At 37.3% G+C, this 57,671-nt stretch carries 43 protein-coding genes and 1 pseudogene (1 of these 44 running past the window's edge); 17 read left to right on the top strand and 27 right to left on the bottom strand.

Features of this window, described 5'->3' with window-relative positions:
* A protein-coding gene (locus AC4FQ5_RS19030) for a glycoside hydrolase family 3 protein (protein WP_491145934.1) crosses the window boundary here: on the bottom strand, positions 1-2,014 show its 5' portion. Its footprint begins 278 nt before the window's first position; the window shows 2,014 of its 2,292 coding nt (coding positions 1-2,014); its start codon is at positions 2,012-2,014; the stop codon falls past the left edge of the window.
* Between the two features lie 79 nt (positions 2,015-2,093).
* A complete protein-coding gene (locus AC4FQ5_RS19025; protein WP_491145932.1) occupies positions 2,094-4,292 on the bottom strand; it encodes a TonB-dependent receptor in 2,199 nt (732 codons plus the stop codon).
* Positions 4,293-5,284: 992 nt separating this feature from the next.
* Here AC4FQ5_RS19025 and AC4FQ5_RS19020 point away from each other — a divergent pair.
* A complete protein-coding gene (locus AC4FQ5_RS19020; RefSeq protein WP_491145930.1) occupies positions 5,285-5,641 on the top strand; it encodes a response regulator transcription factor in 357 nt (118 codons plus the stop codon).
* Between the two features lie 366 nt (positions 5,642-6,007).
* Here AC4FQ5_RS19020 and AC4FQ5_RS19015 read toward each other — a convergent pair whose 3' ends face one another.
* The 3 genes from AC4FQ5_RS19015 to AC4FQ5_RS19005 all read right to left on the bottom strand — a co-directional run bounded on the left by AC4FQ5_RS19015 (position 6,008) and on the right by AC4FQ5_RS19005 (position 10,845).
* The gene (locus AC4FQ5_RS19015; protein ID WP_491145928.1) at positions 6,008-6,526 is read right to left on the bottom strand and encodes a DUF2911 domain-containing protein; all 519 of its coding nucleotides are present in this window, start codon (positions 6,524-6,526) and stop codon (positions 6,008-6,010) included.
* Positions 6,527-6,551: 25 nt separating this feature from the next.
* Positions 6,552-8,243, bottom strand: a complete 1,692-nt coding sequence (locus AC4FQ5_RS19010; RefSeq protein ID WP_491145927.1) for a sodium:solute symporter family protein — start codon at positions 8,241-8,243, stop codon at positions 6,552-6,554.
* Between the two features lie 100 nt (positions 8,244-8,343).
* The gene (locus AC4FQ5_RS19005) at positions 8,344-10,845 is read right to left on the bottom strand and encodes a PIG-L family deacetylase (RefSeq protein ID WP_491145925.1); all 2,502 of its coding nucleotides are present in this window, start codon (positions 10,843-10,845) and stop codon (positions 8,344-8,346) included.
* Positions 10,846-11,511: 666 nt separating this feature from the next.
* On the opposite strand from AC4FQ5_RS19005, the gene AC4FQ5_RS19000 reads away from it, so the two are divergent.
* Positions 11,512-13,146, top strand: a complete 1,635-nt coding sequence (locus AC4FQ5_RS19000; RefSeq protein WP_491145923.1) for a phage tail sheath family protein — start codon at positions 11,512-11,514, stop codon at positions 13,144-13,146.
* Between the two features lie 129 nt (positions 13,147-13,275).
* On the opposite strand, the gene AC4FQ5_RS18995 is transcribed toward AC4FQ5_RS19000, so the two are convergent.
* The 5 genes from AC4FQ5_RS18995 to AC4FQ5_RS18975 form a co-directional block, all read right to left on the bottom strand.
* A complete protein-coding gene (locus AC4FQ5_RS18995; RefSeq protein ID WP_491145921.1) occupies positions 13,276-13,857 on the bottom strand; it encodes a GNAT family N-acetyltransferase in 582 nt (193 codons plus the stop codon).
* Between the two features lie 263 nt (positions 13,858-14,120).
* Positions 14,121-14,918, bottom strand: a complete 798-nt coding sequence (locus AC4FQ5_RS18990) for a phosphatase PAP2 family protein (RefSeq protein ID WP_491145919.1) — start codon at positions 14,916-14,918, stop codon at positions 14,121-14,123.
* A gap of 297 nt (positions 14,919-15,215) precedes the next feature.
* Positions 15,216-15,938 carry a LytR/AlgR family response regulator transcription factor gene (locus AC4FQ5_RS18985; RefSeq protein WP_491145917.1) on the bottom strand — a complete coding sequence of 241 codons (723 nt, stop codon included), beginning with the start codon at positions 15,936-15,938 and terminating at the stop codon, positions 15,216-15,218.
* A gap of 11 nt (positions 15,939-15,949) precedes the next feature.
* Complete coding sequence (locus AC4FQ5_RS18980) at positions 15,950-16,300, bottom strand: hypothetical protein (RefSeq protein WP_491145916.1); 351 nt, start codon at positions 16,298-16,300, stop codon at positions 15,950-15,952.
* Positions 16,297-17,343 carry a sensor histidine kinase gene (locus AC4FQ5_RS18975; RefSeq protein ID WP_491145914.1) on the bottom strand — a complete coding sequence of 349 codons (1,047 nt, stop codon included), beginning with the start codon at positions 17,341-17,343 and terminating at the stop codon, positions 16,297-16,299. Before AC4FQ5_RS18975 ends, AC4FQ5_RS18980 begins: the two co-directional genes overlap by 4 nt.
* A 227-nt stretch (positions 17,344-17,570) precedes the next feature.
* On the opposite strand from AC4FQ5_RS18975, the gene AC4FQ5_RS18970 reads away from it, so the two are divergent.
* Together AC4FQ5_RS18970 and AC4FQ5_RS18965 are read left to right on the top strand one after the other, a co-directional pair.
* Complete coding sequence (locus AC4FQ5_RS18970; protein WP_491145912.1) at positions 17,571-19,946, top strand: TonB-dependent receptor; 2,376 nt, start codon at positions 17,571-17,573, stop codon at positions 19,944-19,946.
* A 78-nt stretch (positions 19,947-20,024) separates the two neighbouring features.
* A complete protein-coding gene (locus AC4FQ5_RS18965) occupies positions 20,025-20,837 on the top strand; it encodes a DUF4249 domain-containing protein (protein WP_491145910.1) in 813 nt (270 codons plus the stop codon).
* A 222-nt stretch (positions 20,838-21,059) separates the two neighbouring features.
* On the opposite strand, the gene AC4FQ5_RS18960 is transcribed toward AC4FQ5_RS18965, so the two are convergent.
* The 17 genes from AC4FQ5_RS18960 to AC4FQ5_RS18880 all read right to left on the bottom strand — a co-directional run bounded on the left by AC4FQ5_RS18960 (position 21,060) and on the right by AC4FQ5_RS18880 (position 46,456).
* Entirely contained in the window at positions 21,060-21,557 is a 498-nt protein-coding gene (locus AC4FQ5_RS18960; RefSeq protein ID WP_491145908.1) for a cupin domain-containing protein, read from the bottom strand.
* Between the two features lie 34 nt (positions 21,558-21,591).
* Positions 21,592-23,865, bottom strand: a complete 2,274-nt coding sequence (locus AC4FQ5_RS18955; RefSeq protein ID WP_491145906.1) for a GH92 family glycosyl hydrolase — start codon at positions 23,863-23,865, stop codon at positions 21,592-21,594.
* A gap of 19 nt (positions 23,866-23,884) precedes the next feature.
* Complete coding sequence (locus AC4FQ5_RS18950; protein ID WP_491145904.1) at positions 23,885-24,742, bottom strand: ROK family protein; 858 nt, start codon at positions 24,740-24,742, stop codon at positions 23,885-23,887.
* Between the two features lie 149 nt (positions 24,743-24,891).
* Positions 24,892-27,279: an endo-beta-N-acetylglucosaminidase H gene (locus AC4FQ5_RS18945; RefSeq protein ID WP_491145903.1), complete on the bottom strand. Its 2,388-nt coding sequence runs from the start codon at positions 27,277-27,279 to the stop codon at positions 24,892-24,894.
* A gap of 77 nt (positions 27,280-27,356) precedes the next feature.
* Positions 27,357-29,495: an endo-beta-N-acetylglucosaminidase H gene (locus tag AC4FQ5_RS18940; protein WP_491145901.1), complete on the bottom strand. Its 2,139-nt coding sequence runs from the start codon at positions 29,493-29,495 to the stop codon at positions 27,357-27,359.
* Positions 29,496-29,851: 356 nt separating this feature from the next.
* Complete coding sequence (locus tag AC4FQ5_RS18935) at positions 29,852-31,279, bottom strand: glycoside hydrolase family 125 protein (protein ID WP_491145899.1); 1,428 nt, start codon at positions 31,277-31,279, stop codon at positions 29,852-29,854.
* A 29-nt stretch (positions 31,280-31,308) separates the two neighbouring features.
* Positions 31,309-33,540 (bottom strand): GH92 family glycosyl hydrolase, encoded by a 2,232-nt coding sequence (locus AC4FQ5_RS18930; RefSeq protein ID WP_491145898.1) that lies wholly within the window; start codon positions 33,538-33,540, stop codon positions 31,309-31,311.
* Positions 33,541-33,665: 125 nt separating this feature from the next.
* Entirely contained in the window at positions 33,666-34,637 is a 972-nt protein-coding gene (locus tag AC4FQ5_RS18925; RefSeq protein ID WP_491145897.1) for a glycoside hydrolase family 130 protein, read from the bottom strand.
* A 40-nt stretch (positions 34,638-34,677) separates the two neighbouring features.
* Positions 34,678-35,958, bottom strand: coding sequence for an MFS transporter (locus AC4FQ5_RS18920; RefSeq protein ID WP_491145896.1), 1,281 nt, complete (start codon positions 35,956-35,958; stop codon positions 34,678-34,680).
* Between the two features lie 123 nt (positions 35,959-36,081).
* Positions 36,082-37,713 (bottom strand): SusD/RagB family nutrient-binding outer membrane lipoprotein, encoded by a 1,632-nt coding sequence (locus AC4FQ5_RS18915; RefSeq protein ID WP_491145894.1) that lies wholly within the window; start codon positions 37,711-37,713, stop codon positions 36,082-36,084.
* 11 nt (positions 37,714-37,724) lie between these two features.
* Positions 37,725-40,658 carry a SusC/RagA family TonB-linked outer membrane protein gene (locus tag AC4FQ5_RS18910; RefSeq protein ID WP_491145892.1) on the bottom strand — a complete coding sequence of 978 codons (2,934 nt, stop codon included), beginning with the start codon at positions 40,656-40,658 and terminating at the stop codon, positions 37,725-37,727.
* Between the two features lie 423 nt (positions 40,659-41,081).
* Positions 41,082-41,960, bottom strand: coding sequence for an AraC family transcriptional regulator (locus AC4FQ5_RS18905; RefSeq protein ID WP_491145890.1), 879 nt, complete (start codon positions 41,958-41,960; stop codon positions 41,082-41,084).
* A 290-nt stretch (positions 41,961-42,250) separates the two neighbouring features.
* Complete coding sequence (locus AC4FQ5_RS18900; RefSeq protein ID WP_491145888.1) at positions 42,251-42,733, bottom strand: YeeE/YedE family protein; 483 nt, start codon at positions 42,731-42,733, stop codon at positions 42,251-42,253.
* 11 nt (positions 42,734-42,744) lie between these two features.
* On the bottom strand, positions 42,745-43,308 hold the full coding sequence (locus AC4FQ5_RS18895) for a YeeE/YedE family protein (RefSeq protein ID WP_491145887.1): 564 nt from the start codon (positions 43,306-43,308) through the stop codon (positions 42,745-42,747).
* A gap of 14 nt (positions 43,309-43,322) precedes the next feature.
* Positions 43,323-44,741 (bottom strand): MBL fold metallo-hydrolase, encoded by a 1,419-nt coding sequence (locus AC4FQ5_RS18890; RefSeq protein WP_491145885.1) that lies wholly within the window; start codon positions 44,739-44,741, stop codon positions 43,323-43,325.
* A 224-nt stretch (positions 44,742-44,965) separates the two neighbouring features.
* Complete coding sequence (locus AC4FQ5_RS18885; RefSeq protein WP_491145884.1) at positions 44,966-45,751, bottom strand: sulfite exporter TauE/SafE family protein; 786 nt, start codon at positions 45,749-45,751, stop codon at positions 44,966-44,968.
* Positions 45,752-45,823: 72 nt separating this feature from the next.
* A complete protein-coding gene (locus tag AC4FQ5_RS18880) occupies positions 45,824-46,456 on the bottom strand; it encodes a Crp/Fnr family transcriptional regulator (protein ID WP_491145882.1) in 633 nt (210 codons plus the stop codon).
* A gap of 106 nt (positions 46,457-46,562) precedes the next feature.
* Here AC4FQ5_RS18880 and AC4FQ5_RS18875 point away from each other — a divergent pair, with 106 nt between their 5' ends.
* From AC4FQ5_RS18875 to AC4FQ5_RS18815, 13 genes and pseudogenes are all read left to right on the top strand, one after another.
* Positions 46,563-46,889 carry an ArsR/SmtB family transcription factor gene (locus AC4FQ5_RS18875; protein WP_491145880.1) on the top strand — a complete coding sequence of 109 codons (327 nt, stop codon included), beginning with the start codon at positions 46,563-46,565 and terminating at the stop codon, positions 46,887-46,889.
* Between the two features lie 106 nt (positions 46,890-46,995).
* Positions 46,996-47,469, top strand: coding sequence for a DUF6428 family protein (locus tag AC4FQ5_RS18870; protein WP_491145878.1), 474 nt, complete (start codon positions 46,996-46,998; stop codon positions 47,467-47,469).
* A 12-nt stretch (positions 47,470-47,481) separates the two neighbouring features.
* Positions 47,482-48,129, top strand: coding sequence for a class I SAM-dependent methyltransferase (locus AC4FQ5_RS18865; protein ID WP_491145876.1), 648 nt, complete (start codon positions 47,482-47,484; stop codon positions 48,127-48,129).
* Positions 48,116-48,544: a DoxX family protein gene (locus AC4FQ5_RS18860; RefSeq protein WP_491145875.1), complete on the top strand. Its 429-nt coding sequence runs from the start codon at positions 48,116-48,118 to the stop codon at positions 48,542-48,544. Before AC4FQ5_RS18865 ends, AC4FQ5_RS18860 begins: the two co-directional genes overlap by 14 nt.
* Positions 48,534-49,664, top strand: coding sequence for a chromate efflux transporter (chrA, locus tag AC4FQ5_RS18855; protein ID WP_491145873.1), 1,131 nt, complete (start codon positions 48,534-48,536; stop codon positions 49,662-49,664). Before AC4FQ5_RS18860 ends, chrA begins: the two co-directional genes overlap by 11 nt.
* A 74-nt stretch (positions 49,665-49,738) precedes the next feature.
* Positions 49,739-50,350: an arsenate-mycothiol transferase ArsC gene (locus AC4FQ5_RS18850; RefSeq protein ID WP_491145871.1), complete on the top strand. Its 612-nt coding sequence runs from the start codon at positions 49,739-49,741 to the stop codon at positions 50,348-50,350.
* Between the two features lie 3 nt (positions 50,351-50,353).
* Complete coding sequence (gene arsB, locus AC4FQ5_RS18845; protein ID WP_491145870.1) at positions 50,354-51,385, top strand: ACR3 family arsenite efflux transporter; 1,032 nt, start codon at positions 50,354-50,356, stop codon at positions 51,383-51,385.
* Between the two features lie 1,002 nt (positions 51,386-52,387).
* Complete coding sequence (locus AC4FQ5_RS18840) at positions 52,388-52,927, top strand: phage tail protein (protein ID WP_491145869.1); 540 nt, start codon at positions 52,388-52,390, stop codon at positions 52,925-52,927.
* 53 nt (positions 52,928-52,980) lie between these two features.
* The gene (locus tag AC4FQ5_RS18835; RefSeq protein WP_491145867.1) at positions 52,981-53,520 is read left to right on the top strand and encodes a phage tail protein; all 540 of its coding nucleotides are present in this window, start codon (positions 52,981-52,983) and stop codon (positions 53,518-53,520) included.
* Positions 53,521-53,553: 33 nt separating this feature from the next.
* The gene (locus AC4FQ5_RS18830; RefSeq protein ID WP_491145864.1) at positions 53,554-54,096 is read left to right on the top strand and encodes a phage tail protein; all 543 of its coding nucleotides are present in this window, start codon (positions 53,554-53,556) and stop codon (positions 54,094-54,096) included.
* Positions 54,097-54,149: 53 nt separating this feature from the next.
* The gene (locus AC4FQ5_RS18825) at positions 54,150-55,271 is read left to right on the top strand and encodes an ABC transporter substrate-binding protein (protein WP_491145862.1); all 1,122 of its coding nucleotides are present in this window, start codon (positions 54,150-54,152) and stop codon (positions 55,269-55,271) included.
* Entirely contained in the window at positions 55,268-56,209 is a 942-nt protein-coding gene (locus tag AC4FQ5_RS18820; RefSeq protein WP_491145860.1) for a methionyl-tRNA formyltransferase, read from the top strand. Before AC4FQ5_RS18825 ends, AC4FQ5_RS18820 begins: the two co-directional genes overlap by 4 nt.
* 17 nt (positions 56,210-56,226) lie before the next feature.
* A pseudogene (locus AC4FQ5_RS18815) lies at positions 56,227-57,671 on the top strand (hypothetical protein); the annotation flags it as partial.

The following is a 57,671-nucleotide window of genomic DNA, read 5'->3' as shown; positions in this document are numbered from 1 at the left end:
TCATCGGCTTGGAAGCGGTGATAGAAACGATTACAGGCTTTCCGTTCATTGCTTTATAAGCATTTTCTATCGCTAACAAATCTGTGAAATTGGTCGCTGTAGAAGTTTTGTTTTTGAACGTTCTGTCGTGTACATTCGGTGCAACAACAGGGTCTCCCGCTGCAATACTTTTTTCACGGGCTTCTGTTGCGGTGTACGTTTGGTATTGAAGAGAAATCGGAACATAACCGTTTCCGCCTTCTTTCGCATCGGTGTCACTGTAACCGCCTTCTTCACTGTGCGGGCTTTTCACGAAAACCAAAGCAAAATCTGCCTTTGCCGGGTCGTCTGTCACATTAAAATGCTTCTTCACTTTTTCGATATCGACAGGATATTCCAAAGATGGCGCGGTGTAAATTCCCCACCAGTTGAACGTTGCCGGAGAATATCTCTTCGGAATGTAAGCTGTTTTTTTTTCTTTTATCGGGAGAATATTGGCTTTATTTTTCAACAGTACGATGGATTTTACCTGAGCTTCGTAACCTGCTTTCATAAATTCAGGATTTCCAACGATTTTCTTGGTTTCTTCAACGTTAACGTAAGGGTTTTCAAACAATCCGGTTCTGAAGAAATTCCTCAGTAAACGAACCGCTGACTGCTCAAATTTTGCACGATACGCTTTTTCGCTGTGCTCTTTTACCCCCATTTGATAGGCTTCCAAAACAGGAGCTTTGTCGTTGTTTCCTCCGAATTGGTCAACTCCCGCTTCCAAAACTTTGTAATGACGTTCTGCGATGGATAATTTCTCAGCGCCCCAAGGTTTTCCGGCAAATCCTCCCGGAGATTTTGGTTCGTCTGCGGTGATTAGCCAATCGGTGCAAACTACGCCGTCGTATTTGTATTTTCCACGGAGTAAATCGGTGATTAAGTATTTGCTATAACCGTTTCCTACGTTTTCTCCGTTTTTCGTATCCTGGTTGAAACTGATGGTGTAATAAGGCATTACCGCAGAAGCTTCTTTGGTTCCGCCATTTAATTTGAAAGCACCTTCAGTAAAAGGTTTTACGTGGTTCTGGAAATTATTTCCCGGATAAACTGCGTATTTTCCCATCGCCCAATGACCGTCGCGACCGCCTTCTTCCGGTCCGCCTCCCGGCCAGTGTTTTACCATTGCATTGACGCTTTTGTTTCCCCAGCCGTTTTTAGTTCCAATGGTGGTTTGGAAACCGTCGATGTAACCTCTTGCCATATCTGCTGTGAGTTCTGGACTTTCGCTGAAAACGTAAGCGATTCTGTACCAGCGAGGTTCCGTTCCCAAATCGATTTGCGGAGATAAAGCCGTTGAAATTCCTAACGCTCTGTATTCCTGAGCGGCAATGTTTCCGAATTTTTTAACCAATTCCGGGTCAAACGTCGCGCCCATTGCCAAACCGTCCGGCCACAATGAAATCTGTCCGCCAGCTCCTTCATTAAATTCTGCTGTTACGGTTGCCGAATGTCTCGGGTCTGTACTGTTATTCGCAGGAATTCCCAATCCTAAACCTTCGATATAAGCCTGAATATTATTGCTCCACTTTGCAGCAATTTCCGGAGATTCTACCGTTGTTACCAAAACGTGGCGAAGGTTATCTTCTTTAAGGAATTTCTTTTGTTGGTCTGTTAAATCAAAAGCTTTTGCACCGCTTTCTTTATAAAACATTCCATTATATTTTCCTGCTCTGAAACCTTCTGCAGGAGCCGGAACTGATTGATGACCACTGTACAACATCAATCCTGCAATCTGCTCAATGGACATTTTTGAAGCTAAATCTTTGGCTCTTTCGTCAACCGGAAGTCTCCAGTCTTCGTACTTGTCAAGCTTTCCGTTTTTATTTAAATCTTTAAATTTATTTCCGCCAACTGTCAGAATTTTCACGCCTGAATCTGCAGAATATCCCAAAACCGGACCTTTGGTATTGGTTACAATCTGAATGTTTTGCGAAAATGCTGTTATTCCTAAAAATAAGGCTGCAACATTTAAAAATGTTCTTTTCATTGTTTTAAATTTTAGAAATTAAAGCTTACAGAAAACTGACCTGTCAATGGCATAATGTAAGTTCCTGTCAACAATTTTCCTAGTATGGACTTGCATCGGTAATCAGTTCAGCACCGTTGATGGTTCCGCTTGCTCCTCTTTGGTTCAGGAAGTTGATAACTGTTGCGCCAAGGTTGATGTTTTTGTTCACCGTATAACTTACTCCCCCAAAAGTTTCCCATCTTGGAGCGAAGTATAGGGCGTTGGTAAGGTTAGCATATTGTTTTGAGAAATATCTGAAACTTGCCCAAAATCTCCATTTGTCAATCGTATAACTTGGGTCGATTTCCATCAACACTTTAGCAACTCCTAACACATTGTTGTCGTTGTAATCGTAAGCTGTTCCGAAAGCATTGAAATTAAATTTCTTGTATACAGGATTTTGGAAAGTCAACAAATAATGCAGATTAAATCCTTTGAAAGGTTTTAACACAAAATCGGTTGTCCAACCAATCGTCTGAATATCATAATAAACCGTAACATTTTGAGCCTGAGTTGTATTGGCGGGGTTTACTAAATTGTATCTATTTAAGTTATTGTTCTTTTTAAGATACGTTGCCTGAGAAATCAACTGGATATAATCTGTATTCCAGAAAACTCCCAAAGCTCCTAAAGGACTTTTTATTTTGTTGGTATTCGGTTCAAAAGCCTGAGAATAACTTTCCAGTCTTCTATTTTCCTCGGTATAAAGGAAATTTGCGATAACACCGAAGTTTTTGCTGATGTTGTACGTTGCATTTAAACTTCCTGCAATCTGGAAAAAACTTTGATTGATACTGTTAAATTGACTTGGGTCTGTGAAATTGAAACCAACTGTTCTCGGAGTCAAAGAATATTCACCATCAATGATGTGATTTCTTAAATGTAAACCGTAGCTCAAGTTGAAATTATCTGAAACTTTCCACTCGTCTGTTCCGTACACTGAAAGCTTATTTTCGGTTCCGCTGTGGAATTCTCCTCCTGCATTGTAGTTATAGAAACCATCTGCATCTGTCGTTGGACCAATCAATCTTTGAGGTTGCGGCTCAACAGTCTGGAAGAAGAAAGACCTGTTGGAAGTAAATTTATCGATGTTGTAATATTGTTCTAGAACACCAACCGTTACATTATGATTTCCCAATTGTTTATTTAATGAAAAACGTCCTGCAATGTTGGTAATCGGAGTTGAAGGCGTATGCATTGCCAGCTGGGTTCCAACCGCTCCCGTGTAAGCCTGACCTGTTGAGGCAATCGTGTAACCTGAAGCCGCAGTAGCATTGAAAATACTTAAAGGAATAATGTTGGAAGACTTTGCCGTTGCAAAGTGTGCTCTCGTCGAAAACTTGAAATTCCAGCCGTTGTTTAGCAAATAATTACCGAAGATATCGATGTTGTGAGATGTATTTCTACTGTCATTTCCATCCATATTTGCCCAATAGGTATTTCCGGAAAGTATGTCTTTCATCTTGATTTGTCCGTCTCTGACAACATAAGAATCTCTACCGATTCTAAAATTGTCGAGTTCGGTTACTTTACCTTCGGGTCCGTATTGGAAAACAGCATAATTGGTGATGCTGTAAGAATCTGCATATTTGTATTGAATCGAAATTTTTCCTTTATCATCATTGAAATATTTGGTAACACCTGCTCTGAAAATCTTCGTTTCATCTACATTTCTGGTGAAACCAAGTTTGTAAGTACTCGGGTCGAAGTTGGCAAAAGCACCAACGGTGTACGTCCAGCCGTTTTTGGAAATCGGTCCGGAAGCGTTTACATCTCCTTGCAGCCAACCGAAAGTACTGGTTGTGAATTTCCCTTTTAATTTAAAATCTTTGGTTCCCGTTTGAGAATAAGAATTTACTGCAAAACCAAGGTCGCCCATTGTGTTTGCTAACTGATCCATTTTCAACAATCCGGTTTTCTCCAAGCCTACACTTTGTCTCCAGGTTTTGTTGGGAAGTTCCGGCCAGAAAAAATACACGGCAGGCAAATCATTTTCAAGAATGGTAATTCCACCGACTGTTGATGGTAAACCAATATTCACATCTCTTGGACTCGTGTTGTTGGCTGCATTCAACATTACATTTCTGTTATTGTCTTCTTTTGAAGATGTGGTCACGGTTTTTACGCCTTCTTCATTTTTCGCAGCTGCATTGATAGCTGTTTTTACTGCAAGACTGTCTGTCTTTTCCTGCCCTAAAGCTGTGGCAAAAGAAAGTATCAGGCTAAGAGCTGAAATTCTAATTAAAGGTTTTCTCATTTCAAGTTATATATTTTAATTTTATTTAGTTTTTACAGCATTCCTTTTTAAAGAGCTTTTTTCATTAAAATTCCAAACCACATTCACTTTTCACTTAAGACAATTCCGTTATTATTATTGATGAAATTCGCTTTGTATTTTCCAAATTAATTTGAATTGTGGAATATAAATCATGAATAAATTCATTGATTCATTTAGAAGCATTACAATAGTACATTCTTTCTTTTAATTGAACAAATAAAAATTAATAAAATTTAATATTGAATTCAAAGTTCTGATTATCAAATAAATGAAATAAAATATTTATATAAAAAATTATTGTTTCAAAGAGAATCAATGAAGTTTTATTCTCAAGCTTTCCCTAAAAAAACATCCAATCGCTTACATTTTGTTTTTCTTACTTTTTTTGTTAATATTTTTGTAACATTGACAACAGCAAATGAAATGGGTTCCAAAGAATTAATTTTACAATGGTCGAACGAAGCAAAAGAGATATTTCTCCTTAATCTTTCTTCGATTAGTCATCATCCGAAGCCTCTTATATTCAGGCAACAGAGTTAACCGTGGACGGAGGAATTTCAGTAATCAGATGATCGTAGAAATATTTAAGATTGGTGTTATTTCTAGACAAATAGTAGTATAAATAAATTATTGTAACTGACGTTACGAAGAAATAATACATGAAGGTGGAAGGACTTAAGTTACCCGTAAATATGATGAAAAACCAGATCAAAATATAAGTAATAATGTTCACAGATGCAGTTCATTAAGCATTGTTTTCAGGCTCTACTAATAAATGACTGATCGCTTTATAAGCAAATAAAATAACCGGTTCGTGATACAGCGACGTCAAAAAAAACAATCATACGACAGACGACTGAAGATAAATGTTATACGAGAAGCAGCAGACATGAATGATGTATACGCAATTCTTTCTGTTTTTTATAATAAGTTCCACTAACATTGGCTTCATTTTTGAAACGAAGCGTATTATGAAAACTATTTTTATTGTAGAAGATGAGACAGGCATCAGAGATGCACTTCAGTTGCTCCTGTCATTTGAAAATTATGATGTCCGCTCGTTCTCGAATGTTGCTGCATTTAACAACAGAAACAAAGCAATTGTCCCCGACCTTTTTATCTTAGATGTTATGCTTCCTGACGGATCAGGAACTGATATCTGCAATCAATTAAAATCGGATTCTGAGACCTCAGCGATTCCCATTATTATCATAAGCGCACATGCTAAGGCTGATAATGTTACAAATGCATGTAATGCCGATGCTTTTATTTCCAAACCATTTGATATAGATGACGTCATTTTAAAGATACAAGAGTTTACCAACTGATGTATAATTGTCATATATCATACCGTGGAGATAAATGATGTTTATTTCAAAAACATCAATCTCGAATAAGAATTCATGCTCTGAAACCCCAAAAAGCATTTTCAATGGTTTGTTCCATTGAAAATGCTTACATCAGATCCTTTTCATTATCCGGATCAGGTGGAGCCTGTACCGATGCCAGTGACATTTTATTTTACTTTTTCTTGAATTATATAATTATCAAAAAATATTAATAAAAGTATCCGAAATTCATAGTATGAAATGATCTTTTATATCACTGAAAATTTACAATAGCCATCTTTAATACACAATCATTTTAAACAAAAAATCCCGAATTAACGGGATTTTAATTTCTAATGTTTAAATTTATTTTATTTCTACAGGAACTGAGATTTTATCCCAATCCATTGTGAATCCATTATTGTTTATTTTATAAACCAACGTTTCCTGTGTTGCTGGTAAAGCTTTTGTTTTTACATCAACACGTAAAGCATCCTTAGCTTCTTCGTATTTATATGCGCCCCACTGTTTTGGCTCTTTGTTAAAAATTGCAGTCCAGGTTCCGGATTCTTTAGGGATTAAGAAAAAGCTGTATTTACCTGCAGGAAGCTTTTTACCCTGAACGGTAATGTCTTTATCGGTTTCAAAAGTAGTTGCTTCATTGGCTCCTGCACGCCAAACTTTATTATAAGCCTCCAGACCACCCCAGATGGTACGTCCTTTTACAGAAGGACTGCTGTAAGCGATTGTAATATTTGCATCTTTAATTTTTCCCGTAGCAGTAGCTGGAGGGCTCGCAGGCTTTTTAGTGTCCTGAGCAAATGCATTTACTGAAATCGTCATTGCAGCCAAAACCATGGTAGCAGATTTAATCATTGTTTTCATAATATCTTTGTTTGTTGTTGTTCGTTTACGAATTTACTGCTTTCGGCTTATAAAACAATAACCCGATTGCAGAAAATATAATGACTGCTGCAGCTCCGATTACATTAAGCCAAAGGAAAGAAACAATATCGAACTGATAAACGGCAATAACCGCAATTTCTGATAAGATTGCAGAAATAAATACATTCTTCCCATCGATTTTTTTATAGTAAAAGGCAACAAGAAAAATCCCCAATATCGGACCGTAGAAAAGAGAACCCAATACATTAACCGCTTCAATAAGGGAACCCATCTGGGTGGCAAACATAGCTACACCAATTGAGAAAATACCCCAGGCTAAAGTATGCAAGCGACTGTATTTCAATTCGGTTGCATCATCTGGAATTTCTTTTTTAAATATCAAATGAACATCTTTTAATGAGCAGGCGGCAAGGGAATTCAGCGCTGCGGAAATTGAACCCCAGCTGGCCAGAAAAATGACGGCAAACAGTAAACCGATCATCCCTACAGGCAAGGTATTTTTTACGAAATACAGAAAAATATAATTCGTATCTGTTTTCTCCGCGTTGTAATTTGATTGATTGATTGCCTCTTCTAACCTTCCGTGAAGGGCTTTTACCTGGGTTTGTGTGTTTTTAAAATCCTGAATTGTTTTTTGAAGTTGGGGAGAATGAGTTTCTTTCAATTGTAGAATTTCTTTCGATTCTGCATTAAATTTTATTTGCAAATTCTGATGCTCTTTTTCAAAAACCGCAGCCTGTTCAGGTTGTGTTTCTTTTAAATATTGATAAGAGCGTTCGTTAAAATAAATCGGAGCCGGTTTTAGGGAAAAGAAAGCGAAAAGCAAAGCCCCAATCAGGAGAATCGCAAACTGCATCGGAATTTTAACCAATCCGTTCAACAGCAAGCCCATTTTTGCATTGGTGTTATCTTTCGCAGTGATGTATCTCCCGACCTGACTCTGGTCAGTACCAAAGTAAGACAATGCCAGAAAAAAACCTCCAATTAGACCGCTCCAGATATTGTATTTATCTTTCCAGTCGAATTCTGTGGTGATTACATTGAGCTTTCCGGATTTCCCTGCCAGATAAAGTGCATCGTTGAAACCAATTCCATTCGGCATATTCTGAATAAGCAAATAACCTGCAAAAGCCATGGTTCCCAGAATAATGAGAAACTGTAATTTTTGGGTATGCGCGATCGCTTTTGCTCCGCCAACATAGGTATAAATCAACAGAATTCCACCCGTTAAAACATTGGTTAAATAAATATTCCAATTTAAAACGCTTGATAAGATGATACTCGGAGCGTAGATGCTGATTCCTGTTGATAAGCCTCTCGAAAAAAGAAAAAGCAGAGACGTGAGTACCCTTGTTTTTTTATCAAAACGGTTTTCTAAATATTCATAAGCGGTGTAAACATTCAATCGCTGAAAAATAGGGATGAAAGTAATACAAATTACAATCATCGCCAAAGGCAGACCAAAGTAATACTGAACGAAACGCATTCCGTCTGTATACGCCTGTCCCGGTGCTGAAAGAAATGTAATGGCACTTGCCTGCGTAGCCATAATCCCTATCAAAACAATGTACCAGGGCATTTTATTATCTGCTTTCAGGTAGGATTCGTTGCTTTTTTGACCACGACCGATGAATACGCCGTAAACCACTACTGCAACCAATGTAAAAATAAGAACTGTCCAATCTATATTGCTCATGCCCAGAATTTAGTAAACAAATAATAAAATGCGATCTGAACTACTAATGCAGCTGCTAATAGTATGTACCAGGTATTCCAATTTTTAAGTTGCTTGTTCATCAGTTTTTCTGTGCAGATAAAAAGTTTAAAAATAAACGTGCCGCTCCAACATTCCCCGCAGGTAACTGTCTGAAAAATGACAAAGGAGTATAAATAAAATTACCCTTCCCATATTTGGCATATAAAGTTGATCCTTGAAGAGGCTCTTCACCCGTATCGTGCATTTCAAAAAGTGGTTCATAATTAGAATCCCATTTGTCCGGGAAATAAGCACCACGTTCCTGAACCCATCCATTAAAATCATTCGCCGTAATTTTGTTTGGAAAATTCAGGAGTTTGTGATTTGGATTTAAAAATTTAACCTCAGCATTTTCTTCGGTAACGCGCTTATTGGCAATACTGAAATTGTACATTCCCAATTGGTCAACAGTTGTATCTTGGTTGGTATTATACTGCATCATCAAATTACCTCCGGCTTTTACATAAGACCATAAAAAAGGCATCCAACGACCCAACTTTTTCTCTGTGTTATTGGCTCGAACACCAAGAACAATGGCATCATACTGTGACAGTTTGTTTTGACCGCCGTTTCCAGACTCATTTAAGTTTCCATAAAAATCATCATCTTTTAACACGTCTACCTGAATACCTGCAATTCTTAGGAACTCAGGAATGAAATCGCCCGCACCTTGTACATAACCTACTTTTTTAACCTTCGTCTGGATATCACCTTTCATTACAGCTACCGTTGCAGGTGCAAAATATTGTAAGGAAGGTAAATGCGGATATTGAATTAATATTTGTTTTTTATTGTAAGTGACTCCGTCTGCAACAAAATTGGCATCCAATTGCAAACGAGATGAATTTATCGAAGCAAGCTTATTTTTTGGAATAGTGTAATCGATGGTGAAATCTTTACCATTTATTGAATTTATATCAGCGGTGCCTAAACGTTCTCCGTTATACATCAGGTTTAGAATACCTTTACCGTACTGCTTGTTGGAATTAACCTTAACATTTAAACTCAAATGTAAATCTTCGTTTTCCTTGACAAGATAAAGCGGTTGTGTAAACTTCAGTTCCAAAGCAGGAACAATGCGCAGGGCTTCCACCACATCACCACGCACCGGGTCTAATTTCTTGAAAGACAAAGGAAGTTTAACCTGAAATTTCTCAGAACCTATTTTTAAATCAAGCAAAACATTCAGTGGTGATTCTGCCTCGGGCAAACCGATTAAAGTATCATTTGGAACAGAGAAAGTTGCTGGATTCGCGGGAGATTTTGCCAACCAGTAAGGTTCTGTGAGTGCTGCATCAGCAGGAATCTGAATGTTATGTTCAATCGTGATTAAAGAATCTTTTGATAATTTTCTGGTAAAGCTTTCTGACTGGCTCAGCCATTTTACATTTTCTAAAATAACAGGATTTTCAGCTCTTGAAATCAGATTTAACCTAAAATTGTAGTTATCTCCGGCAACAGCTTCAGCCTGATTGGTTACTACTTCACCCATAAATCCGGCACAACTTAAAATGATATTGTCAAGAGATTTAAGTTTATCCTTTTTCAGGTCTGAATCATTGAGCGCCATCACCTTTTTTCGTAAAGCAAGCAAAGCAGGCAAGCTCAGGTCAGGTTTATTAAAATTGAAAGCAGAAATGATTTTATCTAATGACTGGTCAATATCAGCGTTACCTTTTGCCGTCCAGGTTTTAAGTACGCCGTCAAAAAGTGTTGTTTTTGCAGGCTCACCGGCAACATGACTAAAATATTCAGTTTTGATCCCTGCTACAGACTGTGTTCCTGCACCCTGGCTTTTATGCAAACTTCTGCTTAATCCTGCCAGTTCACCATAGCCCATTCCCAACTGCGCATCATATTGCCCAACCGTAATTTTCAGTTGATTTTCGGCAGTTGTATTGACCGCACCAAAGCGGAACGTATTCCATAATAAACGTTTTGGCTGCCATACATTAACATATTTCAGTTGATTTGGGAAAGCATTTTTATCGCCTGCCAATTTAAAAGCTTTTTCAGCAACCACAGCCGAAGCCGCATGTTGCCCGTGACCAGCCGCAGCAGTAGGAGGAAAACGACAGATGATCACATCAGGACGGAATTTACGGATGACCCAAACGACATCAGCGATAATGGTGTCTTCATTCCATTGTTTAAAGGTGTCGGTCGTATTTTTAGAGAACCCAAAATCAATCGCCCGGGTAAAAAACTGTTGCGCGCCATCCAACTTTCTTGCCTCCAAAAGCTCATGCGTTCTGATTAAACCCAATGCAGCACCTTGTTCTGTGCCTAATAAATTCTGACCACCATCACCTCTGGTTAAAGACAAATAACCCGTTTCTACATTTTGGTCGTTGATTAACCAGGACAGTAATCCTGTATTTTCATCATCGGGGTGAGCCGCAAGGTATAAAACTTTAGGTAGGTGTTTAAGTGTTTTGAGGTCACGATAAATTTCAGATGATTTTGAGGGCCGAACCTGTTGGGCCGAACAAAAAACCGAATAAAAGCCAAGGATAAATACAATGATTACTTTTTTGAACATTTGAATTTGCTTTGCAGGCAAATATAAGTAAATCGTTTTTCTTTCACCTTAAAAGAAAGAGAAGACAAATTGATAAAGCTTGAAATATTATTATCCCTAAAAGCGGTTCAAGGTATATTTAATTTTTCAATTTAAATTAAAAATTGGAAAAAGACCCCATTTCAAAGCGACAGTGACGTACCTCACTACGGAAGATGGTGGCACTGTAATTTTCCCTTCTTCAAAACAGCTGTTTAAAGTTTGTCTAAGCGGTGATGATGTCGTGTTTTACAGCTTTCCTTGTCAAAAATTGCCTGTTGTAAAATGAAAAAGCCATATTGAGTAATCTTAATTATTTGATGATTAATTTTAAACTAAATTATTTGATGATTAATTTTAAACTATTTACTAAATTGCAGTATAAAAACTAATAATTAACCTCTCAAACTAAACAAAATGGTATTATACATCCATCCTGCTCCGGAAAATCTCACTCAGCAAGAAATAAAAAATTTACATCCGAGAATTATAGATAGCCCAACTGATTCTACGACCCTGGTCAGACTTTACAACTTAAGATATTAATAAAATTTAAAATTAGGTATAATATACCTTAACTGAAGTACTTAGGTCAAACTAATCAATATATCTCTTAAAATCAAAGATCAATTAATTGATGATTCAATTATGATCACAACATCAACAATCACTCCAAATAAAAATCTCATGAATTTATCCAATATCCAGTCACCGGGCGTTTATATTAATGAAATCAATGCTTTTCCTAATTCGGTAGTACCGGTTGCAACTGCTGTTCCTGCATTTATCGGTTATACTCCACAGGCTATTTATGAAGGAAAATCTTTTCATAACGTTCCTCAAAAGATCAGCTCATTTTCAGATTTCCTTTCTTTTTACGGTTATCCTGATCCACCGGCACCGGCAAGCCCAGTGAAACAATATAGCCCTGAATATTATCTGGTGCAGCAAAAAGCTCAACCAGCTAATGGAGATTATATCATTATTAATGGCAATTACTATTCTATTCTCCCTGATCCAAATACGATTTACTATCTTTATAACAGCGTTAAAATGTTTTATGAGAATGGTGGCAGCGATGCTTACATCGTTTCTGTCGGTACTTACGGAGCACCATCTAAAACTCCTTCTCTGGCTGGAGCAGTATTGGTAAACCCTAACGTGAAATTATCAGATTTAAAAGCTGGTCTGGAGTTGCTACTCAATGAACAGGAACCCACCATGTATATTTGTCCGGAAGCAACCCTACTTTCTGTGGGAGATAACGGTACCTTAATGCAAGCTATGTTATTGCAGTGTTCACAGATGCAGACTGCCATTGGCTTGTTTGATATAATTGGCGGCAGAAATCCTGATCCTGTTTTATATACGCAAGACCTTCAGACTTTTAGAAATAATACCGGTACCATAGGATTGAGCTATGGGGCAGTCTATTATCCTTTTATAGGAACAACTATCATGCAAACTGCTGATATAGATTATACCAATCTATTTGGTGGAGATACAAAACAATTGGAACCGTTTTTAAATCCCCAAAATAGTCCAAATGTTACAGCCGCACAAATTTTAGCCGATATTGCCAATCCTTCAGGCACACCTTTAACCGTAAGTCAATATCATAATGCTTTGCTAAATGCCAGTAAAACTTATGCCGAAATTATTAGCAGAGTTTTAGCAGTTGCCAATATCTTACCACCAAGTGGTGCAATGGCAGGCGTAATTGCCTCTACTGATAATCAGGTGGGACCATGGCAGGCACCGGCAAATACAAGTATAGTCGGGGCATCATCTCTTCCTATTAATTTATCGACAAGCCAGCAAGAAAATTTGAATATAGATGCCGTTTCAGGCAAATCAATTAATGCTATACGACTTTTTAATGGTTTAGGTATTTTAGTTTGGGGCGCGCGGACTCTGGATGGCAACAGCCAGGATTGGAGATATATTACGGTGCGTAGAACAATGACTTTCCTGGAACAATCCTGCAAGCTTGCCATCCAGCCATATACATTTCAGCCTAACGATAAAAATACCTGGGAAGCCGTGAAATCGATCATCGGAAGCTTCCTGACTTCTATCTGGAAACAGGGAGGATTAATCGGTGCAACGCCTGCCGATGCTTTTAGCGTAAGTTGTGGTCTGGGTAGCACCATGACTGCAGGTGATATATTAAATGGTATTATGACTGTAGTTGTAAAAGTCGCAATAGTGCATCCAGCGGAGTTTATAGTGCTTACTTTTCAGCAGAAAATGACAGGATCTGAACCGAACTCACTTCTGTAGAGTTAGTTGTATCTTCTCTGTTAAGACATTCCAATGAAACTGTCAGTGCTTTTCAAAGTTGTTAATTACTTGCTTAGTATTTATCTGCAATAGTTTTAATTAAACAAAGGTCTTGTTGCAAAAACGAGGCTAGTTTCGTTGCCCGTTTATCCATCCTGATCTGAAAAAACTCTGATCGGAAATTTGTTTTTGTCCCTTGTCCAAATACTCGTTTAGATCCATTTCCATCCAAATGGTACATGCGTGATGTCCTGAATTTCCCAGACTGTTATTAATTTCGACAAATCCGAATTTCTCATATAGAGATACAGCTTTTTTTAGTTCCGGGAAACTTTCAAGGTATAGTCTGTAGTATCCTAGATCTATGGCACTTTCAATAGCTCTGTGCATTAATAATTTGCCAATACCTTTTCCTCTCGAATTAGCGGAAAGATAGAATTTCACCAATTCGGCATATCCCTCCGGCAAACCGTCCGTCGGATAAATACCACATCCTCCGACTGGTATGCCATTTTCCTCAGCAACCCAATAAACCGCATCTACCTTGTTAAAAAGTGAAAACAGATCATCTGTTGTTGGATCTGTATATACGGTACCTTCTTTCGGAATTCCAAATTCTTCAAAAGTAATTCTGATAAGCTTTGCAAGTTCAGGATTATCGCTTTTTCTTATTTTACGTATTGTAATTTCTCCATTCACAGTATTGTCCATCTGCTATTTTTTAATTATTAAATATAGTAAATCTTGATGTAATGTAATTTCCAGATGAAATATAACCAATCCATGTAATCTGTCTTTGAGATACTTCAATTACTACAATATTAAGTTTGTTTCTAAAAAAATATTTTATTTTGAGTCAAGATATAATTACTTTGATGTCTAATTTATAAAAGATTTCAACTGACTGTTTCCCTGCTTATATTTTAAATTGATTTAGCATTCTGGAAATTGTAATTCATCATTTCTCAAACACCTCAAAAGGTGCCGTTCAATCCAAGCATGTTGGGAGACGCATTCAACCTCCATGAAATTTTCTTTTGTTTTTTTCGATAATTATATTTCTGCATGTACCGATATGTACCGTCAACAATAAAATAACTGAGTACTGTACTCAGGAATACGTCAGAAAAAAAATGTGCACCGTCCCATACTCTTGATAATGGGGTTATGATACCTACAGTGTAAATTCCTGCTTTAATCCAGGGATTAGAAAACTGTTTGGCAAGTGAAAACATTGTGGTAGATACTAATACGGTATGTCCTGACGGAAACGATCTATAGTCAGGCTGACCGCTGAAAGGCTTGAAATAAAATTTTCCTTTACCTGCTCCCGGTCGTGCTCGTCCTACCAGTGTTTTAGATAAAGTCTGAATCAATCCTGCAGTGGTAGCAGATGATATCATCAATACTCCCGTATTTCTTATTTTGTCGTTTTTTGTAAAAAGCCCTGTTAAATAAAGTACACTTGTAATACCATAATTATTCTGTGGTCCTCCAAAATAGTCTCCAAACTTTCTAACAACGCTAGGTACTTTTTCTCTGTGCTCTGTAAAGTAACGACTTGTATCATTGTCTATTGAGTAGACTAATACCGTTCCCAACACTACTCCACCGACATCAATCCAATTATCTTTTCGCCAGGAGAACGGACTTGTGTAACTGTGCATCATATTATTGATGATCTGTCTACCATCTATGACCAACTGTCTTCCAATACTGTTTTTTATTACCACAGTCATTGTATCTTTTTCTGCATAACTGTATATTTTCATACTATCAGTTTCCTGCGAAAAAAAATAATTGAATAATCCAAGAAGTAATAAAGTAAAGATCCGCTTCATTGTTTTTTTTAAGAAAAGCAAAATTATATAATTAAATAGCTGGATATACAGTCCTTTTATTATAATAGAAAAAAACAATACTCTTTTATGTAACGTATCTGGTTTCAATACCTTTTTTCTAAGAAAGAGAAAATACTACTCACCCTTTAAACTTTTGCTTTCATCAGAGCTTTTTTATAGTTTATAGAAATGCATTCAATAAACCAGAACAATGATCATCGGGCCAAACTATCTGCTCCATATTTTGTTTGTAATAAATTCGTCAAAGAAAAAATCTCTGTAAATAGCACCTATCGGAATTTCATTTTCACCAATATACACTGTGTTGTTATCAACAGAAACAATATGCTTTGAGTTAATAATATACGATTTACTCACCCTTACAAATATATTTTTGGGCAAACCATCATAGATTGTTTTGATGTTCATTGCGGTGATGATTTTTTGATTTTCGGTGTGCATTACAACATAATCTTTTAATCCTTCTATAAACAGAATATCATTAAAATAAATTTTAAAAATCTTACGTTCGGCTTTTACAAAAAAATAATCCGAAGTGATATTCTCAATTTTATTACCGGAATGACTGGTATTTAGTAATGTAAAATAAGATTGAGCTTTTTCCACTGCTTTCTGAAATCGATCTAATTTTACAGGTTTTATAAGATAATCTATTGCATTTACTTCATAGCTGTCAATAGCAAATTCTGAAAATGCAGTTGTAAAGATTACGAAAGTTTCTCTCGGGATGGTTTTAGCAAAATCAATTCCGTTGATTCCCGGCATTTGGATATCGAGAAAGATTAAATTTACCGCATTTGTTTCCAGAAACTTCATTGCGGCTTCGGGACTGTTGAACGAACCAATCGAAACCAAACTTTCGGTTTGATCGATCAGCATTTGGATGGCTTCTCTCGCCAAAGGTTCGTCATCTACTATGATACAGTTCATTTTTTAGAATTTTATATAACGAAATAGTTTTCAGTTTTCGTAGGAGCTTCAGCGTAAGCCTGAGCTGCAACTATGCTGTGATTCAACCCATTTAACAGGTCAAATGTATTATTTTTTACAGCATTACACGAAACATACACTACATAAATATTTTCCGGAATGCTTTTGATGAAGCGAATGCTGTTTTTATCATCTGTATGAATATCAATAAATAGCAAATCGACTGGGTAATAGGCTATAAACTGAGATGCAATTTCTGTACTTTCGAAAGAGCCTGTCAAAACCAAATTTCGTGATTTTAGAATTAATTCTTCAAGATTATTTTTCGTAGTAAAATTGTCATTAACGATGATGCATTTCATAATTTGATGGATAAGTAAACATTAAATTTTTCTGTACTCTCTGTTATTTTCAACGAATTATTTAATGGAAACAATAGTTTAAGCCTCCTTTGAATATTTATTAATCCTAAACCACCCACTTCTGAAACTGCCTTTTTTTCCGGTTTAGAATTTTCACATATAAAAAAAAGTTCGTTATTCTGTACCTCAAAATACAGGTTTACATACGATGGTTTTGAAGAATCGTTGTTGTGCTTCACTGCGTTTTCAACAAATGAAATAAACAACAATGGAGGTATCTGCACGCCATTCAGATCGCCTTTTTTCGAAATCGTAAAATCAAAATTATCTCTTCTCACTTTCTCAAGATTCAGAAAATCTTCTAAAAAATGAATATCAGAAGTAAGAAAAACTTTGTCTCTGGCACTGTCATATAATTGGTACCTAAGCAAATCACTCAATTTCATCAAAACCTGTGATGCCATTTCTGGATTTGTTTTGGTTAAAACATTCACATTATTAAGCATATTAAAAAGAAAATGCGGATTGATCTGGTTTTTCAGCTGTTCCAGTTCGGCAGAGGTTTTAGATTTTTCTAATTCGCTGATCAGTTGGGCATCCAAAATCCACTGCTGAAATAATTTTACAGCCGAAGACGCAATACTAAGTACTATGACAATAAATGATATCGAAAGGAAATTGATACTGTCTTTTTCGTTTGGTAATAGATCCTGCTTAAAAAAATGAGCCGCCAATCTGTGGGTAACCGTCCAAAAAATAATATATAAGAATACACAAAATCCGTAAATCGCATATTTATTTTTAAAAAGAAATTGGGGCACCCAAAAATACATATTGACATAAGCAAGCAACAACACCTGAAAAAAAATAATCAACCGGTTATAAGTTTCTGTTGGCTCTGCATATTCAGGATTACTCTGAGATAAAACGAGAATACTGAAAACAATCAACAAAAGATGTCTGTAAATTCTGTATTTAGTGGAAATTAAAAACTGGAATATCCAATTTTCCTTCATTTGCAGTTCTGGTAAAGTTTTACTCATATCATACAATTCTTATTAACACAAATTTATAATATCACGAAAAGCGAAAATGATTTTTTATACGAAAACTGATTCTTTTTATATGAAATAACAATTAAATATTTTAATGAAAATTTTGTAAAGATTTGGTATAAAAAAAACTCCATTTCGTATAATCAATAAAATATGGATTGAGCTAAATTATAGTTTTGTCAAAGATTTCAACCCTTAATACTAATTCTTTGATAATGAGAAACAAATTTTATATCCCCTTATTTTTAACAGCTTCTGCTGCTCTTTTTTCGCAAGAGAAAGCTACATTAAGCGGAACGATCGTTAATCAGTCAAACAACGAAACATTAATAGGAGCAACGATTTTTATTCCCCAAGCCAATATGTCAGCTGTCACAAATTCTTATGGCTTTTACTCAATTACTTTACCAAAGGGAGACTATACAATTATAATCAGCACTCCTGAATTTACAAATACTGAAGAGAAAATATCATTATATCAAGATACGAAAAAAAATTTTATGATGAATGAAAATGACCGCACTAAAGACATTGAAGGAGTAGTAATAAAAGCAAATTCTACCAAAACCAATATCCGTACACCGGAAATGAGTGTGAATAAACTTTCTATAGCGACCATCAAAAAAATGCCTGCAGTGATGGGTGAAGTCGATGTTTTAAAATCTATTTTGCAGCTTCCCGGAGTTTCAAACGCACAAGAAGGCAGTTCCGGATTCAATGTAAGAGGCGGATCCACAGATGGAAATCTGGTACTTCTGGATGAAGCTATTGTGTATAATACATCTCACTTATTTGGTTTTTTTTCGGTTTTTAATTCTGATGTCATCAAAGATCTGAAATTGTACAAAGGGGGAATTCCTTCCAATTTCGGAGGTCGCGTTTCATCGGTTCTGGATATTTACCAAAAAGAAGGGAGCAACAAAGAATATCATTTCAATGGCGGAGTTGGGGCTATTTCGAGCAGATTATTAATAGAAGGTCCTTTGGTTAAAGAAAAAAGTTCATTTGTAGTTGCCGGAAGAACATCTTACGCACATCTCTTCCTTAAGCTTGCCGACGAACCGAATACGGCTTCATTCTATGATCTTAATGCAAAATTAAATTATAAATTAAACGACCATAACAGCCTTTTTTTATCGGGATACTTTGGGAAGGATAAGATGAATTTCAACAACAGCCTGATGAATGATTATGGCAACACCCTTTTCAACATACGATGGAATCACATATTTACTGACAAATTATTTTCTAATACATCATTGATTTACAGTAAATACAATTACGGATTACAAATAAAATCTGCAGGGCTTGACTGGAAATCAGACATCAAAAATTATAATTTCAAGTATGATTTTAAACATTACCTCTCGGATAAGATAAATTTAAGCTACGGGTTAAATACCATTTACTACCAGTTCAATCCCGGGACAATCAATCCGTTTGGTGAAAATTCTGTAAGAATTCCTGAGCAGATTCCTGAAAAGTATGCTTTCGAAAGTGCTTTGTACATCAGTGCAGATCAAAAGTTATCTGACAAAATTTCTATGATGTACGGTTTACGTTACAGTAATTTTCAACGACTGGGAAAAGAAGAAGTAAGAACATACGCAAATGATGAAGCAGTGATCTATAATCCTGAATTACAGATTTATGAAGAAGCTTCTCCCAACGGCAGTGTGAGTTACGGAAAGAATAAAAAAATTATTGATTTCAGCAATTTTGAACCTCGTTTCGGAATATCTTACGTCTTCAATAATAACCAATCAATAAAGGCGAGTTATAACAGAATGAGCCAGTATGTCCATTTAATTTCAAACACAGCATCAGTTTCCCCGTTGGATATTTGGGCACCGAGTGATCGCTATCTAAAACCTGAAATTCTTGATCAAGCTGCATTTGGATATTTTCAAAACTTCAGCAATGGTAAATATTCTCTGGAAATTGAAACTTTTTACAAAAAAATAAAAAACAAAGCAGATTATACTGACGGAGCAGATCTTATTGTGAATGATGCCATAGAAAGAGTGCTTTTAAATGGTGAGGCGAGAGCGTATGGCTTAGAACTTATGGCAAAGAAAAATACAGGAAAACTGATCGGTTGGCTATCGTACACATTATCCAGAGCAGAACAGAGAACTCCGGGAAGAAATGCAAACGAACCCGGAATTAATAATGGAAAATGGTATCGTGCAAATTATGATAAAACACACAATCTTTCTTTGACAGCTGCTTTCGAATTGTCAAAAAAATGGAGCTTTGGTGGTGCTTTTACTTATCAGACAGGCAGAGCGGCAACATTTCCAAACGGTAAATATGAATATTTTGGAATTACCGTTTCCAATTATGGTTTGAGGAATGAAAACTCTCTCCCTGCCTATCATCATTTGGATTTATCTGCCACATACACTCCAAAATCAGATAAAATCCGAAAATGGAAAGGCGAATGGGTCTTCAGTATCTACAATATTTACGGAAGAAATAATGCAGCTGCAATTACCTTCTCACAGAACAATGAAACAGGACTCAGCGAATCAAAAAGGATGTCAATATTCGGAATTATCCCAGGAGTTGCTTATAATTTTAAATTCTGACAATTATTGTGATTGTAAATCATCGATAAATTTTCACTCATCCAACTTAAATTTTTTTTAAATTCTAAAATTAATACAATGAAAAAATACTTATTTATCGCTATAAGCGCGTTTTTAATTTCATGTGAAGATGTCATTAATGTTGATCTGGAAACATCTGAACCGAAATTGGTGATTGATGCTTCTATTGACTGGATAAAAAATACTCCGGGAAATGAGCAAAAAATTAAACTTTCCACAACAACAGATTACTACAGTGAAAAATTTCCGACTGTATCGGGAGCTGAAGTCAATGTGATGAATTCTGCTAATGTGATTTTTAACTTTAAAGAGATTCCTGGCACCGGCGAATATATCTGTAATGACTTTGTACCGGTAATAGGCGAAACCTATACTTTAAAGATCACTTTAAATGGAGAAACGTTTACTGCTTCTGAAAAATTGATGGGTGTTCCGAATATTGAAAACAATATACTGCAGAATAATGCAGGAGGAATGTCAGGAGATGAATTGGAAATTACTTATTTTTATCAGGATGATGCCTCTCAGATGAATTACTATCTCTACAACCATAGAATTCCCCATGTAAAATTTCCATTATACGAGGTTGAAGACGATGATGATTCTCAGGGAGGTCTTACACCCGTATACTTTTCTGATGAAGATTTAAAACCAGGTGATGTAGTGAATATCAAACTACATGGGATTTCCGGTGGTTATTATAATTATTTCAGAAAAATACTTAATGCATCAGGTAGTGACGGCAGCCCGTTTCCCACTATCCCGACAGTTGTAAAAGGAAATATTGTCAATCAGAGCAACAGCAGTAATTTTCCTTATGGATATTTCCGCCTTTCAGAAGTGGCTGTTAAAGATTATATAATTAATTAGACCGTTAAATAAGTTCTCGTCTTCTTAAAATAAGTTACAGTTCGTTCAATAAATCCTCAAGATCCAAACGCTTATTATGAATTTCTACTGAACTGTCTTCTTTTCTTTGCCACTCCTCTCTTGGTTTGTCCCAATACAGCTATACCCCTATGCTTACATAAAAATCCAAGCTTATTAAAAATTATCTCCCTGGAAATTTGCAGTGTAGATTTAGGTAAATTTTTATCGTCCGAAGTCATCCTGCACTCTCACAATATCATCTTCATCCGAAGGATTGGATGCATCGGTATGCTGCCAGATTTCAGCAACGACTCCCCAACCGCCTAAACCGATCAACCGGTGTCTTTCTCCCTGCTGAAGCTTCACCTGATCTTTTGGCTGGTATTCCTGCAATTCTCCTTCTTCATCGGTATTGCTTCTTTTGATTCCAACAGTTCCTTCCACTACCTGCCAGATTTCTGCTCTTCTGTGATGATACTGCCAGCTTAATCTTGTATTGGGGGCAACAAGAAGAATTTTTGGACTTAATTTTCCTCCTATTCTCAGATTTTCTACATCAATTCCATCAAAATACTGATTGGCAAAATCCTGTGCCTGATTTTCATCGATCACAAAAAAACCTCCCCAAGGTCTTGTATCATCTTTGGCAACAATGCTAAAGCCTTGCAATGTCAGCATTTTTTCTACTTTCTCAAATATTTGTTGTTTCTCTGCACTCATATCCTTATTTCTCTTTAAATATTATTTCTGTTTATTATTTCTCTTTTGACATTGAATATGGAAAATCTTTTTCCTGTGATCCTCGTTCTTTATTCGGCTTGTCATCCATTCGGAAGTCCAAAACCGCTCCATTCATTAGTTCTTTATGGCTCAGCCAGTTTTTGGAATACGGTCGAAGATTCACATTCAATGACTGTACATAAATATTTTTTGCACTGTTTTCCGGTGCCTTTATTTCAATTTTCTTTCCATTTTCCAGATGAATTACCGCTTGTTTGAATAATGGTGCTCCCAAAACGTATTGATCTGTTGCAGGCGTAACCGGATAAAATCCTAAAGCTGAAAATACATACCAGGCGGAAGTCTGCCCATTATCTTCATCTCCGCAATAACCGTCCGGCGTTGCATAATATAATTTATCCATCACCTGTCTCGCCCAATATTGTGTTTTGTATGGCGCTCCGGCGTAGTTGTATAAATAAATCATGTGTTGAATAGGCTGGTTTCCATGAGCATATTGTCCCATATTCATGATCTGCATTTCACGGATTTCGTGAATTACGCTTCCGTAATAGCTGTCATCAAAAATTGGTGGCAAGGAGAAAACCTCATCCAGCTTGGCTTCAAATTTCTTTTTTCCACCCATTAATTTTGCTAGCCGGTCAATATCCTGGAAAACGGACCATGTATAATGCCAACTATTTCCCTCGGTGAAGGCATCACCCCATTTGAATGGATTAAAAGGAGCCTGAAATTTTCCGTCTTTATTTTTACCCCGCATTAAACCAGATTCCTGATCAAAGATGTTTTTATAATTATATGCCCTTTTTTTATAGATTTCAATTTCGGACTCCGGTTTTCCTAAGGCTTTTCCCAATTGATAAATAGAAAAATCATCGTAAGCATATTCTAAAGTTCTGGCAGCATTTTCATTGATCTTCACATCATACGGAACATATCCTAAAGTATTGTAATACGCCACTCCTTTACGCCCCACTGCACTGATCGGTCCTTCGTTGTTGGCTCCATGTTTTACAGCCTGCCAAAGTGCTTCGATATCATAGCCGCGAAGTCCTTTGATATAGGCATCTGCTACTACGGAAGCGGAATTGTTCCCGATCATAATATCGGAATATCCGGGACTGCTCCATTCCGGCAAGAAACCTCCTTCTTTGTAAGCATTTACCAATCCTTCCTGCATTTCTACATTAATGCTTGGATAGACCAAATTCAGGAAAGGATATAAAGCACGGAACGTGTCCCAGAAACCTGTTCCGGCAAACATTCTTCCATCTAAAATTTTGCTGTTGTAAGGACTCCAGTGTTTTATTTTGTTTTGAGCATCAATCTCATACAGTTTTTGTGGAAAAAATAAAGTTCTGTATAAAGATGAATAAAAGGTCCTCATTTGCTGATCTGTTCCGCCATTCACCTCAATTCTTCCTAAGGTTTTATTCCAGATATGTTTAGCATCAGCTTTTACCTGCTCAAAATCACGTTTTCCTATTTCTCTGTTCAGGTTAATTTCTGCCTGTTCAAAGCTGATGAATGAAGAGGCAACTTTTGCATAAACTGCTTCTTTAGTTTTAAGCTTAAACCCTACAACTGCTCCTGCTTGATCACTGGTAATTTCCAACTCGTCATTTACAAATTTGTCGTCTTTCCAAGCTTTCTTAACATCAAAACCTTTATCAAATTGAATAACGAAGTAATTTTTAAAGTTGTCATATTTCCCTCTGGAATATTTGGTGGTATAGCCTATAATTTTTCTTTCTTTGGGAAGAATCTTAATATAAGAGCCTTTATTCAGAGCGTCGATAACAACATAAGCGCTGTCTGTTTTAGGGAAATCAAATTTGAAATAGACCGCTCTTTCTGTAGGCGTAAACTCCGTCGTTACATTAATGTCTGCAAGATAAACACTATAAAAGTAAGGGGTTGCAACCTCAGCTTTATGACTGAACCAGCTTGCCCGGTCTTCTTCTTTGAATTTTAATTTTCCCACTCCCGGCATTATGGCAAAAGCCCCGTAATCGTTCATCCAGGGAGATGGCTGATGTGTTTGTTTAAAACCTCTTATTTTGTCTGCATCGTATGTATAGGCCCATCCGTCACCCATTTTGCCGGTTTGCGGTGTCCAAAGATTCATTCCCCAAGGAAGTCCTATGGCCGGATAGGTATTTCCGTTGGATAAAGACGGTTTGGACTGGGTTCCCATTAAAGGATTCACATAATCTACAGGAGATAATTCCTGACCAAACGCCAGGATATTGAGTACCATAAGGAAGGTTGAAAATAGAGACTTCATTCTAATTTTTTATTATTCTTTAGATTTTCTTCAAGGCATAACTTGCAGCTCCCAAAATAGCGGCATCTTCAAAGATGGCAGAAATTTTTACGGGCAGATTGATGTTATTTTTCACTAAATTCTGATTAAATCTTTCTTCAAAATAAGGATAAGCCTTTGCAATATTCCCTCCTATAACCAAAACTTCCGGATCATAGAATCTGACATACTTCACAATAAAATCAGCAAAAGAATCTGCATATTCATCAAACATTCCGGATTGTATTTCTTTGGGCTTTTCTAATAAATCTTTAGTCCCTGAAATTTGTTCACCGGTCAATTCAGCATAACGGTTAACAAACCAACGTGTCGCCAGATAGTCTTCACAAATAGAGTCTTTTAATGGAGAATCCCACAAATCCTCATCGGTAGCAACTGTTCCGTCATAAAAGGTGGTTCCAAGTCCTGTTCCCAGGGTTACTCCAAAAATCCTTGTATACCCTTTCACACAACCTCCGAATACTTCTCCTTCCAAAAAGGCAGCCGCATCATTTACAAAATGAATCTGATCCTTAGAAACAGATAACCTTTTGGCGAGTTCTTCTTTAATATTAACCTGGTAGATATCAATAAATTTACCCTGCTGCATAAGAGAAATCCCTTTTTCATAATCAAAAGGTCCGGGCATTGCAATACCTATTAAAAGATCTTTTTTAACAAGATCATGAACTGCTTTTTCTATTGCGGAAACCCATACAGAGAAGATTACTTCCCGTGGCTCAAAAGAATCGACATTTTCCCTGAGGTAGGTGGAAGGAATTATTTCACGTTTCTCAGAATGCACCTGAGCCATCGTGATATGCGAACCTCCAATATCTATTCCTACTATATTTTGCATTATTTCTTACTTTATTGTACTGATAAATTAAAATAGACAAACAAGAAAGCAAGTTAAGTATTTTTGTACAAAAATTGCTTCTTGTTGCCTATCCCAGACTGTATTTATCCTAATTTTAATTTAACTGAGTATGTTTTCTTTTTTACGGTTTATTTCACAATTATTTTTCCGGAAGAGACAGTCTGATCTTTTCTTGAGACTATTCTATAAATATAGGTTCCGCTGGATAAGTTTTGGGTGCTTATTCTCGCATTATTTTTATCAATAGTTTCCTGTTTCACGAGTTTTCCTGAGATGTCATAAAGCATTACTTCATTTACAGCATTATCTTTGATAATGAAATGAATGTCTTCTCCTCTTTTAACAGGATTCGGATAGATTCCTGTATCATTTTTCAAAGCCATATTTTCTGTGGATAATGAAGTGGTACACATTACATCGGTACTCCAGTTTGCATCTGACATATTCACCAAAGTAGCAAAATGAGTGTTGGGTGTTGTGTCTAAAGCTGCTGTTCCACTGCCTTCATTCATTTTCCAGTTTGCTTCAAGCCCTATTGAGAGAGGAGATACGTTACAGGCATTATTTAATATTTCCTGTGGGGTCAAAGCCTTTTTCCAAACCCTGAATTCATCAAGGAATCCATTAAGCGTTCTTGAATTATCATAATTCCTTGCCAGGTAAAGAATACCGTTTGCCGTAAAATTACCTGTAGAAGCGACACTTGCATCAAGATTACCATTAATATAAATCTTCATGGAAGAACCATCATAAGTCGCTGCTACATGATACCATGTATTCGTATTCAGCCCTGTAATACTATTGAGTTTTACCTGTGATGATCCAAAACTTAATATAAATTGCAATTTATTATTCGCAAGATTACCATCACCAAATCTCAAAATCGCAGAATTATTATCTCCCACTTCAATTCCGATTACAGAAGAGATATATGGGAAAGCAGATTTAAACGAATTTACTTTTACCCAACCCTCAAACGACACCGCATTACCGCTAAGATTAAATTGTCCGGCATTCAGGTAAGTAGTGCTTCCGTTGAAAGTAAGTGATCTTGCTCCCGGACTTTGAACAGGGGTAAATCCACTATTAAATGATGCTTCCGCTGAATAACCAGAATTTGTTGAGCTGCATACTGCCTGTACTTTCCATACATAATTGGTATTCTGAATTAAATTCTGAAGAGTATATGTATTGGTTGTAATATTTTGAATTTCTGTCCATGTAGAAGCGGTGGCTGCTTTATACTGCAAAGTATAAGAAGAAGCTGTTCCTGCTGCCCATGTCAGTTGAGTGGTAGTTCCCAAAAAGCTTCCATGCATCAGTCCTGTAGGAACTGTACATCCGTTTCCGGAATTAAATCTTGGCGCAAAAATGTAGGTACTCGTTGATGTAGAAGAACATTTGGTTTGTATTCTCCAATCATAATTGGTATTGGCTGTAAGATTATTAATGATAATGTTATTCCCTGAATAATTATTGGCAACATTCGTCCAGGTAGTAGCACCTGCCGCTTTATAATCGATATTATACGTCAAGGATCCGTTGGATGTCCAATTTAACTTGGCAGAAGTTCCGGTCATATTGGTTGCTTCCAATCCTAAAGGAGGATCGCAGGTTACACCCTGTGTCCAGGAATATAGTGGACCACTAAGCACTGTATTTTCACCATACAGAATATTTGATCCTGTACTTAAATAACTGGCTGCATTGGTTCCGCCCAGATCATACCACATAAATACTCCGTATGCATCATTAAGTGTATTGGTTGCCATGTTTGCCAAGGTAGAAGCAGATGTATTATTAATCCATGTTGCTGCTGCAGAAAGTTTAGAATTCATAAGAGGTGGAACGTTTGGAGCACTGTAAGTCCCATAATAAGCATTCCAGCTGTAGTCTATGTAATTACCTGCGGCATCACCATTGTAGACTTGTCTTGTTGTGGCAGGTCCTATATAATAAAAAGTAATCAGCTTATCGGGCATAGCAATCTTCAGTTCCTGTAGAAGCATTACAAATGAACTGCTGTTAGGTTGTCCCGTCCCGTTATTTCCATAGCCTGCATATTCGTCATCAAGATCAACACCATCCAGCTCATAGGTATAGACAGTATGGGCAATTTGCAGAGCAAAGTCGCGTGCTGCTTCACGGTTTGGGAAATTGCAAATTCCGGCTCCCTGATGATTTCCTAAAATATCCAGCAATACTTTTATACCCTTTTGCTGCAGAGGTTTTACGTAGGTATTGATATCATTCAACACCTTTGTCACATTGTTATTATTAGAAATATAAGCCCTGTTTTTAGACACATCGTAATTGATGTTGGCGGCAAAGATAACAGCAACATTGAAAAGCTGTCTATTGGTAGTCTGCAAAGTATAGGACCCCACATTCAGCATATTGTTATTATTCACCTCTACATAACAGACTCCCAGAGGATTAAGCTGTTGTGCATTTAACAGGTTTTTTGCCTGAAAAATGAGTATCAACAGCACAATAAGAAAAGATTTTTGTTTCATAGTAATTTTAAGTTTAAATTGTGGTAAATCAGGGAATTTATTAAATTTATTAAAAAATTCCCTAATCTTTGTTTTTATTATTTTATAATTAATTTTTCAACTTGTCTCAGGTTTCCGTTTTGAGATTCAAGCTGAATGATATAATGTCCTGCCGGCAGCTTAGAGAAAGAATATTGATTATCTCCGGCATTAAGTGCTTTTGTTTCTACTACGCTACCGCTCAAATCATAAACCGTTAATTTTCCTTTGTTGAATTCTGCCGGAACAGAAATCGTCAGCTGTGAAAATCTGCTCACAGGATTCGGATATAGTTTTATTTGATTTTTAATAGCTTCACCATTAGCAATAGTCTGCTTTGGATTTTCTGTAATTGCCAGTCCTCTTTGAGCAATTGCACATGCTACATCCGTAGACCAATTGGTTGCGTCAACTCCCGTTAATGCCAACGCACTTCCATTTCCTGAATGATCCTGAACAGATGTCCCGCTTCCTTCATTAAACTTCCAGTATGCTGTAAGAGAAGTAGCAGGAAGCGTCACATTACATGTATTCTGGGCGATTTCAGTCTGGCTTAAAGCTCTCTTCCAAACTCTGACCTCATCTACTTTTCCATTGAAATTCCTAGATGTATTGTACGAGTATCCTACATTAAATGTCCCACTTGAATTGACACTTCCTGTTTGGGATTTGCTGGCATCAAGCGTACCATTGATATAAATTTTCATCGTAGCACCGTCATAAGTAGCTGCCACATGATACCATGTATTGGCATTCAAAGCTGTATTGGAAGCCAATTTTTGCTGCACATTATTGATACTTAACACAAACTGAAGCTTGTTATTTGCAAGGTTTCCATCTCCTAATCTCAATAAAGCAGAATTGCTGTCACTTACTTCTGTTCCCAGAATTGATGAAATATAAGGGAATCCTGATTTGAAAGAAGCCGGCTTTATCCAGCCTTCAAATGATAATGCTGAACCACTTAAATTCAGACTTCCGGCTGAACCGGACTCGCTGCTTCCATCCAAAGAAAGAGAATAAGAACCTGTCGGAGGGACTACACCAGTTCCGCTGTTAAATCTTGGTGCAAACATATAAGTACTTTTCACACTGCAATTTGTTCTGATTCTCCAATCGTATTCTGTATTTGCCGTCAAACCCGATATTGTGATCGAAGTAGCTGTTGTAGCTGTTGCAGCATTGGTCCATGTACCGGAAGTCGCCAATTTATAATCTACTTCATAGGTATTGGTTCCTACGGCGGTCCAATTCAATTTGGCACTCGTTCCGGTAAGGTTATTTGCCAACAATCCGATAGGAGCATCACAGTTTGTTCCCTGAGTCCATGATTGCAGAGGAGCGCTTAAAACTGTTTGCTCTCCATACAAAGTTTGTGTTCCTGCCGAAAGTTGTGCGGTTTCATTGGTTCCGTGAAGATCATACCAAAGGAATAATCCGTACCCTCCGTTTTTGGTTTGAGTAGCCAGACTGGTGGTCGTAGAATTAGAGGTATTTCCCATCCAGACTGCTGCAGGAGAAATTTGTGCATTGGTAAGAGGCGGAACATTCGGGGCAGAGAAAGTACCATACATTGCATTCCAGCTATAGTTGATATAATCTCCGGCCCTGTATCCATTCCATGAAAGTCTTGAAGAAGCCGGACCGTAGTAATAAAACGAAATGATTTTATCTGGCAATAACGCTCTCAATTCCTGTACAAGCATTACAAATGAACTTGAATTAGGCTGCCCCGTTCCGTTATTTCCATAATCTGAGTATTCGTCATCGAAATCAATTCCATCCAGACCATATGTATTCACAGTATGAGCCAATTGTAAAGCAAAATCTTTTGCCGCTTCACGGGTCGGGAAATTACAGATCCCCGCTCCCTGATGATTTCCCAAAATAGTCAATACCACTTTCATCCCTTTATCCTGTAATGGTTTAATATAGGTTTGCGAATTGGTTAGTATTTTAGTAGCATTATTATTACTGTACAGATAAGCTCTCCCACGGCTCGTATCATAATTGATATTCGCCGCAAAAATATTGACGACATCAAATAAGTATTTATTAGATGTCTGCAATTTGTACGATCCTGCGTTCAGGATATTGTTGTTATTCACTTCCACGTAGCAGATTCCTTTAGGATTATTGCCTTGGGCATGCAGCGAGCCATACATGAAAAACATGGCCATTAAAAAAAAGAAATTCATTTTTTTCATAATTCAAGCATTTTTTTATTTTTGTTAGTATTGTTAAAATATAATTTTAGTAGGTTCAAAGATTGTTTCATTGCCTTTTCCTCTTCCAGTGCGGATCATAAAGTTCTTTCACATTTCAAGAAGGCTCTGGTTTTTCTATAAGGTTTATATAGAATAGATGACTAAATTTTTCATTTATCGTTCTTACAATTTCTGATAAAATTTCATCCATTATAACTAAATAACCGTAAGAATATCGTGAAAACAAGGTCCCATCTTTTCCATTCGATTATGGCACCACAAATGCATGAACAAGCATTTCAAGTGCTATATCATTCAAAAAAGAAAACGGAATGTTATCTATCTGTTTACGTCAATAAATCCTGATTTTCATTAAAGGTTTTCCATAATAGCTCCCCGAACAAGGTGTTCGCCCATGCAAACCATGCTCTGGTAAATTTCTTGTCATCGTCCTTGTGGAAGGACTCATGCATGAAACCTGTCCCTCCGTGGGTTTTCTGTAAGGTTTCTATACACCATCGGATCTCACTTTTATCTTTCGTCGTAAGCGCTTTCATAATGATGCTCATAGGCCAGATCATATCAAGGCCGATATGGGGTCCGCCAATTCCTTCTGCCCGTTTTCCTTTGAAAAAGAATGGATTATCTTTTGACCATACATATTTTCTGGTATTTAGGTACACCTGATCATCCGGTTTTACAGCATCGAGATAAGGTAATCCCAGTAAACTCGGGCAATTGGCATCATCCATCAGGTTATAGCTCCCGAACCCATTGGTTTCAAAGGCATATATTTTCCCATATTCCGGGTGATTGTAAATCCCATATTTTTTGATGGCTGCATCTACCTCATCAGCAAGGCTGTTCAACTGTTGAGCCAGCGTTTTTTCATTTTTGATCTGGGAAACCATTTCTGCAGCCTGACGAAGGCTTACTACTGCAAATAAATTGGAAGGAATCAAGAATGCATAAATAGTGGCATCATCACTTGGACGGAACATCGAATTGATGAGACCTACAGGGTTTGTAGGATAACCGTACCCTCCCATCGGAATTCCGTCTGTGGCCCAAGATGTCGTACGTTCAAATTTATATGGACCTAAACTGGTTTTTCTTTGCTGTTCTATAAAAGTCTGTAAAGTAAGTTTAATTCCTTGCAACCATTTGTTGTCAAAAGGTTTTGTATCTCCGGTCGTTTTCCAGAAATGATACGCGAGACGAATAGGATAACATAATGAATCTATTTCCCATTTTCTTTCATGGGTTCCCGGTTTCATGTCTGTGTGGTCGTGTTCTTTCCACTCGCTTACTTTATTTTCATCATTATAGAAGGCATTAGCATAAGGATCTTTCAGAATAAATTCTGTTTGTTTATGGATAACTCCTGAAATAAGTTGATGTAATTTTTCGTCTTTCTTTGAAAACTGCAGATAAGGAAAAACCTGTGCAGAACTATCACGAAGCCACATCGCATTTATATCTCCGGTAATCACATAGGTATCCGGATTCCCATTGGTTTCTTTATAAAAAACGGTAGTATCTAATGTATTGGGAAAGCAATTCTCGAAAAGCCAGGCTAATTCCTTATTTTTCACTTTCTTTTTGAAGGCCATGATTGCATTTTCTACCGCTTCACTGGTAAAATGCCTTTTATCTTTAGGAACACGGACAACAGGAAATTCTTGGATGCTTAAACTTTTTGCAAAAGAATTCTGGGCAAAAAATAAACCTGCTCCTGCCAATGCGCTTGTTTTGATAAACTTTCTCCTTTCCATTGATACTTTATTTCGTTATATTTTATTAGTTATTTTACGGGCTTGCTTCCCATTACAAATTTCAGTTCACCACCATTCATAATGTCGCTGTGGTTCAGTTCCCAGCTTTTATATTCTTTCCCATTCAGGAACATTTTCTGAACATAGATATTTTTATCAGATATTTTATCAGCAATGACCGTAAAGGTTTTTCCATTTTCCAGTTTTAGTGAAACTTTCGGGAATTGCGGTGCACCAATCGCATAAACAGGTTTTCCCGGTGTCACCGGATAAAATCCTAATGAAGAGAAAATATACCATGCTGACATTTGTCCGCAATCTTCGTTGTTGACAATTCCGTCCGGTTTTACTGTATACATATTGTCGCGGATATACTTTACCATTTTCTGAGTTTTGTAAGGACTTCCTGCGTAGTTATAAAGATAAGGAACATGATGTCCCGGTTCATCGCCAAATCCTAAAGACCCGATGAATCCTGAAATATCAACATGCTGTTCTCCTACCATTTTAAGTTCTTCGGTAAATGTTTTGTCCAGTTTTTCTTCAAATCCTTTCTTTCCACCGTATAAATTCATCATTTCATCAATCTGATGAGGAACAAAAAAGTCATAGGCCCAAATATTTCCTGAAACCCAGTGTGGTTGTAACTTCTTCCAGTCATTTAAAATAAAATCAGGGATGAAGTCACCGTTTTTCTGTCTTGGCCAGAAATGATTATTTTGTTTATTGAAGGTATTCAAAAAATTCATTGAACGTTTTTTGTAAACCTCTACCTCTTCTTTTTTTCCTAATTTGTCCGCAAGCTGTAAGATACACCAGTCATCATAAGCATATTCCAACGTTGCAGAAACAGAAGCTCCATTTTCTGAGGGTGAATATCCAAGTTTAATATAATCATTAAGACCTCCACCGCCGTTACTGCTGCTCATTTTGTCCGTTAAAGAAGCATTTTTCATCGCTGCGAATGCTTTTTCAGGATCAATTCCCAGCACTCCTTTGGAAATAGCATCCCAAATCACTGAGGTACTGTGATATCCAAGCATACAGAAATTATCATATCCGCACAATTCCCAGATCGGCATGTGATCTTTTCGGTCTGTATATCTGCTGATGAGAGAATTCGCAAATTCTTTGGTATGTTTCTGATCCATGATGGTCATTAATGGATGAGTTGCACGGAAACCGTCCCAGTAAGAATAAGTACTGTAATTGGTAAACCATTTGGTATTCATATTTTCCTGGGCAGCAACATAATCTCCGTTGACATCCATATAAAGGTTAGGTGCGATGAAGGTGTGATAAACTCCCGTGTAGAAAATCTTTCTCTGATCATCCGTACCACCTGTTACCTGAAATCGTTCAAGAAGATCTCTCCAAGTATTTTGTGCGGTTTCTTTCGCTTTTGCAAAATCTATATTTTTAGCTTCAGTATCAAAATTTTCCTGTGCTCCTTCCATACTTACCGGGGATAAGGATACTTTCACCTCAACACTTTCATTTTCCTGGGTTGAAAATCGTACAAAAGCTTTGGCATCTTTGGCTAAGGCAAATTTTTCATTGCTTTTTATTTTTCCTTCGGAATAGACACCATAGGATTTAAAGGGTTTTGAGAATTCCATCACAAAATACGCGAATCTTTTCCCGCCCCATCCGTTGCTGTAGCAATATCCTTTGATTTTATTGTTGCCTTCTATGCTTACTAGCGTGTGATAAATATTTCCAAAGATTTTGTTAGTAGGATCAATAATAATATTGGATTCCTCACTTTTAGGAAATGTGTATTTATGGAATCCCACTCTTGGAGAAGCTGTCAGTTCAGCTTTGATTCCATAGCTGTCAAGCATTACAGAATAATATCCCGGTGAGGCTGTTTCTCTTTCATGACTGAATTTGGAACGATATCCGGTTTCCGGCTTCTCTTCTGAGCCTGGAACCATTTTTATTTCTCCTATTGTCGGCATTACCAAAATATCTCCAAGATCTGCCCAACCTGTTCCGCTAAGATGGTTGTGACTGAATCCCATTATGGTTTTACTGCTGTAATGATACCCAGAACACCAGTCCCAATCTCCGCTTTTGGTGTTCTGATCTGGACTCAACTGTATCATTCCGAATGGCGTAGTTGCCCCTGGAAAGGTATGGCCATGTCCGCCAGTTCCTATGAATGGATCTACCCTGGAAAGAACATCATCCTTCCGTTGTTGGGCAGAAGTAATGGAAATGAATAAAGTAAGTAAGAATATAAGCAGTTCTTTTTTCATAATAAGGATCTCTCAAAATGTTCCTCAAGATAGGAGTTTACTGAAAAGTATGAAAACCATAATGATGATTTTAAATAGAAGCAAAATAAAATTCACGATGATTTCCATACTGTTTTAAATCATTTTTAAATTGAATTCTTTTTCATAAAATCAATAATCTCTGAAATATATCCGAAGGCAATAGACACTACTGTATCGGCCGCTCCGTAATACACGGTCACTTTATCTCCCTCTGTTATTGCCGCACATGGGAAAATAACGTTAGGAATATCTCCTGTAAGCTCATACATTTCTGCCGGAGCCAACAGGTAAGGTTTTGTACGGTATAGTACTTTTGAAGGGTCTTCAAGATCGAGTAATGCTGCTCCCATAGAATATCTGAATCCTCTGCAGGTATTGATCACTCCATGATAAAAAAGAAGCCATCCTTCTGCTGTTTTTATAGGAACAGGTCCGGCTCCGATTTTTGTACATTGCCATGCACTGTCTTCAAACGGGGTTACCTTCATTACACAACGGTGTTCTCCCCAGTATTTCATATCCGGACTATAACTAATGTAGATATCTCCGAAAGGGGTATGTCCGTTATCACTTGGTCTGCTTAACATCGCATATTTACCATCAATTTTTTCCGGGAACAAAACTCCGTTTCTGTTATAGGGTAAAAAGGCATTTTCACATTGAAAGAACTCTTTAAAATCGAAAGTATACCCAATTCCGATCGTTGGACCGTTATAGCCATTACACCATGTGATCCAATAGCGGTCTTCGATAAAGGTAACACGCGGATCGTATTTATAATCAGACTCGATCATTTCGGTATTTCCAGCCTGCATTTCTATAGGATCATGATTGATCGCCCAATTGATACCATCTTTACTGAAACCTGCATAAATATTCATCTGCACCGCCTTATTGTCACAGCGGAAAACACCTGCAAACCTATCCTCAAAAGGAACTACAGCACTGTTGAAAATACTGTTGGAGGTAGGTATTGCATATCTATCTATGATCGGGTTTTCAGAGTATCGCCACATAGTATCGCGGCTGTCTTTCGGACGATCCTGCCAAGGGATCATTACTGATTGAGATGTCATAAAGTATTTTTACTTTTTATTTAAATTATTTGTGATTGATTTAGTGTTCTTTTTGTTGTTCCGGATGTGGAAAAGGAACCAACCATGTGACAATGAACGCAGGAATAGTAGCAATCAGGACCCAGATGAAGAATATTTTATATCCTATCCAATCGCTGATCATTCCGCTAAACATTCCGGGGAGCATCACTCCTAAATTCATAATTCCTGTTGCAAAAGCATAATGAGCAGTTTTATGTTTTCCCGGCGCAATTTGCTGCATCATGTAGAGAATCAACCCTACAAAACCGAATCCATAACCGAAATATTCTACTACAACGGCAATGCTTACTGGTAACAGACTTGTCGGCTGATAATAAGCCAGTAACGCATATACTACAAAAGGAATATTAAATGCAGCACAAAGCCATATCAGTGATTTTTTAAGTCCCCGGGAAGAAATAAAATAGCCCGCAAGCACAGACCCCAGGATAAATGCAGCGGAACCATACGTTCCATAGATCAACCCGATGTCTGATGTGGATAATCCCAATCCGCCTGAAGATCTGGGAGCTTTGAAGAACAATGGTGCAATCTTAATAGCAAATCCTTCTGCAAAACGGTATAGAATGATAAATAATAAAGACCATATAATATTCCGTTTTGTAAAAAAAGAAGTAATGACTTCCAACAGTTCTTTTCGGATATTCCCTGCAGATTTTTGTTCTGCCGGTTTATTTTCTTTCGGTAAAATGAAATAATGATACACTGCTAAAGCAAAAAATAAGAGCGCATATACTCCCATGATAATCATCCATGCATGGGTAACTCCTTTTGTTTTTTCCAATACTCCTGCAAAATAGACAAGGATTCCACTGCTGATGATTTTTGCCAGGTTATAAAAAGCGCCTTGCCAACCAATATATTGGGCCTGTTCTTTATTCGTCAAAAAGTAGATGTATGTACCATCTGCTGCAATATCATGGGTTGCTCCACAAAAGGCAATGACGGCAAAAAGAGCAATGCTGTATTTGAAAAAGCCAGGCAATGGCAGACTTAATGCAATTAAAGCAAATAGAATTCCTATCGCAAACTGAGTGAAAACAACAAAGAATTTTTTTGTTTTATAGATTTCCAGAAAAGGGCTCCAAAGAGGTTTCAGGGTCCAGGAAAACAGAATAAGTGCCGTCCAGAAAGCAATCTTTGAATCCGATATCCCCATATCCTTATACATGATCCCTGAAACTGCATTCACAGTAACAAAGGGCATTCCCATTGCAAAATACAATGTTGAAATCCACAAGATTGGTTTTATGCGATTCGTTTCAATGCTTTTTTCCATGTCAACACTAAGAAGGTTAAAAGAAAGAGGAAGTCTCAAAAAAAGAAACTATATGAATACTGTGATTGAGCATCTGAGACAACCTCTCTCTTTTTTAGTTATTTTAATTTGATTTGGTTAAAATTATATTTTTTTATCCCACCAAAGTTTTGTACCTCCTGTATCCGGTCCGCCCAAATATTGTACGGCCTGAGGATAGTTCAAGGTATTATTTCGGTATTTACTCGGAATAGGTATTCTTCTGATCATGACATCCGTGCTTATGGTTCCCTGGCTATCATTCAGGATATTCTTGAAAATAACAGGATACCCTGTTCTTCTCTGTTCTGCCCATGCTTCAGCTCCATCCGGATAAATGGCGATCCATTTCTGGGTCATAATTCTTTCTAATTTTCTTTCGAAAGTATCACCTGCATTCCATTTGATGGTAATGGTACTTAACATCGGATTTCCTGCCGGGATGTTATTTGCTGCATTTTTAGGATCAATATAAGGTGCTTCCGTAGAAACCGCATCGGCTACATACGCTGCATACCCCGAACTTTTTCCCCATTCTGCGAATGACATTTCTATTCCTTTATTATAATTTACTTCTGCATCACCTGCTCCGGCATACCCTCTTAAAGCAGCTTCTGCTTTCAGAAACCACGCTTCCGATGCGGTAAAGATTTTATTTTTACCATTGCTGGCTGAAAAATAATCTCCTGTTGCCGCTGCTGCAATAGGTTGTGAAAAATCACCATAACGATCTTTACTTCCTCCAAGATCTACACCTAATCTTACCCCGACGTACTGCCCAGAAGCCGCAGGATCTGTAGCCGGTTTTGCATAAGCTGAGATTCTAGGATCGTGGTACCCGTTCATAAAAGCCATTAAAGGGGCTCCGATTTTACAGTCTCCCCAAGAATAAATAATGTCATTCAGCGGGGAAGCTCCACCATAGCTCACTAATGCATTTTTCGAATTATCATCAATTAAACCTACAGGCGAAGATAAAGCCTCTTCTGCATATTGTTTAGATTTAACCGGATCTGCATAGCTCAGTCTCATAGCAAGTCTTAATTTTAAAGAGTTGGCAAGCTTTGCCCAGTTTGCCGTATTTCCGGAAAATACCACATCGGATTTTTGGATTACGGTCTTATCTTCAATGCTTGGAGTTCCGGCAAAAGCCTGAATTGCTTTATTAAGATCCGTAACGAAATAGTTATAAGCATCCTGCTGCGAATCAAAATCTGTGATTCCATTGGCATTGGGAGATTCAAATTTACTATAGATCACAGGTCCATGAGCGTCTGAAACCTTCTGTGCAGCAATTACTCTTAAAATTATAAGAATCGCTTTGGATTGGGAAAAGTCAACTCCCGGATATTTTTCTGCTGATTCCCTGAAGAAGTTTTTATACTGCTGGTTCACATCTTCAAGCTGGTTCATCATAATCCTTTCATTCCAGCCATCCATAATAAAGTAAGTGGTATTGTTTTTCCCTCCGTTATAAGGAGTCGCTGTACTGAATAAACCGCTATACATATCTGCATTAAGGTTGGTCTGCAGCTGATAGATCCAGTTGGTAGGATTCTGCAAATTTTTCTGCATTTGCTTTAACGGGTTGGTAAGAACCACAAAATCAGCCAGTAATTGTTCATTGGTAACTCCACTGTATTGAGAGTTGATATTTTCGAAATCATCGGTGCAACTGCCTGAAAATAATGCAGCCACAAGACTCAAAATAATAATCTTAGAATTTATTTTTTTCATATCTCAGGTAATTAGAAGTTTGCTTTTAAAGAGAAACCTAAAGAACGTGTGATCGGCATCCCGAACATATCGACACCTACTCCTCCCGGATTGACTCCGGACACCTGTTCAGGGTCAAACGGAGCATCTTTATAAAGGAAGAACAGATTTGTTCCAATAACACTTAATGTAGCATCTCTGAATATTTTTGAATCTGTTTTTAGGATATAGCTGATTGAGGCTTGTCTTAATCTGACCGCAGTAGCTTTATAAATGTAAGCTTCGTTGATACCTCCTCTTCCTCCGACAACTTTATAATAATCTTCAGCATCCGTTAATCCTGTGTAAGAAGTCCCATTTTCATACACTGCGTTTGCAATAGAAACGCCTCCTGCATCTCTGGAATCGGCAGATGCCTGACTCACTCCCAATCCATCATTAACCGATTGGGTAAATCCTAAAACCTGCCCGCCAAATCTTCCATCTATAAGGAAGCTTACATTGAATTTCCCAATACTGAAATTGTTGTTAAGCCCAAGCATAAATTCCGGGTTTGGGTTTCCAAGATATTGCTTTTCGTTGCTGTCTTTGATTGGGACACCTTTAGCATCTACTACAATTCTTCCCTGATCATCTCTTTTAAAGACTGTTCCATACAAATCTCCAAATGAGCCTCCCACTTTCAGCATATTGAAACCACCTCCTGTTAATACAAATAGTTTTTCAGGATCTGGATAATATTTCATCGGTAAAAGTTCTTTTATGGTATTTTTATTGGCTGAAGCATTAAAGGTTGTTGTCCAGCTAAATTTATCCTTATTAAAAACTTTGTAAGATAAGCTTGATTCAAAACCTGTATTTTCAATTTTACCTGCATTAATGTCAACTTTGCCAGCTTGTACTCCAAAGTTGGTTGCTGCATCTACACCTTTTAAATATTGATTGCTAACCACTGACTTATAGAATGTAAAATCAAAAGATAATTTATTATTAAACATCCTTAGTTCTGTTCCTGCTTCAAAAGTCCTGTTGAACTCCGGTTTCGGGAACAAATCACTAAACATAGCGTTGCTTACCGGAGCGGAAGAATATGATCCTGTGATCACTCCTGCGTTAAATTCCGGCTGCGGAATCGTAGAAGTTGGATCCAAAGCATTTCCTACTGTGGCATAAGAAGCTCTTATCTTCCAAAATGAAATGGCCTGTGGAAGATTGAATATCTCCGTTAAAATTCCATTGGCTCCTATGGATTCGTAATCGATCCCATTATTTCCTGTCCCTGCTAAAGTGGATGACCAGTCATTTCTAAAAGTCAAATCCAAATATAGTTTACTTCTATAACCAATACTTGCACTTGCAAAAAAAGACTGATCCTGTCTGTGAGGGCGGGTAATGATATAGCTTCTTCCATTACCAAAAACTCCCTGTCCCTGCTCATTACCCCAATCAAGATTATTGAGAGCAAAAAGATTGGCTACAAAAAGCTTATTGTTTTCGATCGTAGTAATATTGTATTTAAGATCAGAAATACTGGCTCCCAATGTAAAATCAAAACTAATGTCATCATTAATTTTCGGATTCCCTATTAATAAGGCGTCTCCGTAAATAGTAGTTTTCTCTAAAGTATTTTTATAAATCTTGCCGTTACTATCCCTACTTCCCAAAACAGTTGGTTGAGAATACGCCGCAACACTTCTTTGAGAATCAGAATTAAAATAATTATAATTCCCTCTCACTTTTGCAGTCAACCAGTTATTGATCGTGTAACTTAACGCTGCAGAACCATATACATTTTTATTTTTGGTTGTTACAGGGTTTTTATTGAGAATCCAATATGGGTTTTGGGTTTCATTATCTGCAAATTCACCATTGGGTTTTACAGCCCACCAGTTTTGGGCATCCAGATATCTCGTTTTATCAAAGTAATAGTAATTTTCAGCAAAGTGATCGAAGTCTACTCCTCTCGGCAACCAATAAAGGTTTGTAATTGGCGAGAAATAAGATCCCGGAGACAGTCTGTTTTTTGAAGTTTGTAAAGAGGCCATTACATTGGCATCCAAGACAAGTCTATCATTCAGGAATTTACTCGTTGTTCTGTAATTAACGTTATACTGATCTAAATTGGAAGTAGGAATAATTCCTTTATTGGTAATATTTCCCAGTGAGAAAAAGCTGGTTGATTTTTCGTTACCTGCCTGAAAGCTTACACTGTTGATCCAGGTAACTCCGGTTTGGAAAAAATCTTTCGTATAGTCTTTAGAAGAACCTTTTGCTCCCCAACTGTCATATGATCCCGTATTTCCATTGGCCGGATCATAAGGAGTGGTTTGAAGATAGCTGTGCTGAAGTTCGGGAAGGTCATACACTTTGTCAAATGTAAGGCTTGAACTGTAGGAAAGGCTGCTTCTTCCTGCAGATCCCTTTTTGGTTGTAATCAAAATTGCTCCGTTACTTCCCTGAGCTCCGTATAAAGCGGCAGCCGATGCGCCTTTAAGAAAAGTAAGGCTTTCAATATCTTCCGGATTTATAGTACTTAATACATCTCCCGTATCGGGCATTGAATTAAAATAGTCTACATTCGGTCCGCCCGTTCCGGTAACTCCTGTATTATTAATAATCGGAATCCCGTCAATCACATATAACGGCTGACTGTTCCTTGTGGATTTATCCCCTCTCATTACTACTCTCACGGACCCTCCGACACCGCCATTGGTTTTGTTAATCTGTACATTGGAAACTTTCCCGTTGATAGAGTTTAAAAGATTGGGCGTTTTTACTTCTGTCAGATCATCCCCGTTTATTTGCTGACTGGAGTAGGTAAGAGAGCGCGCTTGTCTTTTGATCCCTAAAGATGTGACAACAACCTCTTGAATATTGGCTGTTCTAGTAGTGTCGGAAGCCTTGGTTTCCTGTGCATATCCAGACATGGAAAAGGCTAATAAAACCGGTACAACTATTTTTCTCATAAATATCAGATTTGTTAAGGGTTATTTTTTTGGAATAATTCATTTTCTTTAATATTTACTGCTTTAAAATATTTTCCACATTTTTCTCAACATAATATTCCCAATGCATTAAAAAAATTAAAGTTTTTTTAATATTTAATTCACATTAACAAATCTAAATTTTGTACCCAGTCAGATATAATACTATTTTATCATAAAACGATATTATTTTTTCAGCTATTTTTCAAAACCTGCAATTAAACATTGACATACAGCATTTTAAATACAAATATCACTTCTTATATACGATACAAAATCGATATCTTTTTTTAATAATTATTTAATATTGATAATTTTTTATGACTGTATTGATATAAATTCATAAAAAAACAAATCCGGATATCAAACCCGGATCTGCTACATCAACATAAAACGTAATGATGATTACTCAATTTTTCTTACTCCCTTAAAAAGTTCTTTAAACTCTGTAGGTGTGGTTTTCTTAATGGATTTAAAAACCTTATTGAAATTGGCTATATTATTAAACCCGCATTCAAAAGCAGTTTCAGAGACGTTAAGATTTTTCTCCATTAGCCAACGAACAGCATAGCTGATTCTTATCTCATTGAGATAGCTTACGAATGTTTTTCCGGTTCTCTTTTTAATAAACCTATTGAATGTCACACTGCTCATATTGACAAGTGCGGCAGCGGCATCAAGCGTTATTTTATTTTCAAAATTCTTGTGCACAAAATCATGAATGGCTTTCATTTTATCATTATCCACAAAAGTTTCAAGCTCTATGCTGTAAGAAGACAAAAGAGTTTTATTTTCGGCAATCGCCAGTTCGTTCAAGATTTTCATGATCTCAATAAATGATTCAAAGCTGCTCATTTTGGATAAATTGATAAAAGAGTCTTTCAGCTTCTCAGCCGTTTCCTGGGAAAACAAAATACCCCGGATCGATTCTTTTATCAGATTATGAATAGGCTTCAGAATATTTTTCTGCATTACTGACTGATTAAAAAAATCTTCATTAAACTGAATGGTAATCTCATGTGTTTTCCGGTTTTTACACTTGTGATTTGCCCAGCAATGCGGCAAATTGGGCCCTACCAATACCAGCTCCAAATTTCCGATCTCTCCTGTATGATCACCGATCATCCTGCGATATCCTTTTCCTTTGTATACAAAGTTGATTTCAATTTCAGGATGATAATGATATGGGAAATCAAATGACGCTTTTTTCCGGTCAAATACAAGAAAACTATCCTCGGGAGATAATGGGGTTATTTCTCTCAAAATATTTTCTAGTTTTTTCATCTGGTTTTATGAATTTTTTTAAATATTTCTTTTACAAATTAAAAATAAAATTTATTGTTTAAAAGACAAAAAAACTGAGTACCTATGATGTCTAAGCTATTCAGTTCCGTTTTAAATTTAAAAAATGAAAATAACACTTAAATTATCTTAAGATAATTAAGTGTTATTAGAATTATTAAGTTTGAGGTTCAGACTATTTTTGATCTCAACCTTTTCAAATTTTTACTGACTGATTGAAATATGATACACGATTAAAAATTATTTATCACATTTATTCTGTTTTAAATATCCTAATGGGGTAATTTTTCTCTGAAATAGCCATAGACCCAGGTTCCGGAAAGAGCACTCAGTAAAGTGATAATCACTGCCAAAGCACCGGTTCCGATCTGTGCAAAAAGAGGTCCCGGGCAAGCTCCTGTAATTGCCCAGCCAAAGCCAAAGATCAAACCACCGTAAATTTGACCTTTGCTGAATTTTTTCGGAGCAATGGAAATACTTTCTCCGTAAATGGTTTTTATTTTGAATTTTTTGATAATCCAAACCGAAATCATTCCTGTTATAACAGCACTTCCGATAACTCCATACATATGAAACGACTGGAGACGGAACATTTCCTGGATTCTGAACCAACTGATAATCTCCGCTTTTACAAACACAATTCCGAATAAAATCCCTACCAAAAGGTATTTCAAATTGTGATACCATTTGTGCTGAAGATGGCTTTCGTTGGTGCAAATGGTATCCTGATGACGTATATCTGTTTCTTTTTTCATAATTGATAATATTATAGAGATAAAATAATTGGAAGAATGATATTTGCCATTAAAAAACCGCCGATCATAAAGCAAATCGTTGCTACTAAAGACGGCCATTGCAGATTTGACAGTCCCATTATGGCGTGTCCGCTGGTGCAACCTCCTGCATATCGGGTTCCGAATCCTACGAGAAATCCGCCGACAACCATCATAATGAATCCTTTTAATGTCAATAAACTTTCAAAATTCATCAGTTGTACCGGGACAAGATTGCTGTAATCTGTAATTCCGTAGGTTGCCAATTCTGCTTTGAGTTCTGGATTTACTGTAATTTCTCCAGGAATCATCAGTAAATGAGCGGCAATCATTCCTCCGAAGAAAATTCCGAGGACAAAAAATAAATTCCAGGATTCTTTTTTCCAGTCGTATTTGAAAAAACTCACGTTTGCCGGAATACAGGCTGCGCAAATATGGCGTAATGAAGAACTTATCCCGAAAGATTTATTGCCTAAGATCAGCAAAGCCGGAACGGTAAGACCAATCAACGGACCTGCAATATACCACGGCCAGGGTTCTTTTATTAGATCTAACATTAATTATTTTTTATTTAAATTAAGTTTAATATTTTACTTTGACAAACAAAATCGCTTTTGGGAGCACCGGTTTGTGAGATGGCTTTAAAACCGTCTTCAATTTCGGTAAAATTACGGAAACCTCTTGCCTGTAAAATGCTTGCCGCCATCATACTCCGATAACCTCCTGCACAGTGAAGATAAAAATGTTCGGTCGGTTTAAGATGATTAATCCATTCATTGATGTAAGCCAAAGGCTTGTTATAGGCTTCATCGACGTGTTCCGCTTCGTACTCACTCTCTTTTCTTACATCGATAATTTTCACCTCTTTATTTTCAATTTCCTTTTCAAAATCTATAGCAGAAATTCGATGAACTTTATCTGTTTCTTTTCCGCTGTTTTTCCAGGCTTCAAAACCACCTTTCAGAAAACCTAAAACATTGTCAAACCCTACTCTGCTGAGTCTTGTGACCGTTTCCTCCTCATTACTTTCATCCGTAATTAACAAAATAGGTTGTTTTACATCTACAATCAAAGCGCCGACCCAAGGTGCAAAATCTCCGTCTAATCCGATATTAATCGATTGAGGAACAAAACCTTTTACAAACTCATCATTACTCCTTACATCAAGGATCAAAGCTCCTGAATGTTCTGCCATTTCTTCAAATTCTTCAGGCGAAAGTGCGTGGAGACCTTTTGACAAAACCTCATCAAAACTGTCGTAGCCTTTTTTATTCATCGCTACATTCATCCCGAAATAAGCTGGTGGAGGAAGAAGCCCTTCCGTAACGGCTTTTATGAAACTGTCTTTATCCTTTTGGTTCAGTGCATAATTGGTTTTCTTTTGATTACCAAACGTATCAACCGTCTCTTTTTGCATATTTTTCCCGCAGGCAGAACCCGCTCCGTGAGCGGGATAAACGATAATTTCATCGTTCAAAGGCAGAATTTTTTGGTATAAACTTTCGTAAAGAAGTCCCGCCAATTCTTCCTGGGTCATATTCGCCGCTTTCTGAGCTAAATCAGGACGACCAACATCGCCGAGAAACAAAGTATCTCCACTGAAAAGTGCTTTTTCTTTTCCGTTTTCATCGATTAACAAAAAGGAAGAACTTTCCATCGTATGCCCCGGCGTGTGCAGAACTTTGATCTTGATTTTTCCAACCTCAAAAATCTGATTGTCTTCGGCAATAATCGCATTAAATTCTGGGTTTGCCGTTGGTCCATAAACGATTGATGCACTTGTTTTTTTACTTAAATCAACGTGGCCACTCACAAAATCTGCGTGAAAATGGGTTTCAAAAATGTATTTGAGCTTTACATTGTCTTTTTCCAGTCTGTCAATGTAAGGTTGAGTTTCTCTTAAAGGGTCGATGATTGCCGCTTCACCTTCAGAAACAATGTAGTATGCTCCCTGAGCGAGACATCCTGTGTAAATCTGTTCTATTTTCATTTTGATATTTTTTATTTAATTTTAATTTGATACAAATTTCCGTGTTTGAATTCTGTTGTACAGTTACTTTTGTTACATAAGAGTATTAATTATCTCCTATTTTGAAACACCGAATGATTGCAGCCCGACTTGAACGGAGCTCTTTTTGTGAGGAGGAACGACGAGCAAAAAAGCGGGAGTGGAAGGCGGATAAAGCTGCCCAAAAATTATTGATTATTAGATATTTAAAAGAAAAGTTCCTTAATAATAATGTAGATCCCCATCATCAGAATAAACCATCCAAATGCAGGTTTCAGTTTTTTGCCATCAATTTTCTTTGATAATTGCGAGCCAATGATAATTCCAACGATGGCAATTGCGGTGATGGTTGCTAATAAATTCCATTCGATTTTAACGTGATTCATTGATGAAAAAAATCCGATCAGAGAATTTAAAGAAATGATGACCAAAGAAGTTCCGATGGCGACTTTCATTGGCGTTTTCAGGAGATTGACTAATGCCGGAATGATCATAAAACCACCTCCAGCTCCTACCAAACCTGTTAATATACCGACCACAGAACCTTCTGCTGCCAGAAGTGTATTATTTTTCTCTGAGTTTACCGTTTTTAGCACAACACTTTTTTGGATCATTTTGTAGGAAGCGATAATCATTAAACCTGCAAATAGTAACAGAAGAAAAATATTTTTGGTCACCATAAAATTCCCTATTCTAAAGAACTCGTCAGGAATTAGTAGAAGAAGAAAATTTCGGGTAATAAAAATGGAAATGATCGATGGAACGCCAAAAATAAAAGCCGTTTTAAAATCCACCAATCCTTTTTTGAAATAAGAAAACGAGCCAACCAAACTGCTGATTCCGACAATGAAAAGTGAATATTCTGTTGCCAAAAAAGCGTCAATTCCAAAGAGATAAACCAAAACTGGAACGGTAAGAATACTTCCGCCACCGCCTATTAATCCTAAAGAAATACCTATAAAAATCGATGCTACATATCCGAAAATTTCCATTTTTTAACTTTTATAAAGCAAAAATGGAAATATCTGTGAAGCTGTACAGCTACTTTTGTTACATAGGGAAATTTAGATAGAATCTGAAAGGATAATTTTGTTTCTACCCAGTTTTAGTTTACCGGAATCTTCCAATTGTTTTAGAAGTCTGGATACAACTACTCTAACTGTTCCGAGTTCATTGGCAAGCTGTTCGTGAGTGATCACGATGGTTTTAGATTGGGAGATTTCTGATTTTTTATGGAGCAGATTGAGCAATCTTTCATCTACTTTTTTGAAGGCAATCGCATTGATAATATCGAGCAATTCTTCAAAACGTTTGTGATACAGCCTGAAAATATAATCCAGCCATTCCGGATATTCTTTGATAAATAATGTAACTTTATCCATGGGTAAAAAAAGAATTTCGGATTCTTCCTCCACTTCGGCTTTTACGATGCTTTTTTCATTGTGCATCCCCCCGAGAAACGACATAATGCAACTTTCACCGGCTTTGATGTAATACAGTAAAATTTCTCTGCCGTCTTCTTCTGTCCTTATTACTTTTAACAATCCTTTCATTACAATCGGAATGGAACGTATGGACGCATTTTCATCCAGAATGATGTCACCTTCGTGGTATGTTTTCAGGATACCGTTTTGATAAAGCTTATCAGTTAATTCCGGTGAAGAACTGAATTCGGAAGAAATTATATTTGGGTTCATTATGTGAAAATATGCTACGAATTTACATTAATTTATAAATTTTCGATTTTAACATCAATTAATTTTTCTTACAAACAAAATATATCGTAATATTGCAATATTAAATATGGGAGCAACAAAGACCGATCATTTTACAGATCATCAAAATAAAATAGCCGTTATAGCAAAAGCTTTGGGACATCCTGCCAGAGTTGCCATCATTGAATATCTGCTCAAAGTCAACACATGCATCACGGGAGACATCGTCAGCGAATTACCTTTGGCACAGCCTACTATATCGCAGCATTTGAAAGAATTGAAAAACGCGGGTTTGATAAAAGGCAGTATTGAAGGAAATTCCGTTTGTTACTGCATCGATGAAAATACTTTCGAGATCCTTAAAGATTACTTTTCAAAAATTATCAATACGGTTACTGATCAGAAATGCTGTTGATGCATTTTTTTAAATTTTTATATCGCAATATTGCATTAGTGCAATTAAATATCTTGACCTTTCAAAGATCATTAGCATTAAACAAAAACAATTTAAACAAAATAATATGACACTAGAACAAATAAAAGAGATCTTGCCAACATTGGAGAATGTAGAGTTTCAATTGGAAGACGGGACTTTTGTGCCTGAGCATTTCCACGTGACGGAAGTCGGACAGATCAATAAAAAATTCATTGATTGTGGCGGCGTGATTCGTGAGGAAGCAGTGGTCAATTTCCAGTTATGGAATGCAGACGACCATGAGCACAGGTTAAAACCCGGAAAACTGCTTAATATTATCACACTTTCTGAAGAAAAATTAGGGATTGAAAATAATGAGATCGAAGTGGAATATCAAAGCAATACCATCGGCAAATATGATCTGGAGTTTAATGGAAAAGTTTTTATTTTGAAGAGCAAAACTACCGCTTGTCTCGCTCAGGACGCTTGTGGAATACCTTCGGAAAAGCTTAAAAAGAATCTGGCAGAGCTGCCTGTTGCCACTGCCAATACCTGCACACCGGGAAATGGCTGTTGCTAAATCAATGTCTATATGGAAGCACACGATAGAAAATCACACTGGGAAAATATTTACCAGAACAAACCTTTGGAAACGGTAAGCTGGTATCAGCCAACTCCCGAAACGTCCCTAAAACTTATTCATCAGTTTAATCTGCCAAAGTCTGCCAAGATTATTGATATTGGTGGTGGAGACAGCCTTCTTGTGGATCATCTGCTTGAGTTAGGTTTTGAAAACATTACAGTGCTCGACATTTCCCATACATCCATAGAACGCGCAAAAGCAAGGCTAGGAAGCAAAGCCGACAAAGTACAGTGGATCACTACAGATATTTTGGATTTCAGACCAACAGAGCAATACGATTTTTGGCACGACAGAGCCGCCTTTCATTTTTTGACCGAAGAAAATGACGTCGATCATTATATCGAAACTACAGGAAATGCGATCTCCAGAAATGGAATGATGGTGATCGGTACCTTTTCGAAGCTGGGACCAAAAAAATGCAGCGGTATCGATATTAAACAATATTCAGAACAGACAATGACAGATCGGTTTGAGAAATATTTTGAAGTGATCGAGTGTTTTTCTGTTGATCACAAAACACCTTTTGAAACCATTCAGAATTTTGTATTCTGCAGTTTCAAAAGAAGAAACACCATTTCTGATAATGCTAAATCTTAATATTACTGACAACAGCAAAACTACCATTTTAATCCGTATGATGGTTGGCGCAGTTTTCCTTTCGGAAGGCATTCAAAAATTTTTATTCCCCGCTTTGCGAGGTTCCGGGCGATTTGAAAAAATCGGCTTTCCATTACCTGAGTTTTTAGGAAATCTTGTAGGAACATTTGAAATTCTGTGTGGCACATTCATATTGCTGGGATTTTTTACAAGGTTAGCCAGTATCCCTTTGATCATTATTATGCTTATTGCTTTTGCTACTACAAAAACAGAAGTCTACATCGAAAAAGGATTTTGGGAACTGCTGCACGGAAGCCGTACTGACTGGGCGATGCTTTTGGGAAGCATTTTTTTGCTGATAAAAGGTGGAGGCTACTGGTCATTGGATAAAAAGTTAATGACCGATGGAAAATAAGGTAAGCATCAAAGAGATCATCCTTCTTTTTCTCAAACTGGGAATCATCGGTTTTGGAGGTCCCGCAGCGCACATTGCCATGATGCAGAATGAAGTGGTGGTCAAAAGGAAATGGATGAGCGAACAGCATTTTTTGGATCTACTGGGAGCAACCAACCTCATTCCGGGTCCCAATAGTACCAAAATGGCCATACACATCGGTTATGACAAAGCAGGCTGGAAAGGTTTATTGGCAGCTGGTTTATGCTTTATCATACCTGCCGTTTTAATCACAGGGATATTTGCTTTTTTGTACAGGCAATACGGGCAGCTGCCAGAAGTTCAACCATTTATTTACGGTATTAAGCCGGCCATAATAGCCGTTATCATCGGAGCAGTTTATCCTTTGGGAAAGAAGTCAATAAAATCGATATTCCTGCTTTTAATCGGTTTTGCTGTACTGGTAGCATCCTTATCAGGAATCGATGAGGTTTACTTACTGTTTGGTGCCGGTTTGGCAGCAATAGTTGTATTTTCTTTTAAAAACAGGAATAACGGTGCTGTTCAGAGTTTTATTCCTTTATTATTTTTTAAGACCAGCTACAGCAATTTCCTTTCGGAAACAAATATGAAACTGTTCTGGATCTTTCTGAAGATCGGATCAATACTGTATGGGAGCGGATATGTACTCTTTGCTTTTTTAGATACCGAATTGGTAACAAAGGGTTTGCTCACAACACAACAACTGATGGATGCAATTGCGGTGGGTCAGTTTACACCCGGACCGGTTTTCTCGTCTGTAACTTTTATCGGCTATCAGATCAACGGATTGTCTGGTGCAATTCTCTCTACCGTTGCTATATTTCTTCCGTCATTTATTTTCGTCGCACTTATTAATCCGCTGATGCAGAGGATGCGCCGGTATAAAAGCTTATCGGCATTTCTTGATGCGGTCAATGTAGCTTCTGTAGCGATCATTGCCGCTGTATGCTTCACAATGGGGAAAGAGACCATTACCGAATGGCGCACCATCATTATCGCATTGATCAGTGCCTTTATTGTTTTCAAATTTAAAAAGATCAATAGTGCCTTCATCGTTTTGGGAGGTGCAATATTGGGTTATTTATTAAAAACTATTTAATAAAGATAAAACCATTAAAAAGCATTCCGTCTATCAGTAATACTAATAATTTAAGAAAAAACTATTAATTAAAAATGAATCAGACTATTTTAAAAACCATAGAATCACTATCACCGGAATCTGTTTCGGAGGAAAGAAAAACTGTTTTGCAGCCACTAACAGATTATATCCAAAACAAAATGGAATCTGACCAGACAGTCAGGCTAAACTTTATCTGTACTCATAACAGCCGAAGAAGCCATCTGTCGCAGATCTGGGCGCAAACAATAGCCTATCATTTTAATATTAAAAACGTATTCTGTTATTCCGGCGGAACGGAGGCGACCGCAATGTTCCCGAAAGTGGCTGAAACATTATCAAACCAAGGTTTTCAAATTCAAAAGCTTAGCGAAACAGAAAATCCTGTCTATGCAGTAAAATATGCAGAAAATGAAAATCCTGTTATCTGCTTTTCAAAAGAATACAGCAATGAATTTAATCCTAAAAAAGAATTTGGTGCCATTATGACGTGTAATAATGCTGATGAAGGCTGCCCATTAGTGATGGGAGCAGAAGCCAGATTTCCTATCAAATATGATGACCCAAAAACTTCAGATAATACTCCGGAACAGACTCAGGTCTATACAGAAAGAAGTCTGCAGATCGCAGCAGAGATGTTTTATATTTTTTCAAAAATAAGCCGATAACCAATGCAGCCAAAATTAAAATTCCTTGATCGTTACCTTACCTTATGGATATTTCTTGCCATGGCAGCCGGAGTAGGTTTAGGATATACATTTCCCGAAATACCGAACATTACCAATTCGCTTTCTGTAGGAGCAACAAATATTCCACTGGCAATTGGATTGATTTTAATGATGTATCCTCCCCTCGCAAAAGTTGATTATTCACTATTACCGATAGCATTTAAAGATAAAAAAGTCATCAGCATATCATTGCTCTTAAACTGGATCATTGGTCCGATATTGATGTTTGTACTGGCTATTATTTTCCTAAGAAACCATCCTGACTACATGATAGGATTAATCCTCATAGGATTGGCAAGATGTATTGCAATGGTGATTGTCTGGAATGACCTGGCAAAAGGAAACAGAGAGTATGCTGCCTTATTGGTTGCTTTGAACAGCATCTTCCAGATATTCACTTATAGTTTTTTTGTGTGGCTGTTCATTAATGTTTTACCCAGGAAATTAGGATTGACTAACTTTAATGTAAGCATATCTATGAAAGAGGTAACAGAAAGTGTGCTCATCTATTTAGGCATCCCGTTTCTGGCTGGTTTTCTAAGCCGATATTTCTTAGTTAAATCAAAAGGTCTGGAATGGTATAACAGAAAATTTGTACCAGCAATCTCTCCCATCACCTTATATGCGTTATTATTTACCATTGTTCTCATGTTTAGCCTGAAAGGGGATAAAATAGTAGAGCTGCCGATGGACGTTGTGAAAGTTGCGGTACCACTTATAGTGTACTTCATACTGATGTTTTTTGTCAGTTTCTTTATCAATAAATCTTTGAAAATTACTTACGATAAAAATGCATCCATCGCATTTACAGCTACAGGAAACAATTTTGAATTGGCAATAGCCGTAGCGATTTCTGTGTTTGGTGTCAATTCGGCACAGGCTTTTGTAGGAGTCATCGGTCCTTTGGTAGAAGTTCCGGTTCTGATACTATTGGTAAGAGCAAGTCTCTGGCTAAAGAAAAAGTATTATTCATAATGATAATATTAACAGCAATCTAAATGACATCATGCTGCAATGATGATTCTCACATCTTTAATAATTTAATTTCACACACAACAATACACAGACACAATGAAGGACTGGGAAATTAGCCCAGAAAAAAATTATAAAATCTGCTTACAACATGGAAAAGCAAGATTTACTATTCTGATAAACCTATGAGCATGAAAGAACAATTCTCCTTCTTGGTTATCTTCACATCCTTTATTTAGGGAAATTAGTTATACCTCTCATACCTTTTTGCCTTTTAATTCATTATATGAAATTTATGTTGATCTTCTTTCACCATAATCTTCATACAAACGCCAAATATTATCCAAATTCTAAGATTTTTCACAATTAATGTAATTTTCCGTGATTTCACGGATTAAAAATTGGCTAATAATACTTTTCTTTGACAAAAAGAATTAATAGCCGATCTCAAACGACAAAGTAGCTGAAATCAAGTACTTTAAGAAATAACACAGAAACTGACATTAGTTATTTTGAGCAACAGAATCCATATTTTCTGTTTGAAATGCGCAAAAAGTCTGACTGTAAACTTTCTTACATAGAATGAGAAATATTTTATTAAAAAAAATGATTATTTTTTTTGTTATATCAATAATAAAGTTAATTTTGTAAAAGATATTTCTTCATAATTATATTATGTTAGTAATATCACAAAGCTAGTAAACCAACCAAAACTTAATAATATGATAACACTTCTTAAAAAAGGTCTTGTGACTTTACTGAATACTAAAACCTAGTATACCAACCAAAAAAACTTTACGATACAGCCAGCTTGTAGAAGAAATCCTTTTTTAATCTATTTGCGGGAAAAATTTTGGCAACTCCTGAGCAGAGCCCTATTAAGTAGTACAATACTGTGGTATTTAAACGGTCATAACTGTTACAGATCTTTGCTGCTACCTTATCAACTCATTTTCAGACGATATAAAAACTAAAACAGAGTTTCAATTTTAAAAACAAATAATTATGGACGGAACAATTGGAGAAATCCGACTTTTTGCCGCAAACTTTGCCCCAAAAAACTGGTGGTACTGCGACGGCTCACTATTAGCAATCAGATCAAACACAGCTTTGTTCTCTATCCTCGGAACTACTTACGGAGGGGATGGTAAAACAACTTTTGGACTGCCCAATCTTGTTGGAAGATCGGCTGTAGGTGTAGGTCAGGGACCGGGATTATCTTACTACGATTTAGGTGAGGCCACCGGTACAAATTCTGTAACGTTGAATATATCGAATTTGCCGGCGCACACGCACACCGCAGCAGGAAGTGTTGTAATACCTGCATTTTCAGAAGAGGGAGATTCGGGATCACCATCAAACAATGTTTTGGCAGCAAAAGGCTCTATGTACAGTTCACAGGGTAGTGACGCCACAACAAAACCGGTACCTCTTACTTTACAGGTTGGTGTTTCCGGTAGCAGCATCCCGATGAATATTACTCAGCCGTCGGTGGGGATGAATTACGTCATCTGTCTGTACGGAATGTTTCCACCCCGGTCTTAATGCAGTTCAGTTTTAAAAAAATAAAAATAATCACAACAATCAATACTTAAATTATGGAAGGATATATAGGAGAAGTACGTCTGTTTGCCGGAAACTTTGCCCCAATGGGCTGGGTATTCTGTGATGGTACAAAATATAATATTTCAATGTATGAAGCAACATATGCTATACTGGGAACAATTTACGGAGGCGACGGGCAAAACACATTTGCCGTTCCTGATCTCCGTGGGCGTGTTGCTGTAGGCACAGGATCCGGACCAAGTCTTTCAGTCATTAACCTGGGACAGGCAGGAGGTTCAGAATCAGTAACAATGACCTCTGCTCAGATGCCCGCACACATCCATTCAGCAATAGCCACAATAGCCTTTCCTGCTTATTCAGATGCAGGTGACACAGGATCTCCGTCAGGAACAGTACTTGGAGGTTTGCAGGGCGCATATTCTACGCAGGGTGCCGATACTCATATTGCTCCTGCAACAACCAATGGCTCACTATCGATTGTAGGTGGCAGTATGCCTTTTGATATTATACAGCCAGTTCTTGCAACCAACTACATTATATGCCTTGAAGGAATTTTCCCAAGCAGAAGTTAATTCATTAAATTTTTAATCTTAAAACTAATCATTATGGACGGAACAATGTCAGAAATCCGAATTTTTGCAGGAGATTTTGCACCGAAAAACTGGGCTTTTTGCCAAGGACAAATCATAGCCATCAATACAAATCAGGCATTATTTGCATTACTTGGTACAACTTACGGAGGAAACGGAGTAACCACTTTTATGCTGCCTAATTTCGCCGGAAGAACACCAATGGGAACAGGAAATGCAGTTGGGGTAAAAAGTTATCAGTTAGGAGAAATATCGGGAACCGAAACAGTAATATGCACACAAGCCAATATGCCTATGCATACTCACGCTTCCGGTACCGAAACCGTAGCTATTAAAACTTTTTCAGACGGAGGAGATACAGGTTCGCCTACAGGCAATACTCTTGCGTCATTATCCGGTTTATACTCAAACCAGACTGCGGATACTACATTAAGACCCGTATCTACTGCATTCAATTTAAGCGTTACGGGCGGAACCCAGCCTATGAATATACAGCAGCCATATCTGGGAATGAATTACATCATCTGCTTATACGGGATATTCCCATCAAGATCATAATTTACAAATAACAAGCCTCTAATCATTATCCGTTAGAGGCTTTATTAAAAAAAATGAAAATAGCTTTACTTTTACCGAGATCCGTAATCTATCCTTCAATTTCTTTTGATATAATGGATGGCTTTAAAAAATCATTGAAGAACATGGGTTTAGACGGATACCATGAAATAATCTCTGCAGGAATAGGCGTTGCAGCAAAACATGAAGAAATATATGCACGCTGTGAAGAATTTCTTTTAGATGGTGCCGATATAATCATCGGATATATAAATCCTCTTGCAGCGGAGTTCGTACACCCTTTATTCGAGTCTTCAGATAAAACACTGCTCGTCTTAGACAGCGGATATCATTTTCCTTCTTTTTCCGGAAAGCTTTCTCACGCATATTTCATTTCACTTCAGGGAAGTTTATGCACGAGGGTTATTGTCGACCAGGCTATTGAACACGGCTATAAGAATTTTGCATTTACCTGTTCACTTTATGACGCAGGCTATCGTCCTTCCTATATATATGCTACGGCAGTAGAAGAAAAAGGAGGCACAATAGGATTTAACCATGTAACTTCTTTAAGACGTGCAGATTTCACACTGACTCCCCTTACAGAATATCTTAAACAGGAAAAAGAAACAGCAGTGCTTGTAACTTTTTGTGGAGATATGGCAGAAGATTTCTTTAGTGAAAGCAATAAAATCGGAGACAATCATTCAGTTTACGGAACCGGTTTTACTTCTGACGAATTATGGCTTAGGAAAATAGCCTATCCAGGAAAAGACTGGAATTCAGCAGTAGCATGGTCTGAAATTTTAGAGACTCCTGAAAATGAAATTTTTGTACAATCATTAAACAGCAATAAAGAAGGCAAAGCCAATCTTTTCTCACTATTGGGATGGGAAGCAGCACTTTTTATCGGTTTGGAAAATTCAGGATTTGATGGTATTTCAATCAATTCACCCCGTGGAAAAGTTTGGATGAATCCGGAAAACAGGTTTACGGAAGCTCCGGTTTATTATGCCACTGTGACAAAAAATGAGAATACCGGAAACTGTCTTCTTAAAAACGTTCGGACAGCTTCAGTTACTGACACAGAACGTGAAAACCTGAGAAACAACATAAAAGCTATGGAGAATACAGAAATCAATACATGGCTCAATGCATATGCCTGTCTCGAATCATGAATACAACAACTAAAATAGCAGTATTATGCAACAACCGTATGGCAATTCCGGCTCTGCAGACCTTGCAGGCAACGGGATTTCTGTGCGCAATGGGGATACCTGAAGGGAATACAGATGTTATCGATTTCTGTATGGCACTTTCAAAACAGTCCGGAATACCATTATTTATATTCCGTAAAGAAAACTTTTCTGCTCAGATAGAAGAACTTAAAGAAAATCACAGACCACGATACATTTTCACCATGACATTCCCATGGAAATTATCTCCTCAAATCTTAAGAAAATATCCCCATGAATTCTATAATTTTCATTACGGACTTTTACCTGAAATGCGTGGTGCAGATCCTGTATTTGAAACCTTAAGAAGCAATGCCCGAGAAACAGGAATTACCGTTCATGCGATAGAAGATAAAATTGATACCGGAGCTATTATATTAAAAAAAACTCTCCCAATCACAAAAAATATGACACACGGTGTCCTTTGTACTCATTTATCATGGCTTGGCGCAAATCTTCTGAATGAGCTTATAACATTATTAAATAATGGTTTCAAAGGTACTCAGCAAGATCATCTGAAAGCCAAATACTATACAAAACCAGGCACAGCAGACGTATGCATATCCTGGCAAAAATTTGACGCACAAACCATTGAATGCTTATCAAGAGCGTGTAATCCCTGGAATAAAGGAGCATACACACAATGGAATGGATGGAATATAAGGATAGTTGAAACTACCATTGTTGAAAAAATAAAAGATCATCATCTTGATTCGCCGGGAACAATTCTCTCATTAAATGAAGAAAACGGGTTGATAGTCAAATGTAATAATGAAACCCAAATCCGGCTAGATATTATTTATACAGATGAGGGATTTATGAGTGGACATAAACTAAGTGCCTTTGGCTTAAAAAAAGGCAATCGGTTTATCAATCTATAATCTAAAAAATGTTAAACATGAAAAATTTTTACTTAAAAATCAAAACGCTCACCAACTTTATTATTTTAGCTGGTTCGTTATTGTTTGCATCTGCCGCAAATGCACAAACTACTCTTACCGCAGGAGATATTGCTTTTACAGGATATGATTCTACTCCGTTAGCAGGTGCAGGCGACAGTTTTTCGTTCGTATTGCTTACAAATATTTCAAGCGGAACGAAAATAAGTTTTACCGATCGTGGATATACCGGATCAGGATGGCAGACTGCAGGCTCAACCGAATCTTCCGTCACATGGACGAGTGGCACCGCACTGCCATTAGGAACCGAAGTGTACATTGTCGGACTTACCGCTTCCACCTACAATCCCACTACTTCTTCTTCAGCAACAAACGGCACGGTTGCTCTTACAGAAGGATCATCCAACAACGGATTGTCACTCTCAAATGTTGGTGATCAAATCATAGCATTTCAAGGAGGTAACGGAAGTATAACGGGATCAGGAGCCTATGCTATCTCGGGAATAAATTATTTTTATACCACAACCACAACGACTGCCGGATGGAACATCGGAGCAGCAGCCGGACCAAACGCATCCTTAATGCCTCCCGGTCTCACCGGCGGAACAAGCGCATTCTACACCGGAGCAGTTACAGGAAACACCCTTGCCCAATCAGGAAAATTCAATTGTACAGGAGTGCCCACCACAACAGCTGCTAATGTACGGACAGCAGTCATGAATTCTACTAACTGGACACTTAGTACAAGTACGGTTGGTCAGTATTCAGGTTGTTTGTTTATTGCCAGTACACCTGTAATAACAGCGAATCCCCCAAATCGTACCTTATGTTCAGGTGGAAATACGACATTTTCAATAGCTGCCACAGGAGCAACTTCATATCAATGGTATCAAAATGCAGGAAGTGGATTTACTGCGTTAACCAATACAGCACCGTTTTCTAATGTTACCACAAATACTTTAACGATAACGGGTACAACAGCATCATTAAATGGAACACAATACCGTTGTGTTGCCACAAACACTGCAGGATCAGTAACATCGAATAGTGGTACACTCACTGTTGTAAGTGTTACTGCAAATGGCGTTAAAACTGATGCTTCATGCAACGGAGGCTCAAATGGAACCATAAATCTTACTCCGGCAGGAGGAATTGCACCATACACCTTTAACTGGGGTGGCGGAATCACCACCGAAGACAGAACAGGACTGGCTGCCGGAACATATACTGTGACAGTAACTGACAATATAGGGTGTACTGCTACAAACTCTTTTGTAATTGGTCAACCGGCAACCGCCGTTTCAGGTACCACTGTAGTGACCAACATTGCCTGCAACGGGGCTTCTAACGGGGCCATCAACTTAACTCCGGCAGGTGGAACAGCTCCATACACCTTTAACTGGGGTGGCGGAATCACCACCGAAGACAGAACAGGACTGGCTGC

It is taken from the genome of Chryseobacterium sp. DT-167 (genome assembly GCF_058310155.1).
The sequence above is the reverse complement of the archived record's forward strand: the minus strand, read 5'-3'. Positions and strand labels throughout refer to the sequence as shown.

Bases quoted from the DNA above. Each gene is read 5' to 3' on its own strand.
- AC4FQ5_RS18830 (WP_491145864.1), top strand. From the start codon at position 53,554: ATGGACGGAACAATGTCAGAAATCCGAATTTTTGCAGGAGATTTTGCA.
- AC4FQ5_RS19025 (WP_491145932.1), bottom strand. From the start codon at position 4,292: ATGAGAAAACCTTTAATTAGAATTTCAGCTCTTAGCCTGATACTTTCT.
- AC4FQ5_RS18840 (WP_491145869.1), top strand. From the start codon at position 52,388: ATGGACGGAACAATTGGAGAAATCCGACTTTTTGCCGCAAACTTTGCC.
- AC4FQ5_RS18925 (WP_491145897.1), bottom strand. From the start codon at position 34,637: ATGACATCTCAATCAGTAATGATCCCTTGGCAGGATCGTCCGAAAGAC.
- AC4FQ5_RS18875 (WP_491145880.1), top strand. From the start codon at position 46,563: ATGGGAGCAACAAAGACCGATCATTTTACAGATCATCAAAATAAAATA.
- AC4FQ5_RS18990 (WP_491145919.1), bottom strand. From the start codon at position 14,918: ATGAAAATATACAGTTATGCAGAAAAAGATACAATGACTGTGGTAATA.
- AC4FQ5_RS18950 (WP_491145904.1), bottom strand. From the start codon at position 24,742: ATGCAAAATATAGTAGGAATAGATATTGGAGGTTCGCATATCACGATG.
- AC4FQ5_RS18865 (WP_491145876.1), top strand. From the start codon at position 47,482: ATGGAAGCACACGATAGAAAATCACACTGGGAAAATATTTACCAGAAC.
- AC4FQ5_RS18995 (WP_491145921.1), bottom strand. From the start codon at position 13,857: ATGGACAATACTGTGAATGGAGAAATTACAATACGTAAAATAAGAAAA.
- AC4FQ5_RS18930 (WP_491145898.1), bottom strand. From the start codon at position 33,540: ATGAAAAAAGAACTGCTTATATTCTTACTTACTTTATTCATTTCCATT.
- AC4FQ5_RS18940 (WP_491145901.1), bottom strand. From the start codon at position 29,495: ATGAATTTCTTTTTTTTAATGGCCATGTTTTTCATGTATGGCTCGCTG.
- AC4FQ5_RS18860 (WP_491145875.1), top strand. From the start codon at position 48,116: ATGCTAAATCTTAATATTACTGACAACAGCAAAACTACCATTTTAATC.
- AC4FQ5_RS18835 (WP_491145867.1), top strand. From the start codon at position 52,981: ATGGAAGGATATATAGGAGAAGTACGTCTGTTTGCCGGAAACTTTGCC.
- arsB (WP_491145870.1), top strand. From the start codon at position 50,354: ATGCAGCCAAAATTAAAATTCCTTGATCGTTACCTTACCTTATGGATA.
- AC4FQ5_RS18905 (WP_491145890.1), bottom strand. From the start codon at position 41,960: ATGAAAAAACTAGAAAATATTTTGAGAGAAATAACCCCATTATCTCCC.
- chrA (WP_491145873.1), top strand. From the start codon at position 48,534: ATGGAAAATAAGGTAAGCATCAAAGAGATCATCCTTCTTTTTCTCAAA.
- AC4FQ5_RS18945 (WP_491145903.1), bottom strand. From the start codon at position 27,279: ATGAAACAAAAATCTTTTCTTATTGTGCTGTTGATACTCATTTTTCAG.
- AC4FQ5_RS18980 (WP_491145916.1), bottom strand. From the start codon at position 16,300: ATGAAATGCATCATCGTTAATGACAATTTTACTACGAAAAATAATCTT.
- AC4FQ5_RS19015 (WP_491145928.1), bottom strand. From the start codon at position 6,526: ATGAAAACAATGATTAAATCTGCTACCATGGTTTTGGCTGCAATGACG.
- AC4FQ5_RS19000 (WP_491145923.1), top strand. From the start codon at position 11,512: ATGATCACAACATCAACAATCACTCCAAATAAAAATCTCATGAATTTA.
- AC4FQ5_RS18850 (WP_491145871.1), top strand. From the start codon at position 49,739: ATGAATCAGACTATTTTAAAAACCATAGAATCACTATCACCGGAATCT.
- AC4FQ5_RS19010 (WP_491145927.1), bottom strand. From the start codon at position 8,243: ATGAGCAATATAGATTGGACAGTTCTTATTTTTACATTGGTTGCAGTA.
- AC4FQ5_RS18895 (WP_491145887.1), bottom strand. From the start codon at position 43,308: ATGTTAGATCTAATAAAAGAACCCTGGCCGTGGTATATTGCAGGTCCG.
- AC4FQ5_RS18915 (WP_491145894.1), bottom strand. From the start codon at position 37,713: ATGAAAAAAATAAATTCTAAGATTATTATTTTGAGTCTTGTGGCTGCA.
- AC4FQ5_RS18970 (WP_491145912.1), top strand. From the start codon at position 17,571: ATGAGAAACAAATTTTATATCCCCTTATTTTTAACAGCTTCTGCTGCT.
- AC4FQ5_RS18975 (WP_491145914.1), bottom strand. From the start codon at position 17,343: ATGAGTAAAACTTTACCAGAACTGCAAATGAAGGAAAATTGGATATTC.
- AC4FQ5_RS18910 (WP_491145892.1), bottom strand. From the start codon at position 40,658: ATGAGAAAAATAGTTGTACCGGTTTTATTAGCCTTTTCCATGTCTGGA.
- AC4FQ5_RS18900 (WP_491145888.1), bottom strand. From the start codon at position 42,733: ATGAAAAAAGAAACAGATATACGTCATCAGGATACCATTTGCACCAAC.
- AC4FQ5_RS18825 (WP_491145862.1), top strand. From the start codon at position 54,150: ATGAAAATAGCTTTACTTTTACCGAGATCCGTAATCTATCCTTCAATT.
- AC4FQ5_RS18965 (WP_491145910.1), top strand. From the start codon at position 20,025: ATGAAAAAATACTTATTTATCGCTATAAGCGCGTTTTTAATTTCATGT.
- AC4FQ5_RS18955 (WP_491145906.1), bottom strand. From the start codon at position 23,865: ATGAAGTCTCTATTTTCAACCTTCCTTATGGTACTCAATATCCTGGCG.
- AC4FQ5_RS18885 (WP_491145884.1), bottom strand. From the start codon at position 45,751: ATGGAAATTTTCGGATATGTAGCATCGATTTTTATAGGTATTTCTTTA.
- AC4FQ5_RS19020 (WP_491145930.1), top strand. From the start codon at position 5,285: ATGAAAACTATTTTTATTGTAGAAGATGAGACAGGCATCAGAGATGCA.
- AC4FQ5_RS18880 (WP_491145882.1), bottom strand. From the start codon at position 46,456: ATGAACCCAAATATAATTTCTTCCGAATTCAGTTCTTCACCGGAATTA.
- AC4FQ5_RS18985 (WP_491145917.1), bottom strand. From the start codon at position 15,938: ATGAACTGTATCATAGTAGATGACGAACCTTTGGCGAGAGAAGCCATC.
- AC4FQ5_RS18960 (WP_491145908.1), bottom strand. From the start codon at position 21,557: ATGAGTGCAGAGAAACAACAAATATTTGAGAAAGTAGAAAAAATGCTG.
- AC4FQ5_RS19005 (WP_491145925.1), bottom strand. From the start codon at position 10,845: ATGTTCAAAAAAGTAATCATTGTATTTATCCTTGGCTTTTATTCGGTT.
- AC4FQ5_RS18920 (WP_491145896.1), bottom strand. From the start codon at position 35,958: ATGGAAAAAAGCATTGAAACGAATCGCATAAAACCAATCTTGTGGATT.
- AC4FQ5_RS18870 (WP_491145878.1), top strand. From the start codon at position 46,996: ATGACACTAGAACAAATAAAAGAGATCTTGCCAACATTGGAGAATGTA.
- AC4FQ5_RS18820 (WP_491145860.1), top strand. From the start codon at position 55,268: ATGAATACAACAACTAAAATAGCAGTATTATGCAACAACCGTATGGCA.
- AC4FQ5_RS18890 (WP_491145885.1), bottom strand. From the start codon at position 44,741: ATGAAAATAGAACAGATTTACACAGGATGTCTCGCTCAGGGAGCATAC.
- AC4FQ5_RS18935 (WP_491145899.1), bottom strand. From the start codon at position 31,279: ATGGAAAGGAGAAAGTTTATCAAAACAAGCGCATTGGCAGGAGCAGGT.